The organism is Shewanella sp. 5_MG-2023 (genome assembly GCF_030547465.1).
Taxonomy (GTDB): domain Bacteria; phylum Pseudomonadota; class Gammaproteobacteria; order Enterobacterales; family Shewanellaceae; genus Shewanella.
Genome location: NZ_JAUORC010000004.1, coordinates 57,672 through 115,342 on the forward strand (window position 1 = coordinate 57,672; position 57,671 = coordinate 115,342).

43 protein-coding genes are annotated in these 57,671 nt (G+C 39.2%); 12 read left to right on the top strand and 31 right to left on the bottom strand.

Annotated features, from left to right (window positions below):
- Nucleotides 1–90: 90 nt before the first annotated feature.
- Nucleotides 91–627: an NUDIX hydrolase gene (locus Q4557_RS03105; RefSeq protein ID WP_303410598.1), complete on the bottom strand. Its 537-nt coding sequence runs from the start codon at nt 625–627 to the stop codon at nt 91–93.
- 80 nt (nt 628–707) lie between these two features.
- Nucleotides 708–1,028, bottom strand: a complete 321-nt coding sequence (locus Q4557_RS03110; RefSeq protein ID WP_102520806.1) for a hypothetical protein — start codon at nt 1,026–1,028, stop codon at nt 708–710.
- A 287-nt stretch (nt 1,029–1,315) separates the two neighbouring features.
- On the opposite strand from Q4557_RS03110, the gene Q4557_RS03115 reads away from it, so the two are divergent.
- Together Q4557_RS03115 and yghU are read left to right on the top strand one after the other, a co-directional pair.
- Nucleotides 1,316–3,388 carry a M13 family metallopeptidase gene (locus tag Q4557_RS03115; protein WP_303410600.1) on the top strand — a complete coding sequence of 691 codons (2,073 nt, stop codon included), beginning with the start codon at nt 1,316–1,318 and terminating at the stop codon, nt 3,386–3,388.
- A 277-nt stretch (nt 3,389–3,665) separates the two neighbouring features.
- Nucleotides 3,666–4,523 (top strand): glutathione-dependent disulfide-bond oxidoreductase, encoded by an 858-nt coding sequence (yghU, locus tag Q4557_RS03120; protein WP_102477068.1) that lies wholly within the window; start codon nt 3,666–3,668, stop codon nt 4,521–4,523.
- A gap of 191 nt (nt 4,524–4,714) precedes the next feature.
- Here yghU and pdxY read toward each other — a convergent pair whose 3' ends face one another.
- From pdxY to Q4557_RS03230, 22 genes are all read right to left on the bottom strand, one after another.
- On the bottom strand, nt 4,715–5,569 hold the full coding sequence (pdxY, locus tag Q4557_RS03125; protein WP_102439051.1) for a pyridoxal kinase PdxY: 855 nt from the start codon (nt 5,567–5,569) through the stop codon (nt 4,715–4,717).
- 117 nt (nt 5,570–5,686) lie between these two features.
- Nucleotides 5,687–6,832, bottom strand: coding sequence for a BamA/TamA family outer membrane protein (locus Q4557_RS03130; protein WP_102439053.1), 1,146 nt, complete (start codon nt 6,830–6,832; stop codon nt 5,687–5,689).
- Between the two features lie 219 nt (nt 6,833–7,051).
- On the bottom strand, nt 7,052–8,662 hold the full coding sequence (locus Q4557_RS03135) for a bifunctional aspartate transaminase/aspartate 4-decarboxylase (protein WP_303410605.1): 1,611 nt from the start codon (nt 8,660–8,662) through the stop codon (nt 7,052–7,054).
- Between the two features lie 90 nt (nt 8,663–8,752).
- On the bottom strand, nt 8,753–10,456 hold the full coding sequence (gene aspT, locus Q4557_RS03140) for an aspartate-alanine antiporter (protein ID WP_303410607.1): 1,704 nt from the start codon (nt 10,454–10,456) through the stop codon (nt 8,753–8,755).
- Nucleotides 10,457–11,223: 767 nt separating this feature from the next.
- Nucleotides 11,224–12,114, bottom strand: coding sequence for a UTP--glucose-1-phosphate uridylyltransferase GalU (gene galU, locus Q4557_RS03145; protein ID WP_102439059.1), 891 nt, complete (start codon nt 12,112–12,114; stop codon nt 11,224–11,226).
- 47 nt (nt 12,115–12,161) lie between these two features.
- Nucleotides 12,162–13,529, bottom strand: a complete 1,368-nt coding sequence (locus Q4557_RS03150) for an O-antigen ligase (protein WP_102439061.1) — start codon at nt 13,527–13,529, stop codon at nt 12,162–12,164.
- Nucleotides 13,529–14,248, bottom strand: coding sequence for a hypothetical protein (locus Q4557_RS03155; RefSeq protein ID WP_102439063.1), 720 nt, complete (start codon nt 14,246–14,248; stop codon nt 13,529–13,531). The genes Q4557_RS03150 and Q4557_RS03155 overlap by 1 nt, the downstream gene beginning before the upstream one ends.
- Before the next feature lie 20 nt (nt 14,249–14,268).
- Entirely contained in the window at nt 14,269–14,994 is a 726-nt protein-coding gene (locus Q4557_RS03160) for a tyrosine-protein phosphatase (protein ID WP_303410608.1), read from the bottom strand.
- Entirely contained in the window at nt 14,991–17,306 is a 2,316-nt protein-coding gene (locus tag Q4557_RS03165; RefSeq protein ID WP_303410609.1) for a polysaccharide biosynthesis tyrosine autokinase, read from the bottom strand. The genes Q4557_RS03160 and Q4557_RS03165 overlap by 4 nt, the downstream gene beginning before the upstream one ends.
- Complete coding sequence (locus Q4557_RS03170; protein ID WP_102477065.1) at nt 17,307–17,843, bottom strand: polysaccharide biosynthesis/export family protein; 537 nt, start codon at nt 17,841–17,843, stop codon at nt 17,307–17,309.
- Nucleotides 17,844–17,857: 14 nt separating this feature from the next.
- Nucleotides 17,858–19,054 carry an outer membrane beta-barrel protein gene (locus tag Q4557_RS03175; RefSeq protein ID WP_102477064.1) on the bottom strand — a complete coding sequence of 399 codons (1,197 nt, stop codon included), beginning with the start codon at nt 19,052–19,054 and terminating at the stop codon, nt 17,858–17,860.
- A 30-nt stretch (nt 19,055–19,084) separates the two neighbouring features.
- A complete protein-coding gene (locus tag Q4557_RS03180; protein WP_303410612.1) occupies nt 19,085–20,485 on the bottom strand; it encodes an undecaprenyl-phosphate glucose phosphotransferase in 1,401 nt (466 codons plus the stop codon).
- A 9-nt stretch (nt 20,486–20,494) separates the two neighbouring features.
- A complete protein-coding gene (locus tag Q4557_RS03185; protein WP_303410614.1) occupies nt 20,495–21,949 on the bottom strand; it encodes a phosphomannomutase in 1,455 nt (484 codons plus the stop codon).
- Nucleotides 21,942–23,375: a mannose-1-phosphate guanylyltransferase/mannose-6-phosphate isomerase gene (locus tag Q4557_RS03190; protein WP_102477061.1), complete on the bottom strand. Its 1,434-nt coding sequence runs from the start codon at nt 23,373–23,375 to the stop codon at nt 21,942–21,944. The genes Q4557_RS03185 and Q4557_RS03190 overlap by 8 nt, the downstream gene beginning before the upstream one ends.
- 98 nt (nt 23,376–23,473) lie before the next feature.
- Nucleotides 23,474–24,211: a WecB/TagA/CpsF family glycosyltransferase gene (locus Q4557_RS03195; protein WP_102439080.1), complete on the bottom strand. Its 738-nt coding sequence runs from the start codon at nt 24,209–24,211 to the stop codon at nt 23,474–23,476.
- Between the two features lie 5 nt (nt 24,212–24,216).
- Entirely contained in the window at nt 24,217–25,005 is a 789-nt protein-coding gene (locus Q4557_RS03200) for a glycosyltransferase family A protein (RefSeq protein ID WP_102439082.1), read from the bottom strand.
- Nucleotides 25,002–26,222, bottom strand: coding sequence for an EpsG family protein (locus Q4557_RS03205; RefSeq protein WP_102439084.1), 1,221 nt, complete (start codon nt 26,220–26,222; stop codon nt 25,002–25,004). Before Q4557_RS03205 ends, Q4557_RS03200 begins: the two co-directional genes overlap by 4 nt.
- Before the next feature lie 12 nt (nt 26,223–26,234).
- Nucleotides 26,235–27,224: a glycosyltransferase family 2 protein gene (locus Q4557_RS03210; protein WP_303410619.1), complete on the bottom strand. Its 990-nt coding sequence runs from the start codon at nt 27,222–27,224 to the stop codon at nt 26,235–26,237.
- Nucleotide 27,225: 1 nt separating this feature from the next.
- Nucleotides 27,226–28,167, bottom strand: a complete 942-nt coding sequence (locus Q4557_RS03215; protein WP_303410621.1) for an acyltransferase family protein — start codon at nt 28,165–28,167, stop codon at nt 27,226–27,228.
- An 89-nt stretch (nt 28,168–28,256) separates the two neighbouring features.
- Nucleotides 28,257–29,264, bottom strand: a complete 1,008-nt coding sequence (locus Q4557_RS03220; protein WP_303410623.1) for a glycosyltransferase family A protein — start codon at nt 29,262–29,264, stop codon at nt 28,257–28,259.
- A 137-nt stretch (nt 29,265–29,401) separates the two neighbouring features.
- Nucleotides 29,402–30,736 carry a lipopolysaccharide biosynthesis protein gene (locus Q4557_RS03225; protein ID WP_303410624.1) on the bottom strand — a complete coding sequence of 445 codons (1,335 nt, stop codon included), beginning with the start codon at nt 30,734–30,736 and terminating at the stop codon, nt 29,402–29,404.
- A gap of 76 nt (nt 30,737–30,812) precedes the next feature.
- The gene (locus Q4557_RS03230) at nt 30,813–31,982 is read right to left on the bottom strand and encodes a nucleotide sugar dehydrogenase (protein WP_102439094.1); all 1,170 of its coding nucleotides are present in this window, start codon (nt 31,980–31,982) and stop codon (nt 30,813–30,815) included.
- 1,064 nt (nt 31,983–33,046) lie between these two features.
- Between Q4557_RS03230 and Q4557_RS03235 the strand changes: the two genes are divergently transcribed.
- From Q4557_RS03235 to Q4557_RS03245, 3 genes are read left to right on the top strand one after another with little or no spacing between them, the layout of a single operon-like run.
- A complete protein-coding gene (locus Q4557_RS03235) occupies nt 33,047–33,634 on the top strand; it encodes a transglutaminase-like cysteine peptidase (RefSeq protein WP_241903532.1) in 588 nt (195 codons plus the stop codon).
- 28 nt (nt 33,635–33,662) lie between these two features.
- On the top strand, nt 33,663–35,756 hold the full coding sequence (locus tag Q4557_RS03240) for a LapD/MoxY N-terminal periplasmic domain-containing protein (protein ID WP_303410628.1): 2,094 nt from the start codon (nt 33,663–33,665) through the stop codon (nt 35,754–35,756).
- Nucleotides 35,757–36,206 (top strand): hypothetical protein, encoded by a 450-nt coding sequence (locus tag Q4557_RS03245; protein WP_102520792.1) that lies wholly within the window; start codon nt 35,757–35,759, stop codon nt 36,204–36,206.
- Nucleotides 36,207–36,579: 373 nt separating this feature from the next.
- On the opposite strand, the gene Q4557_RS03250 is transcribed toward Q4557_RS03245, so the two are convergent.
- Nucleotides 36,580–38,049 carry a phospholipase D family protein gene (locus tag Q4557_RS03250; protein WP_303410630.1) on the bottom strand — a complete coding sequence of 490 codons (1,470 nt, stop codon included), beginning with the start codon at nt 38,047–38,049 and terminating at the stop codon, nt 36,580–36,582.
- A gap of 86 nt (nt 38,050–38,135) precedes the next feature.
- On the bottom strand, nt 38,136–40,229 hold the full coding sequence (locus tag Q4557_RS03255) for a carboxylesterase family protein (RefSeq protein WP_303410632.1): 2,094 nt from the start codon (nt 40,227–40,229) through the stop codon (nt 38,136–38,138).
- A gap of 469 nt (nt 40,230–40,698) precedes the next feature.
- On the opposite strand from Q4557_RS03255, the gene Q4557_RS03260 reads away from it, so the two are divergent.
- On the top strand, nt 40,699–41,877 hold the full coding sequence (locus Q4557_RS03260) for a patatin-like phospholipase family protein (RefSeq protein WP_102439104.1): 1,179 nt from the start codon (nt 40,699–40,701) through the stop codon (nt 41,875–41,877).
- Between the two features lie 713 nt (nt 41,878–42,590).
- Here the strand turns inward: Q4557_RS03260 and Q4557_RS03265 are convergent.
- The gene (locus Q4557_RS03265) at nt 42,591–43,250 is read right to left on the bottom strand and encodes a nitroreductase family protein (RefSeq protein ID WP_102520790.1); all 660 of its coding nucleotides are present in this window, start codon (nt 43,248–43,250) and stop codon (nt 42,591–42,593) included.
- A gap of 401 nt (nt 43,251–43,651) precedes the next feature.
- Between Q4557_RS03265 and Q4557_RS03270 the strand changes: the two genes are divergently transcribed.
- Nucleotides 43,652–44,308, top strand: a complete 657-nt coding sequence (locus Q4557_RS03270) for a LiaF domain-containing protein (protein WP_102439108.1) — start codon at nt 43,652–43,654, stop codon at nt 44,306–44,308.
- A gap of 114 nt (nt 44,309–44,422) precedes the next feature.
- On the opposite strand, the gene Q4557_RS03275 is transcribed toward Q4557_RS03270, so the two are convergent.
- Nucleotides 44,423–45,172, bottom strand: a complete 750-nt coding sequence (locus Q4557_RS03275) for a sterol desaturase family protein (protein WP_303410636.1) — start codon at nt 45,170–45,172, stop codon at nt 44,423–44,425.
- A gap of 222 nt (nt 45,173–45,394) precedes the next feature.
- Here Q4557_RS03275 and Q4557_RS03280 point away from each other — a divergent pair, with 222 nt between their 5' ends.
- Both Q4557_RS03280 and Q4557_RS03285 read left to right on the top strand, forming a co-directional pair.
- Nucleotides 45,395–47,317 carry a winged helix-turn-helix domain-containing protein gene (locus Q4557_RS03280; RefSeq protein WP_303410638.1) on the top strand — a complete coding sequence of 641 codons (1,923 nt, stop codon included), beginning with the start codon at nt 45,395–45,397 and terminating at the stop codon, nt 47,315–47,317.
- Between the two features lie 255 nt (nt 47,318–47,572).
- The gene (locus Q4557_RS03285; RefSeq protein WP_303410640.1) at nt 47,573–50,164 is read left to right on the top strand and encodes a M1 family metallopeptidase; all 2,592 of its coding nucleotides are present in this window, start codon (nt 47,573–47,575) and stop codon (nt 50,162–50,164) included.
- A gap of 61 nt (nt 50,165–50,225) precedes the next feature.
- Here Q4557_RS03285 and Q4557_RS03290 read toward each other — a convergent pair whose 3' ends face one another.
- The 3 genes from Q4557_RS03290 to gloA form a co-directional block, all read right to left on the bottom strand.
- The gene (locus Q4557_RS03290; RefSeq protein WP_102477050.1) at nt 50,226–51,086 is read right to left on the bottom strand and encodes a DMT family transporter; all 861 of its coding nucleotides are present in this window, start codon (nt 51,084–51,086) and stop codon (nt 50,226–50,228) included.
- Between the two features lie 260 nt (nt 51,087–51,346).
- The gene (locus Q4557_RS03295) at nt 51,347–52,447 is read right to left on the bottom strand and encodes an alkene reductase (protein ID WP_303410644.1); all 1,101 of its coding nucleotides are present in this window, start codon (nt 52,445–52,447) and stop codon (nt 51,347–51,349) included.
- Nucleotides 52,448–52,534: 87 nt separating this feature from the next.
- Complete coding sequence (gloA, locus tag Q4557_RS03300) at nt 52,535–52,918, bottom strand: lactoylglutathione lyase (protein ID WP_102439116.1); 384 nt, start codon at nt 52,916–52,918, stop codon at nt 52,535–52,537.
- Between the two features lie 370 nt (nt 52,919–53,288).
- Here gloA and Q4557_RS03305 point away from each other — a divergent pair, with 370 nt between their 5' ends.
- From Q4557_RS03305 to Q4557_RS03315, 3 genes are all read left to right on the top strand, one after another.
- A complete protein-coding gene (locus Q4557_RS03305) occupies nt 53,289–54,875 on the top strand; it encodes a helicase HerA-like domain-containing protein (RefSeq protein WP_368506487.1) in 1,587 nt (528 codons plus the stop codon).
- Between the two features lie 235 nt (nt 54,876–55,110).
- Complete coding sequence (locus tag Q4557_RS03310) at nt 55,111–55,380, top strand: hypothetical protein (protein WP_303410649.1); 270 nt, start codon at nt 55,111–55,113, stop codon at nt 55,378–55,380.
- A gap of 2 nt (nt 55,381–55,382) precedes the next feature.
- Entirely contained in the window at nt 55,383–57,479 is a 2,097-nt protein-coding gene (locus Q4557_RS03315; protein ID WP_303410651.1) for an HD domain-containing phosphohydrolase, read from the top strand.
- The last annotated feature ends 192 nt before the right edge of the window (nt 57,480–57,671 follow it).

Sequence of the window (57,671 nt, forward strand, 5' to 3'; positions counted from 1 at the left end):
GTTATTTGCTGGGCGTTAAAGGAATATGTTGAGTAACCATTATTAGCTCAACACTAACTCTACGACCCCAAGTATCCTCTTAGCTCAAAGCTAGCTATTGATAAGCTCAGCTTTAATTAGCTTAAGTAAAAAGGTTTCACGTTCAATGGATAAACCTTTTTTAGCGCTATTGGCAATGGTATTAAGGTTGTGCTGAATCGCTTCATCAATATCAATCCATACAGGCTGCATGCCGTTGCTAATTTCGTGGGCTTCAAATCGGGTCTCACCCAGCTCACTATCTATCTCACAGCTAAAACAGTAGCTCAGCATGTTTATCACTTTATAGCCATCACGATCCCAAGGGCGATACTCTTCATAAACCCCAAATGCGGTAATATTGCTAATAGATTTCGCACCGGTTTCTTCTTGTAACTCGCGGATCAACCCTTGCTCAATATCTTCATGGGCATCAACACCGCCACCTGGCAAGCTGTAATCGTGATAACGCTCGGTATATAACATCAAAATATTATTACCTTTTAATACAATTGCTCTAGCAGCAATTCGCGTCAGCATATGTGGTTGATTAGCAACAACAAACTCGATAGGTGTGTCAGAGTGATGACAGGTTTTTAAGTGACGCATAATATTCAATATGATGAAAAAGCGCATGATACGTGGCAAATAACTTGATTTCAATCTAAGAGGTTAGCGGCAACTACTGATTAATCGTTAATCATCGACTCGCATTCAAAACCTTGCCTCATTGAATCAAAGCGGCATTTAGACCCACATTGCCAAGGGGCATTCTGATAAGTGACAGACATATCTTGGGAGTAAATTTTGCATGAAGCATAATCATTAAAACCATCTTGCATCAAATAACTGGCTGACTCATAACCATTTTTATAAACAAATGATGTCCAAGTTTCGGGGCTATGGCTTTGGTGAGCCTTGGTAATATAGATCACCGCTGAAACCGTTGCTAACAGCAAGCTTAAAATGATGATAATTGATTGTTTATTAGCAATTGGGTTGCTGGACATAATTAGCCTAAAAAGCTGAAACTGAATTGTATAAACTAGTTATACACAAACTACGCGCAGATTAATATGCGCCCGTTAACTGCGGTTAAAACTCACCGCCCAAACAAGCTTTAAAGCATGGTGTTACTACTTCTAGCCGAATAACTTAACGCCCAACAATGCTTTGCTCAAACTTGCTAACAATTACAAGGTTGACATTTCCCCTTGGCTTAACAATATTGTTAGCTAATTTTTATCTAAAAAACGCTCTATAAATACTTTAATTACCAACAAGGAAGAAGATAATAATGAAAAAGTCCTTAATCGCCCTCGCCCTCGCCTCCAGTTTTTTAAGCGCATGCGGTACATCTGATGTCAAAGTCACTAATGAAGCAGCAGAAGTCACTGCCCAAGCCAAAGGCGCAGCTGAGCTTGGTAGCTTTGGGGTTGATTTAAGCGCCCGCAATGAAGCAGTTAAACCCGGTGATGACTTCTTTATGTATGCCAGTGGTACTTGGTATGACAACTTTGACATGCCAGCAGATAAAACTCGTTATGGCGCATTTACAGCATTAGCTGAGCGCAGTGAAACCCAAGTTAAAGAAATCATTGATGATATCACCAGCCGCTATGACTTAAATGCTGAAGAGCAACTTATCGCTGATTTTTATAATGCTTACATGGACACTAACACCATTAATAAGCTGGGTGTCAGCCCAATTCAAGCAACCCTTGATAGCATCAACAACATTAACAACACCGACGACTTAACCAAAGTCTTCGGTCAAACTTGGTTAACCGATGCTGCATCGCCAATTTATGGTGGCATGTGGTTTAATCGCATCAATCCAGATCAATATGAAATGTCTATTGGCGCAGGTGGTCTAGGTTTACCCGACCGTTCTTATTATCTAGAAGACAGTGAACGTTTCGTTAACATCCGCAAAGCCTATGTTGAGCACATTACAGCCATGCTGGCTTTCACTGGTATCAAAGATGGCAGCGCTCGCGCTGAAGCCATACTGGCATTAGAAACAAAAATTGCTGAAGGTCAATGGCCAAGAGAAAAGCGCCGTAACCGCGACCTGACCCTCAACCAAGTTAAACGTGCTGATTTAGCAGCGCAATACCCAGGCTTTAATTGGGATTTATTTATCGAACAAACGGGCTATCAAGTTCCACAATTAAATATCTCACAGCCTGAGCCAGTTAAAGCAATGATTGCCTTAATTAATCAGCAGCCACTTAATGTTTGGCAGGATTACCTTAAGTTCCACACCATCAGTAATAATGCAGAATTATTATCTGAAGACATCTACAACACCAGCTTTGCTTTTTACGGTAAAGAGTTAAGCGGGCAAGAAGAGCCTAAACCACGCTGGAAACGCGCAGTCGCTGAAATGTCGGGCACGCAATCATTAGGTTTTGCGATTGGTAAAGTGTATGTGGCACGTTATTTCCCTGAATCATCAAAACAGCAAATGGCGGAATTAGTTGAGAACTTACGTACTTCTCTCGGTCAACGTATTGATGGCCTAGATTGGATGGGTGCTGAAACTAAAGTCAATGCACACGCTAAACTTGCCGCATTTAAACCAAAGATTGGTTACCCAGATGTATGGCAACAGTTTGATGGTTTATCACTGACAAGCAAAGATTTAGTGGCGAACATCCACAACCTACGTCAATATTTTCATGCTGACAGCGTCGCTAAAGAGCTACAAAAAACCGACCGTAACCGTTGGAGCATGACGCCACAATTTGTCAATGCCTATTACAATAGTTCATTCAACGAGATTGTATTCCCAGCCGCAATTTTACAGCCACCATTCTTTGACCCTAACGCAGATGCCGCAGTGAACTACGGCGGCATTGGCGCCGTTATTGGCCACGAAATGGGCCATGGTTTTGATGACCAGGGCTCAAAATCGGACGCCAACGGTATTCAGCGTAATTGGTGGACCGACTCAGATAGAGCGGCATTTGATGCTAAAGCTGACCAGCTAGCAGCGCAATACAGTTTATATGAGCCAATCCCAGAAAACTTCGTTAATGGCCGTAATAGCCTTGGTGAAAATATCGGTGATGTTGGCGGCTTAGCCATGGCGTATAACGCTTATCAACTGAGTTTAAACGGCAAAGAAGCGCCGATTATTGATGGCCTTACAGGCGATCAACGCTTCTTTTTAGCATGGGCGCAAGTGTGGAAAGAAAAACGTACTGAGCAAAGTATGTTAAGTCAGCTTCGTGCAGGTACTCACGCGCCAGGGCGTTACCGCGCATTAGCGCCACGTAACCATGATGCATGGTACAAAGCCTTTGATGTTAAACCTGGTGACAAGCTGTACCTACCAGAAGATCAACGTGTGCGTATTTGGTAGTTAAGCAATAATCAGAGCTAATCAAACTTGATTAAAAACCCAAAATGCCAGTTCAATTGACTGGCATTTTTATCTTTAAGTTATGTAATGAACCCACTTTAAAGTAACAGTCAATCCATATGATATTCGCAGCTGAACAATAACCAATGGTTATGAGCTTTATCATTGTTAATTTCGTATTAGTCCCAATATCTGATTTATACCCGCGCATATAACAACGCACGCTTTTAAAACACATGCTTTTAAAACAGAATAGTGACACAGATAAGGAAACATCATGAGCAACGAATATGTACCACCAAAAGTCTGGACCATGAATCAAGAAAACGGTGGTCAATGGGCAAGTATTAACCGACCAGACTCAGGCGCTCGTCACCAAAAAGAATTAGCTATTGGCAGCAACCCAATTCAGCTGCATTCATTAGCCACACCAAATGGCCAGAAAGTCACCATCATGCTAGAAGAGCTACTAGCCAAAGGGGTAAAAGAGGCAGAATACGATGCTTACTTGATTAATATTGGCGAAGGTGAGCAGTTCTCATCAGGCTTTGTTGATATCAATCCAAACTCTAAAATTCCAGCATTATCCGATAACTCAGGTGCTAAAGCGGTGCGAGTATTTGAGTCTGGCGCGATTTTAGTTTATTTAGCAGATAAGTTCGGTCACTTCATACCAAAAGACTTTGCTCTGCGCACAGAAACGCTAAATTGGTTATTTTGGCTTCAAGGAGCAGCGCCTTATCTAGGGGGCGGCTTTGGTCACTTTTATGCATATGCCCCAGAAAAATTTGAATACCCGATTAATCGCTTCGCTATGGAAACCAAACGTCAACTTGATGTGCTTGATAAGCAATTAGCGAAACATGCCTTTATTGCCGGTGATGAATACACCATTGCCGATATGGCAATTTGGCCATGGTACGGCAGTTTGGTGCTGGGCCATCTTTATGATGCTGCAGAGTTTTTAGATGTCGCAAGCTATCCGAACTTAGTTCGTTGGGCCAATATTATTGCCCAGCGCCAAGCAGTAAAGCGTGGTCGTATCGTCAATCGCTCATGGGGCGAAGAATGGGAGCAACTGCCTAATCGCCACAGTGCAGCTGATATTGATGAGGTACTGAATAAACAGCCGTAAATTAAGCGTCTTAAAATTCTTAATTCAGATAATAGCTATGCCATTTAAACAAAAAACCACGCTTAATCTAATTAGCGTGGTTTTTATTTAGCTCTGATTTATTCAGTTAGGTCAAAGGCCTTATAACTAAACATTGCGATACTTATTTATTAAAGCCAAATCATTAAAGCTCAACCTATAAACCTAAACCACTAAACTTTAATCGCTTTAAAGTGCTCTGAAGGTGTGACCAGCTCTTGCTGGGCTGCAATAGTTTGTAGCTCCCACTGGCGCTGATGGGCGGTCTCTTTTAACACGCCATAACAAGCATCTGTTGCATGTTCAAATGCCTCAACAGCAGATAAGCCTTGCACTAAACTTGCGGTAAATAACGCCGAAATTAAATCACCAACACCAACTGGCTGTTTTACGAACTCAAGTTGTGGACGCTGACTGATATAACAACCCTCTTGGGTTGCCAGCATCATGGTGAATGTCTCATCAGCGATGCTGTGTAAATGCTTAACCAACACAATATCAGGCCCTAAAGACAATGCTTTTTGGCAAGCTGCTTTAGCTTGCTCAAGATTGGTAATATCCATTTGAGTGAACTGACTCAGCTCAAATTGATTAGGTACAATCACATCAGCCAGAGGCATAACTTGTTTAATTAATTGCTCAGTAATACCATCAGCCAAAATACAGCCCTTTTCAGGGTCACCCATTACAGGATCACACACATAAATAGCCTGAGGATTGATCTCTTTAACCGTTTGAATGGTTTGGATCACTGCTTGGCACTGCTCAGCACTACCTTGGTAACCTGATAGCACCGCCTGACAATCTGCAAGCTTACCTATGTTACCAATACCCGCCACCAGCTCATTAATATCATCGGCAGAAAAAGCCCGCCCAGTCCAGCCCTGTTGGTACTGAGTATGATTTGAAAACTGCACTGTATGAATAGGCCAAACTTCTAAACCCATACGCTGCATAGGAAATACTGCAGAACTATTTCCTGCATGCCCGTAAACAACATGCGACTGGATCGAAATGACACCTTTCATAACACTCTCTTTTATTTATGTTTTAAGAATAATTAACTATCTACATTTAAAGAATATCAGTTAACGACAACCAATATAAACAACATCTAATGTAAGTCATAGACTAAAATAACGATATTAAAATGCTTCCCCGACAGAAAGATAAAGCGCATCATTATTATTGGATGAGCGAGCATAATCTAAGCGTAAATTGATTCGCTCTGCTGGTTGTAGCATAAAGCGCACGCCAATACCGTATGAAGGAATGATATCATCAGATTTATCCGCATGATTCACATCATCCAATTTACCTGCGCCAATAAAACCCACTAATCCCCAGCGCTTATGAAAACGCCAACGGGCTTCAGCTTCTGTTTCAATGGCACCTAAGGCCATATATTCAGTGGATGAAAAACCACGTAACCCTAAACGACAAGCTGCCCATAGCGGCACGTTACCCTCTTTCAAACAGCCTTTTAATTTATAAGCCACGGTTATCGACTCATGCACAGGAAAATAACCATCAAACTCTAATGAATAAGATTCAAAGTTGGTATCACTGCCAATGGCATCATCAAAAAAAGTGCCGTTGAGCTTAAAGTAATAACCATCATAAGGGTTAGTAGGCACATCACGAGAATCATAAATAATCCCAGCACCAAGTCCTGCGGAGACAATTTCATTTCGTAAATCAAAATCGATGGAGCTAATGTTAACATTAAAGTCTTGTTCAAAATCAATGAATACCCCATTAACTCCGACAAACCAATTACCACTAATGCGCCGCTCCAATTCAAGCAGTGCACCGTAGCCAGAAATATCCCAATCAACGTCGATAGGTAAACCAAGCAACTCGGTTGACACTAACGGCAGCTTTAAATCGGCATAGGCGACCCCACCTTTTAAATGCCAGTTATTATTATCCCAATAACTGGCATGACCAACTGCCGCGCCCCAGCTGTCATTACTGGAATAAAACCCTGCGATACCGGTAACAGAAGGAGGTTGTACCGCTTTTTGCTCTGCGGTTTGTGGATAAAAGTAGCCCACTAATCCGCCTAAACCTGAATCAATGGTCGGATTTGAAAACGGAATGGGCGCTGCCACAAAATTGCCTTTATTCACGGTTAAAGGTGCTTGGTTTTCTTTTAAATTTGGCACTAATGAGCTTGGCTCATTGGCAACGCTATCTTCAGCATTATCATTAGCAACAGCAGCCATAGGCGTCAGCAGCATACACAGCAATGGGCCAATAACAATAGAATTCAACCTGATCGTTCCCATAGATACTCCCTTAATTCATTTGCTCTAGTATCACGCAGCTAATACACCATGTCGCAATCTTGCCCAATTAAGCTTTGTTGCTGTTTTAATACTTTGTATAGCTGTGAAATATAGTACAAAATTTTTCAATCAAGCATAAAAAATGCCAATCAAAAGATTGGCATTTTCATTTCTCAATCATCAGTCAATATTTGACTGATTAACTGCGGTATTGATTAACTAGCTTGCTTGATACTCTGCATAGTAGCCATCAAGTACGACTCTTGTCGCACGACCAATTAACTCATAATCGTAGTGAGTTAGGTTAGCTAGTGATACACGCACTGAAGCATGAACAACATCAAATCCTTTACCTGGTAATAAAATTACCCCTGTTTTGTACGCTAACACAAAGAGGAAGTCTTGACCTTTATTGTTATCTTTAAACCATTGTACAAACTCATCGCCATAAAGTTTACCACCTAAAGCATCTAACTCTAGTAGGGTGTAGTAATCAACACGGTCTTCGTTTTCTTCAATTTCAACACCCATGTTTTTATACAATGTGATGTAACGTTCACGAATAATACGTTTACAAGCTGCTTTGTAATTATCTTCCAAGTCCATTAAACAACTTAATGAAAATAATGCCATTTGCACCTGTTGTGGTAATGCTAAACCAGCTGTGTGGTTTAGGGCTACAGCACGACTGTCGGCAACGATACGGTCAATAAACTTAATGTCTCTTGGTTCAGGTGTCAGTGTTTTATAACGGTTATCTAACTGTAATTGATGCGCTTCTGGTAACGCACGCATTGCATCATCAAATACGTTTTCATAATGAATACCGATAGTACCTAAACGCCAGCCGGTTGCACCAAAGTATTTTGAGAATGAATACACACATAAGGTGTTGTATGGCAGTTTGGCAAATAGCGAAATAAAGTTGTCTGCAAATGTGCCATATACGTCATCAGTGATGATAAACAATTCTTTGCGCTGTGTGTTAACAAAGTCAGTTAAACGGTCTAACGTATCGTTTGAAAACTTAACCGATGCAGGATTGGCAGGGTTAACCACACACAATAGTTTGATACCGGTATCAGCTAATTTTTCAATTTCTGATTGTGGTAACTGCCATGTATTTTCGTCTAAGCGTAATTCAACAATTTCTAACTCATATTCAGCAAGCTCTGGAATCTCTAAATAAGGGGTAAAGATAGGCGTCACTAACGCCACTTTGTCGCCTTTTTTAAGTAAACCATTGTTGAACATTGTCGCAAAAGTATAAGTCATAGACGCAGTGCCACCTTCAGTAGCGAACAGGTCAAAGTCAGTTGTCATTGGCATTGGGCCATACATTTCTTCACCTATGTACTGCTTAACCACTTTTTCAATGTTGGTTAACATACGTGAAGGCACAGGGTAGTTACAGGCTAAAAACGCGTTTACAAATTCGTGCAAAAAAGCTTGCTTATCAATACCTAAACGGTCATTAGCATAGCTAATTGCTTTTTGTAAAAACTTAACGCCATCTCTGTTTAGGTTTTCTTTAGCAAAGGTATCAAAACGCTCTACCACGCCAACACCATCCGGAATACCACCAAAACCTTCGTTTAAGTATGAGTAGCTGCGCTCTGATTCTTCGATAGCAAAATCGCCTAAACGTAAGAATGCTTTACGAGGTAAGGTGGCCAAGAAGTTGGGGTTACCGCGGCCCGCATCCAATAAAATACGATCTGGAACGGTTTTAGCCACTTCAATCAATTTATCTTTTAATTCAAATGGGCTTAAGTTGGCAAATTTAGTGAAATCGATTGTTGGTACAGTTTGAGTATTTGATGTAGTCATAATATTTTACCTATTTATCAATTTAAAAGGGTGAATTTGGGGTGATAGTCGATAAGAGGAGACGTCACTCTCATCGACTATCTAGGGTAATTATTGGGTTGAAATAATGCCGACAATGATTGGACCCCAAAGAGTGAGTAATACATTGGCAATGGCGTAAGTGACCGTGAAAGCAAATACCGGTGTTGCATTACCTGCTTTTTCAAGTAGAGCTGCAAAGCCGGGATTAGCGCTGCGGCCACCTGCAACACAAGCTAGTGCTTCAATCGGGTTCTTAATCTTCAATACGTAGTAAGAGATAAAGAAAGAGATAATTTGTGGAATAATGGTTACCGCGACACCTAGGAACAATAAGGTTAAACCGTTTTCTTTAACCATATCGATTGCCTGAGGTCCTGCTTGTAAACCGACAACCCCAACAAATACCGCTAAACCAAAGTCACGTAAGAAGTTTGAAGCGCCCAGTGGCAGTGATCCCATATTTGGTTTACGACTACGTAACCAGCCCACAAATAAACCTGAAATCAAACAACCTGCACCTGAACCAATTGTCACTGGAATACCGGCTATTTCGAAGTTAATCAGACCAATTAATAAGCCACCTACCATACCTAAACCAAACAGTACGTAGTCAGTTGAAAATAATGAAACTAAACGCTTACCGATGCCTTTTTCGATACGGTTAATATCTTTTGCAGAGCCAGTGACTTGAATAATGTCATTTTTATGGACGATAAAATCGGCTGAAATATTTTGCGAGTTACCACCACGGATCACGTCGGTAACATATACACCACGTAAGGTATCCACGTTAGTTTCAGCTTTAATCTGTGCAAGTGTTTTACCAATTAATTGCTTGTCATTAGCAACAAGTTGACGATTTTCTTCAATTAATACGGTGCCACGTGGTAATGCCACTTCATGCTTGGCTGACTCTATGTGTCCAGCGATAGCTTGGCGAAGACCGGTTACCACTAAGATGTCACCCGCTTTTATCACCACTGATTTATCAACTTCAATGTTTTGACCATCACGTGAAATCATTTCGATAGCGGTATCAAGCAGATCACCGTTTACAGTTTGAATATCTTGACCAATTAATCGACTGTCTGTAGGAATTTTATAAGCACGTGACACAAGATCTGTCATCGCATTAAATTCACCTGGCGCCAGCTCAGGCTTACCGTCAGACATTTTTTCAGCTAGCTTTAGTGCTTCTTCGCGGATATCCCATTTCATAAAGGTCGGAATTAACCATGACACCATTAAAATTGGGCCTAACGAACCAAAGATGTATGTTACGGCGTAACCCACAGCCACATTGGTTTGCATCAAGCTTTTAGCTTCTTCGGTCATGCCACCTAATTGAGATATCGCATCACCAGCAGTACCAATAATGGCTGATTGCGTTAAGCCACCGGCAGCAAGACCTGCTGCAGTACCACTGTCTAAGCTAAATAACTTAGCTGCCACTAATACCGTAATTAAACCGGTTACCGTCATCACGACAGCGGAAAGTAAAATGTTGATAGTTTTGAAGTTAAGCGCGCCAAAGAATTGAGGCCCACCTTGATAACCTACCGCATAAATAAATAATGCGAAGAAGATGGTTTTGACTCCTGGGTCTATTTGCACACCAAATTGGCCAATTATTACTCCCATCAACAAGGTACCTGCAATACCACCAAGAACAAAACGTCCTATGGTAATTTTGCCGATCAGATAACCAAGTGCCAGAGTAATAAACAACGCAATATAGGGCGAAATAGCAAAAAGATTTTGGATGATATTCATAATCATTGCTGCCTTACAGGTTAAGTTTACATATTAAGAATTAGGTGGAGCGAACTGACTGGCATATTTGCTAGAATTAACACTGCTGAATCCAGATTGAACCTTTCAATCCGACCGTTTGACCAGTGATACCTTGTGTCTTTCGCTTCCTTGGAAAACATCATAGGGATAGACATACAATCCGATTAATACATTTTGATGGATCTAACCCTTCGTAAAAGACAAAATAAAGTCAAACCATCAAATACCAATAAAAACCCCTTGATAACTATAACCTTAAGCCATACTCACTTAGGGGTAGTTGATTTCTAAGATTGCTAGACTTATTAAAATAAATTAAAAAGCTAAAAAATAGACGAATTAGATAGGAAATGGCGAACTATGCCTTCGCGTTCAGAATTGAGCGCCAAGTAAAGTTAGCTTAACTCACCGACTAAATGATTATGAAGTATCAGCAAGCTTAGCGGTTTAGCGGTTTAGCGGTTTAGCGGTTTAGCGGTTTAGCGGAGGACTATCCAACAATATAATGGCTTTGATTGGGCTCTTTACCCATACCTCGACCACACAACATAAAACTCTGTTTTATATATTATTAACATAAATTTTAGGTACAAAAAAACCTAACCTCAAACACCATTTTAGCGTTATTGCCGCAACAGTATCGAAGATTAGGTTTTAGTTTGTCAGCCTTTTCAAGCAAAGACGCTAGGGCTGGCTCGGTAGCACCGCATATAACAGTATATAAATCACAATTTCATTAACTTACATTAGTCGTATTCGGTTAATAACAGTTTAATTTCACGACTAAAATCGCCGCCATATTTAGCATCTCGCAAACCGTATTCAACAAACGCTTTCATATAACCAAGCTTATCGCCACAGTCATGGGATTTACCCGTCATATTAAAAGCTTCCACCGCATCTGATTTAATCAGCATATCAATAGCATCAGTTAATTGAATTTCATCCCCTGCGCCCGGCGGCGTTTGGGCTAGTAAATCCCAAATTTTTTCGGACAACACGTAACGACCAACCACGGCTAAATTTGACGGCGCTTGACCCACTGCAGGCTTTTCAACCATTTTATACACTTTGACTGACTCTCCAGCCATCACGGTTTCACCAGCGCAATCTGCAATGCCGTACTTATTCACTTGCTCATCAGGTACAGGGGCCACCATAATTTGACTGGCTTGGGACTCCTGATAACGCACCAGCATAGAAGCTAAGTTTTCAGTTCGCTGATCCGCTGAGTAGGCATCTAAAATGACATCGGGCAACACCACTGCAAATGGATTATTTCCAATACAGGGTTTTGCACATAATATCGCATGGCCTAAGCCCTTAGCCTCACCCTGACGCACATGCATAATGGTGACATTTTTAGGGCAAATAGACTGCACTTCATGTAATAACTGACGTTTAACCCGTTTTTCTAAGGTTGACTCTAACTCGTAAGATTTATCAAAGTGGTTTTCAATTGCATTTTTACTGGCATGAGTCACCAATACAATTTCTTTAATTCCCGCACTGACACATTCATCAACAATATATTGAATTAAGGGTTTATCAACAATGGGTAACATTTCTTTAGGTATGGCTTTGGTAGCTGGCAACATACGCGTGCCTAAACCTGCAACGGGAATGACAACTTTCATAAAATATCCTTATTTAACTAGCGCTAAATTGTATAGTAAAAGTAAAACTAAAATGATTTTCGAGCCTTTCGCTGAGGCTCAGAAGGTAAATAACGAACCGACCAACACAGGGTTATTATGGTTAAAAACAGTAACGTATTGGCTGGTGCTTGTAGATGGAAATCAACCGAGATATGCAAGAGCATATATACGATAGCCATAGCACAACCAAATGCGATACCCTTATAAAGCTTGTTATTGCGTAGATACATTGTTCGACAAGCAAGCCAAAACGAATACAACACCCAAGCGCCTAATATCACCGTCATAACAACACCATACTCAATTACAAATTGCACATATTCATTATGGGCATGATCATAAAAACCAGAGTAAAACTGGGGTTGGTATTGCGGAAAAACCGTATAAAAGCTGCCTCCTCCTGTACCTGTAAAAAGATTATCTTGAATGATAGGTAAGCTATCAATAACCACATTATCGCGGGTTTCTGAAGCAAAGCTGGTCTCAGCTAAGCGCTGCTTAACTTTTTCAATCCCAAAAATCGAACCAACAATAATCAAATCTAAAATAAAAATACTGATAACTAAGGGTTTAAACAATGTCGGCGGGCGGCGGTAAATAAATAATGCAATAACCGACATCAGGCCTAAAGCAGCAAAAAAGCCCGCATTGCCCATCCGCGAACGGCTCATTATTAGTCCTATAACCATCAACACGATTGCTAAACGTAAAATTAATTTTCGACTTAATAGTGTTGATATCATCCCGATAAGCATGGCGCGCTTATCTTGATCGTGCTTAGTGGTTTTAAGCTCTGATAACAGCCAACCAAACGCAATGCTTAAACATAAGGCTAAATAATTAGCAAAATGATTTTGATACACAAAGGATCCACGGGCCTTTTCGCCATCACTAAAACCTAAAATGGGCGAGGCATCTAACTGCAGTAGATTCAGAATCACCCCATAAAAAGCCTGCAAACACCCTGATAAGATAATTGCTATAAACAGCCACCTTAAGGTTTTAGAATGCTGACAATATTGGCTTAATAAGAAAATAAAAATTGAATAACACAGAGTCTTAAGGAGTTGTTGTTGAGTCTGGTAAGGGTCGACACTATCAATACCTGGAAGCCAATTAAGATACTGTAAAAATAAATATATCAATAACAGCCCTGGGGGGAGCAATAATTGCTTTTGCCACTGGTAGCGAAAAAATGCACTATCATGCTTCAGGCAATAGCCAAGATGTACTATCCCCAGTGATATTGTTGTAAATTCAAGGATCGCCAACGCCCAAATACGATTACTGCCTAAAGGGATTGGCATCCAAATAATCACCACACACAGAGCCAATATCATAAAATGATCAAAGCGTCCGCTGAAAACCTTCGTTGGTTTGGCAAGAGTATCCATTAACGACACAGTTCCTTTTCAACCCAGTTTTTATCTTTGGGAGTAAACTCTGGGGTGATAAATTTAAAGTAGGTACATACTATTGGCGTCATGTCATATTGCGTGGCTAAGCGCTTCAAATCAGTGCGCACGTCCCAGCTAGCCATAGCTGAAATCCGCGCCGTTTCAAAAACGTTTTTCTTTTGTACTAGGGTTAACTGAGGCCAATATGCAAAACCGATGGCTAGAATTTGATGCAATACTTCAGGGGTATAAGGACCGTACAGTACAGCCTTATCTAATAAAGGCCATACTTGTGACACATCATGCTGAATGAAGGCTAAATTATATGCGTAATCACTATAAGCATTAGGCCATGTCGGCCTTTGGGAAATGGCATTGGTATATAACTGGTTAAATAGTGCGTTATTGGCAGCGGCAAAATTTGCATATACGCCCCACTCCATGACTTTTGCCAAGGTCAATAAATAGTGAGGGTTTTTACTATCAAGGTTATAAGCATTATCAGCGGCCAATAATGCCGCTGAGTATTGAAGCTGGGTAGGAGGGTTATTTTTCTGCCAATGATCAATATAGAATCGGGATTTAAAATGATACGCACTGGCCATGCCTTTTTGCACAATAACCGGCAATATCGCCGCTAGCAAAAGGAGTAAAAATACATATATCAGCCTTTGCCTTGACCAAGTGAAGTTTTTTATCATTTTAAACTTCAACATTTTATGTCATCACCTTATGATTATTGAAATAGCGAATTAGAAATAGTTCTGGGTATCTCTGTCGTTAATGCAAAAGCGTACTCTTCATCAACTAAGCTACTAACCAATTGCTTTGCTTGGGCAATTTTAGGTGGGCGACGTTTTAAGGAATGGCAATCTGAAGCGATGATGGAATAAAAACGCTCTTTTAAAAATTGCTCACTCAATTGCTGCGGCGCCGAGCCAAAATCGCCAATTAGCGACGCTGCTGTTAACTGAAATAAACAGCCAGCTTGGACAAAGGGCTTAATTCTATGGGGGTGGTTTTGCAGCTCTCTATTACGTTCAGGGTGAGCAATCATCGGTAATACATTTTTACTCAATAACCAGCTAATTAACCTATCTGTTCCCGCTGGGATATGGCTACTGGGTAACTCTAATAGTAGGACATCTTTTTGCTGATAATGACCAATAAAAGGCAATTTATGTTGCTCAACAAACAAGACGATTTCTGGTGAAATCCGCACTTCCGCTGCCGCGCGCAATTCAATAGCAATGTTAGAGCTAACTAGGGCTTGTGAAAGCGCCTTATAAGCTGCAGATATTGAGTTGATATCATTGTCATATATGCCTAGATGGATATGCGGGGTTGCCACCATGCGGGTTACCCCTTGCTCCTGTGCCAAAGCCATTAAACTCAGTGCTTCATCAACGGATTTAGCTCCATCGTCGATATTGGCTAATACATGGCAATGTAAATCAATCATACTTTTATATTGTCCAAGTCAGAAAACGGCTTAGGCTTATCTTTGGCGGCATAATCTGCAAACTGCACAGGTTTATCTTTAGGAGTCTGATCTGCGCCGTAAGCTTTATAGTAGCCATAGTCACCTTGGTAATGCTGTGCATCTTTCGTATTAAACTGGTTTAGAACGACACCAAAGACTTTACTTCTCGCTTGATTTAATTTTGCTAAGCTTAATTTAATCACTTCATTACGGGTATGATCGGCTTTTACCACTAATACCGTTGCATCACATAACGAAGTAATAATCAATGCGTCACTGACGGCATGTATTGGAGGTGTATCAATAATGATTTTAGTGTATTGGGTTTTAAGTAAGGTTAACAATTTAGGAAACTGGCTAGAAGACAGAAGCTCCTGCGGGTTAAGTGGCACGGCTCCTGCGGGCATAAAGTCAACGTTCGGTTTAACATCGGCAACGATACAGTGAGGGAGACTTTCGGTACCAGATAAGAAATTTGCAAGCCCTGGTTGGTAAGAAGGCAAGCCAAAACGCTCACCCATACTTGATTTACGTAAATCCGCATCGATTATCAGCACTTTTTCCATAGTAGAAAATGCAAAGCCTAAGTTCATTGACACGCTGGTTTTACCTTCATTAGGCGTCGACGATGTGACCTCAATCGTGGAGAAATCTGTCCCCATCGCCATTAAAGACATCGAGGTTCTAATTGTCCGCACAGCTTCAGCATGTAAAGGCTGGTTACTGTCATAAAAGGCGAAATTAATCTCTTTATAGCTGGCTCTTTTCTTGGCTTTAGGTATATAACCAAGTGCCCGTTGCGATAATATTTTTTCTACATCATCGCTATTTTTGATGGTGTCATTTAATCCATCAAGCACTAACACCATGACCACCCCAAAGCCTAAGCTGGCAAAAAAGGTCAATATTACAATCAGCTTTTTATTGGGTTTAGTAGGATAGATTGGCACAATCGCTCTGTCAGTAAAGCGGGCGATAGGCGAGTCAAAACTGCCGGTCACTTCGGTTTCTTTTTGACGAGCAAGAAAGCTATCAAACAATTGTTGATTAGTATCAACTTCACGCAGCATGCGACGGAAATCAGTATCTATAGTGCTCAGGTTTTGAAAAGAGCCTTTTGATTTATTAAACTGCGCTTCTAACCCCTTCAGCTTACGTCCTGCTGTTTGCGCTTCTTCTTCAATACCTCTCACTAATCTTGCTATTTGGCTATGTAAATTACTCTGTACTGATTTAAGCTCAGCTTTTGCCGCGATCATTTTTGGATGCTTTGGCCCATAAATTTGCTCAAGCTCAGAAACTTTTCTTTCAACAATCACCACTTCACGCTTAACATTTTGAATCGAGGGATGGGAGGTTACTTCAGGTAAGCTTTCTAAACGGCTGATATCAGTAGCACCGTAGCGCCTGACCACGGTAATAAAACTCTCTGCCTGCGCTTTGCGTGAGCGTGCCATGGCAATTTCATCACTTAATCGTTCGAGCTCTTTAGCATCTAACGCTGTGACCCCTTCAACATCAACCAGACCATTCGCCCGCTTAAAAGATTCTAAGCGTGTTTCAGATTCATCTAGCTTTAATCTTAGCTCTTCTAGCCTTCCACCTAACCAAGTATTGGCCTTTTGTGTCATGCCAACCTTTGCTTCCAATTGACTTAAAATATAGGTATCTCCCACCACATTAGCCACTAATGCGGCCAAGGCGGGATCTGAGCTTTCATAACGAATATGGACCAATTGCGTTTTTCTAACCGGTGAAATACTGATATCTTCGGCAAAGGTATCGATTAATTGTTGCTTAACAATTTCTTGGTCAACATTTTCTGTAGCACTCCCTTCAGGCAATAAGTCATCAGGTAGGTACTCTTCGGGAATATATTCTTTTGGAATAAAATCGAGTAAATAGGCTAGTTGACTAAGCAAACTTGGTTCTGAGACAAATGCAGGGTGATTTATTAAATCTAATTCGTTAAATACTCGCTCTGCAATTGAGCGTGATTTTATAATTTCAAATTGAGTTAAATAATATTCTTGCTGCCCTGAATTAATACCATAAACTTCATCTATTTTAATAGCATTAGCCTGTTCTGATTCGATCAATAAGGTAGACTTTGCACTGTATATTGGCGTCATTTTCAATACGACAAAAATAACCAAAGCAGTAATCAACATCGCAAAGGTTAATATGCGCCATTTAAAACGCATAACAGGTTTTATTAGCTTCTTGAAATCAATTAGCTGATCCATTTGAATTTGAGGCAATGGGTTGGCTCGCCTTTCCTGCTGAGTCATTTAAAAGAACCTCTGTTCAATGGTAATAGTATCACCAGCAAAAATCTTACTGTTAATGTTGCCACGCTTGGAGTTTACCTTTGCGCCTTCTCGGGAAATATTGATTTTGTCTTCTGAAGCCCGCTCAGTCAGCCCACCGGCTAGTGCGATGGCTTGGTTAACTGTCATTCCTGGCTGATATGGATAGCCACCCGGTTTTTTAACCTCGCCGTGAATATAAAAAGGTCGATATTCCACCATTCCGACATAGACACTAGGCTCAACAAAATAATCCCCTTTAAGACCCTTATAAACAATTTGCTCCACTTGTTTTATGGTCAAACCGTTAAGTTTAATTGGGCCTAAAAAAGGAAAATTAATGGTGCCACTATTGGTGAGTTGAGTTTCCAAGGTTAAGGCGTCCTCACCATACACTTGAATAATAATGGTATCACCAGCCCCTAATAGGTAACTATCATCAGACTCGACCGCCTCTGCAGTCGATGTCAGCATCATGGATACAAGAGCTAAAACTAGACTTAAAAATAGAAATCTCATGATTGCACCAATAATTACAAGGTCATTTCGGCAGTGATAAAATAGATATTACGATCGTAATCAAAGCGTTCTTGTATTGATGTATTGTCAGCAATATCTGCACCTGCTCTTAGCGTCATCCAGCGCAACACTTCAAAATTGAACGAAACGCGATAAACATTGGTGGTATCTTCACGCTCAAAGCCTGTGTAATCGTCTTGTATTCGATCGTACCCGAGAGTGGTACCAAACAAGTCGCTCCAATCATGGTTCCATTTAACCCCGTAAGTGGTCTCACGAACATAATCACCAAATGTATCAGGGTCCTCACTACTGCGACCGGTATAGAAGTCAAACTGACTATAGGTCAATGGTTTCCAAGTTAACTTGGCATCCCAAGCTACACCGCTAAAATCTTCCCGCTCTTGATTATCAAATGCTTTTTTCTGATAGCCGATCCTAATAGAACCCTCAGTGGTACTGGTTGCTTCCCACTCAACACCTAACTGTAAATTTTGGGTATCACTGTCTCTATCTCCGCCAGGATCCATGACGTCATAAGCGGTTTGAATATATTGGTAATCAAGAAAAATACTAGTGGCTGCTCGAGTATCATAAAAAACGGTAGCCCCTAATTTAACGTTATCTTTATTACGGAACTGGGTTAATTCTTTAAAGTTTGTATATTCCTTAGAATCATATAAACCATTAATCCTAACTCTTGCCGGCGTTGATTTAGCGCCATACTCATAATAACCACCACCTTGAAAAATATCATAGGTAGCAGGTTCTGTTGGCAGTCCATCATCAAAGCCAAAATCGAACACACCAGTACCACGATCTTCGTGACCGTAAAAATACTTAGCTTCAAGATTGAAACGATTGCTTTGATTTAACTCTACCTGAGCGCGAGCTTTTAATAGTGCATCAAGGTAGTTATCGTCGCTACTATCGAAATAATCACCGTACTCAATACCGGCATCAATAGTATAAATGTTATTCCCATCGAGCATCTTTGCCTGCACCGCAGGGGCTACGGTTAATATCCAACTTTCTTCTTCATTTGTACTTCTACTGGCAATATTATCGTCATATTTTAAGCCTGCATTTAATGCTGGAATAAAATCAACACCGGACTCAGTGGTAATTACCCCAGCTTTTTCTTCAGCACTCACATTTGCTATCCCAGCTGAGATGACTAATAGTGTAAATATATTTAGCTTTGTTCTCATTGTTATCACCTATTCCTTTGATTGTGATTTTTAGTAAACATGTTTACCGACAAAACCTTTAAAGCATGTCATAAAGACAATTTTCACATCTAACCAAATAGACCAATTTCTTATATAAGCCAAGTCGAATTCGATTCTTTTTTCCATTTTATCAAGGGTATCGGTTTCACCACGCCAGCCATTTATCTGTGCCCAGCCCGTAATACCAGGTAATACTTTATGACGAAGCATGTAATAGGAAACTAAATGTCTATATTCTTCATTATGGGCAATCGCATGTGGTCTTGGGCCAACCACCGACATATCCCCCATGAGTACATTAAAAAATTGTGGTAATTCATCTAGCGAGGTTTTACGTAAAAATGCGCCAACATTGGTTATTCGTGCATCTCCTTTCTTCGCTTGAATAACCACATTACTGTTTTCAGTCACTGTCATTGAGCGAAATTTCCACACTTTAATTTTTCGCCCATCAAGTCCATATCTATCTTGCTTAAAAATAATAGGACCTTGGGAGTTTAATTTAACCGCGAAAGCAATAACCAATAAGACAGGACTTAAAACAATTAATGCCATAACGCTAAAAGCAAGGTCAAAACTACGTTTATAAAAGCGCATCATCCCGTTAACGGGTGACTCAAACACACTTAAGGTATCAACCTCGCCAACACTGCCTATGCGTGCATGCATTAAGTTTTTCAATAAAAAATCAGGGGTAATGAGCACATCAACTGTGCTGTCGCCTAGCGCTAAAATAATATCGGCAGTTCGCTGCTCCGCAATCATAGGTAAGCAAACATATAATTTCTGAATTTCACCTTTACGTGCAACATCGACAGCATCGTTAATAGTGCCTTTTAGGCAAGATAAGTCTAAGTTTTCAATACGTTCAGGGTCTCGATCATCGTAAAAACCAACACACTCAAAACCTAACTCATCATGTTTCTGTATTTGTTCATATAAACGCTGCCCAGCCTCCGTTAAGCCAACAATTGCAATTTTTTGGACGCTATAGCCCTTTTTACGGCGAAAACGTTTAATCTCACGAACACACAATCGCCAAGTCACTAACGATAAAAGACTTAATACATACCAGCCTCCCACCGTTACTCGTGAGTAAACTTCACTATATTTAAATACAAACAACAATAGGGTCATAAGCACAAAGGCAAGTGTTACATCCAAAGAGACGATCCTACACATGGTAGAAAACCGCCCTGAACGCCATGAGCGATAAAGCCCTAAAGACTCGCCAATATAGCTATAAAAAAACAGCACCCCAATCAGCACTAATAAGTAGTCCTTATTGAAAGTAATATTATAGCTATGCATCATGATCATTAATGCGGCGGCAATAATGGCAATATCAAAGATACGCAATAAGAAACTAGAACGGGTACCGACAAATTGAAGTGTTGATGGACTTTCCATTTAGCTCACCTAATTAACTAACGATGCATTTAAATTGATGTTCAATAACTGATACAAAGTATGTTCAACTAATTGTTTAGCTTTGGATATAGAATCACTTTCGGCGTAACATCTAAATTCCGGAGCATTACCCGATGGTCGTAAATGAACAATATTGCCATTAGTAAAACTTAAGCGTAGTCCATCTGTAGAATTAACTTCTAATAATTTATTTTTAGATAGGTTTAATTGCTCAAGTAAATACTCTGGCTGCTGTAAACCTAATTTAATAATTTGTTTACTGCGTTCAGTATTAAAATCTGTCAAACGGTCGCTATGGGTAAAGCGTTGGGGTAATTGTGCTACTAATCCTGCAATAGAGTTAGAATCAGTCTTACTCAAAGCACTATGAAGTACCATCAAAACAGGCAATACAGCATCGCGAGTAGGTAGTGCAGTCAAACTATGTCCATTAACCTCGATAGTAGACTCCAGCAAGAAGCCCCCATTAGCTTCAAATCCAGCAATACGACTACTTTGCCTTTCTACCTCAGAAAACGCGGCTATCACATGGGGGGAGCCAATTTTAGTTCTTACGACTAGATCAAAATAGTGGCTTAGTTCTATGGCGGTATTACAGCTAACGGGTACAACTAATCCATCGATATCTAACGCCTTGGCGGAAAGTAACCCCAGAATGTCACCACGCAGCCAGTTACCTTGCTCATCAGCGAGCAATGGTCTGTCACCATCACCATCAGTGGAAAATAACGCATCAAGCTGATACTCGTGCGTCCACTCGATCGCTTTTTGACAATCTGCTTCACTAACTGCTTCAGTATCAATAGGCACAAAGGTATCACTGCGACCAATGGATATAACCTCGGCACCCAGCTTTTCAAAAATGAGTGGATATAAATCGCGCCCAGCACTTGAATGTTGATAAATGCCAATGCGCTTACCAGTTAACCATGGCGAATCAAATAAACTCACATAACGATCTATGTAATGATTTTCAGCAGCATTATCCACGGTAAGCAAGGGTAGTTGCTCTACGCAAGGATAATAATATTCACTATTTAAAATCGCTATTTCATCGGCTTTAGTAATCTCACCATCAGGCCGATAAAACTTTAATCCATTTCGGTCAAAGGGAATGTGGCTTCCTGTCACCATGATACAAGGAACCTCTTGGCTCATCGAAATACAGGCTAATGCTGGCGTTGGGATAACACCATAATAAACAACCTTTACATCACACAGCTCTAGAGCTGCAGCACAGGCTTGTGCCATCGTAAAACTGCTTGGACGATTATCTATCGCTATTGCGATTGTGTGAACATTGAAAGAGTCTTGCATGGTGTTTAAAAAAGACACTGTGAAAGCTGCGCAGACATCAACAGTGAAATCACATACCAAACCTCTGGCACCGCTGGTTCCAAAACCGATATGACTTGAAGCTATCACTTGTTTTGAATTAAGCATTTGATACGCCTTTTGTTGCTACACGGCCATATCTGTCTTCAAAGCGAACAATATCGTCCTCGCTGAGATAGGATCCCGATTGCACTTCAATTAATTCTAGAGGCACTTTACCTGGGTTTTCTAAGGCATGGATAACACCAACAGGGATATAAGTAGATTGATTCTCAGTTAATAAAATGTCTTGATCGCCATTGGTTACTTTCGCAGTTCCCGATACCACAATCCAATGCTCTGCTCGGTGGTAGTGCATTTGCACTGATAACTTTGCCCCAGGCTTGACAGTAATTCGCTTGACTTGAAAACGTCCGCCATGATCGATGGAGTCATATTTCCCCCAAGGGCGATAAACTTCGCGGTGGTGTTGCCACTCGCTGCGTTCATGAGTTTTCAGTTGTTCTACAATATGTTTAACTTGTTGAACATCAGCTTGTTTTGAAACTAAAATCGCATCCTTAGTTTCAACAATAACCACATCATCTAAGCCGATAGTTGCCACCAGTTTTTCAGTGGCATTAACATAACTATTGTTGGTATCTATACCAATAACATCGCCTTTAAAGACGTTTCCATGGGGATCTTTATCTTCAATCTCCCATAATGCAGACCAGCTGCCGACATCGCTCCAACCGCAATCCATAGGCACAACCACTGCATGCTTGGTCTTTTCCATAACAGCATAATCAATTGAGTCTTCGGGACTTGTAATAAAAGCCGCTTCATCGACACGAATAAAGTCTACATCATGAGTAGTGTTGACCATTGCGGCTTCACAAGCGGCAAAAATATCAGGGCTATATAATTTAAGTTCTTGTAAATAAACACTGGCTTTAAACAAAAACATGCCGCTATTCCAATAATAATGCCCAGTGGCAATATAATCTTTCGCAGTTGCTAAATTCGGCTTCTCAACAAACTGAGAAACCTCAAACCCAAGCTCATCAGCGAGTAACTCACCCCGTTGAATATAGCCGTAACCTGTTTCTGGCGCTGTCGGCACAATGCCAAACGTCACTAATTGGTTATGTTCTGCTAGGGTTACCGCTTTGGTGACAGCCTCACAAAATGCGGTCTCATTCTTAATGACATGATCTGCGGCTAGCACTAATAATAAAGGGTCTTGCCCATTGCGAACCGCATACATAGCAGCAAGTGCAATTGCGGGGGCGGTATTTCGCCCTTCGGGTTCTAATATAATTCCGCTGTTATCTATATTGCCTAAACGAAACTGCTCAGCAACAGAAAAACGATGTTCTTCATTACAAATAACTAAGGGCGCTGAATGAATAATTCCATCTAGTCGGTTCGCTGTTGTTTGCAACATTGAATGATTATCTAACAAAGTAAGAAACTGCTTAGGAAATTGCTGGCGAGACAATGGCCACAAACGAGAGCCTGAACCACCTGCCATAATTACGGGTAAAATCATATTCAACCTCGATAAAAATTATTTTTACAGTGACCAATAGGGAATTTAACGTTAAAAAAGGAGCGATGAGCGTTACCAATCACTTTAATAAGGATTAATTAATGCTTTTGATGAATGTACTTTATGAATATCGGAAAAATTTTAACGCCATTAATAACATACCGACCAAATAACCTTCTTGGTGATTGCATTAATCTAAAAAACCATTCTAGTGATAGTTTTTGAAATATCACAGGCGCTCTTTTTTCCTCACCACTTAAAAATAAAAAGGAAGCACCAACACACAAAGCCAGACCTGAAGCACCTGCCTGTTTAAGTTTTTGGCATAGAATTTCCTGTCTTGGTGAGCCCACGCAAAGAAATATTAATTTAGCAGGATTGGCTAATACAAAATCAACACACTTACCTACTTCAATATCATCATCAATAAACCCCATCGGAGGATTATAATGATTAACTGAGCGTAACTTATATTTAGCTTTTACAAAGGATATAGTTTCATCTGAGCAACCAATAACTGTTATATCAAAATCTTTTTCTGGCAAAGTCTCTATGATTCGTTTGGTTAAATCACTACCTGGAATAACATCTCCGATATCAACCCTAGCCAGCTTAGATAAGAGATTTAAAATTCGGCTATCATTGACAGTAATATCAGCTTTATCATATATAGTTTTAAAGCTTGAATCAGAGTTGTACCTGATGACATGGTCTACATTAGGCGTAACTAGCATTGAATATTCACCATTATAATTAACAATATGATGAACCAGATTATCGGCTGTAAAGTCATTAAAATTCACACCCAAAAAATTATTCTTTTTTGTAAAATCCATTTTATTCACCTTATGAAAAAGTCAGTAACTTTAATTTTGTTAGAAAAAAGAAAGACTAACCCTACACAGGTTTTTCTTGCTGTAATCAGCATCAATGCAAGTGAGCTAAAGCAATGATTCTTTAACACGCCGAAAGAGCCTTTGAAGTATCGATATCTGAACTCAGCAATGGGATCGCGATGGCCAATTAGGTTTGAGTTGCTAAACCATATATATTTAGATAACAACATTGCTCTAATGGCAAAATCAGTATCTTCACCACCATTATTTTCACTGCCAACACCGAAACTCTCATTAAAACATCTCAATTCAGCGACAATCTGACTTTTATAAATAGTGGTGTTTGAAGACGCGTTTTGAACCAATTTATAAGCAGAATGCTTTTCAATACCACCAACAGCATCTATCGGGCTGGAACAAAACTTGGTATAAAAAAGGTCGCAATCATTGGTACTTACTAACCCTTCAAAATTGAGCCAAAAACTCGTAGGATACCAGCAATCATCATCGGGAAAGGAAATGTAATCATAATCACTAAGAAGATCGAAAACTCTCTCGATAATAAAATTTCTTGCTTTAGATAGTGAAATGATATCTTTAATGTAAAAGTGTTCGGCACAATAATTATCATTATTAGCAGGTTGAATCATTTCAGTCTGAGTGTAGTTTTGAAATAAAACAGCATGAAAGAAGACGGCCTCACTACTTTGCGAGTGCAAGCTATTAACTAGGCGTTTAAAGTCTGAGTAGTTAGTTTCATTATAAACGCAAGTAGTTATAAGTAACACTTTCATAAATCAATACCTAAATAATAAATGGGTGAATCAATAACAAAATCTAGAAAACTACCATTATATATATATGCTGTATAAGTAAGCTTCAGGTTGAAATAGGTAAAGCCTAAGATCAAACAAGAAGTAAAAATACTTAAATTAGCATTTTTGTAATATGAGAGCTTAGTGCTGAAATAATTAAAGATGATAAAATAGTTAAGCCACTTAAAAGAATCATAAAAGGTTAAAAATCTTAGAGGTAAAAAAGAACTAATATGACAAAACATCAGAGCAATGAATAACACCACTAAAAAACGGTAAACATTCCTATATTTTGAGTCATAAAAAAATACAATTATCCCACTAAAAATAAAAATACTAAAATCAATCAGTTTAACAACTAGACCTCTTGATTTATCTTCGAGATCTTCATAGTGACCACTAAGGTTAAAGTATACAGCAACATAAAAAATAGATAACAACACCGTTGCCGTTAGTAATAGCTTGTATGATATGTAGTTAATATTGTACAAACAAAACAATAATATTAGTGCGGCCATCAAAACCGTTGAATTATGAGTAAACACTGAAACAATAGAGAAAAACAAACAAAACCATGGCTTTTTTATATACATAAAATAAAAAGTCAGCACCAGAAACGAACTGGCCACCTGTTGTCTGATTAAATTATATGCATTACCAAAATCATAAAACACCAACATTTGAAACAAAACCAAAGAGCAACATATCAAGACATTTACTTTTTCGCGCTTACAGATCTCGATAATCACAAAGGTTGGAATCAGATAAATCACACAGTGTACCCAGAGAATATAAGCTGGATAATATCCATTGGTCGCTTTACTCGAGATATAAACAAAGAAATGATACAGGGGCTCACTTGCTTTCAATGACACGCTAGCCAGATCATCTTCAAAAGCATTAAAAAAACCTAATTCATAATCTGAAAAATTAGTAAAGTAAGTATAATACCATTCTAGGTCGTTACCCTTTACGAAAAACTCCCGATTAAAATTGATTAAAATAAAGAAAAACACAAGCGATATAGGTAGTAGCTTTACCAATTTATAGTTGTGAGTATAAACAATCAAAAAAGCACAACAAAGAAACGATAAAAAAGGAGTAAATATAGAAAACAATATTAAAACAGCAAAAACAAATGAAAACTTAACATTTAGAATACTATCATCATCGCTATATGATAAGTGACTATCCACAAGTACTCCTTGTTAATTACTATGTTTTATTTTATAAGCCATTCTTTTTATCAAGAAAGGTAAGCCTGTTACGGTTTTCAGTGCATAAAAAAATGATTTACCATTAATAAAAATAGCATTACCATCTTGCTCTATCGAATACAAAAATCTTTTGGTACCAATAAACCTTTTTTTAAAGGAGTTGAGTCTTGGCATCACTATATAATAAAAACAAAGATATTTTTTCCTATATAATATAATCGCTTTCAATCTCTGATACTCAGCATCGTCTAAATTAAGACTGTTGAGTAACTTTTCTTCATATTCAAATCTAAGCTTAACCGTCTGATAAGAACACGGTGTATTTGAAATTCGATACTCATCATGATCCACATGGATAAATGTTGGCTGCTTAAAAAACAGCACACTTAGCTTGCTTAAATGTATTTTAAGGATTAGCACATGGTCTTGGTATTTTTTACAATTATCAAAGCCACCAATTTGCATCAATGCTTTTTTTCTTCCCATAACCATAGGAGTATAACAGTTACCATCTTCGAGTAATTCAATCGGAGTGGTTCCCTTGAAGTGGCAGAAATCTAACTGATATTTTTTCCCATTAAACTTAGAGTACATATCACTGCAACAAATATCGTACTCGCTGTGCTCATTAAAAAATTGAAGTTTAGCTAAGGTTGCTTCAACAAGCAGCATATCGTCATCATCTAAAAAAGTGACGATTGAGGTTTTGGTTAATTCAACCCCTTTATTACGTGCTATACAAGCGCCTGAATTATCATTTAAAGCATAATATAATAAGCGGCCATTAAACTCAGGGGCTACGTTATCTATTAGTGCTTTAGTTGAAACCTGGTTAGGTGTATCTAGTCCATTATCATCTATCACCACAATTGATATATCTGGATGCTGACAAGAATGTATTGATTTTAAAATCTTTTCAGCTCTGCCATAAGTAGGGATCACCACGGTCAACTTGTTAACATCATTGTCTTTATCCAACATACTACCTACCTAACACGTAATGAGTCATCCAACTATTACTACTTAATAGTTTATCAATAACAATAGAGCCTGCGATGCCTGCTGTAAGCCCAACCATAAAAACTAAACTCGTATTTAATACATCAAAATAATTTAAAAAAATCCGGCTTGATGCCGTAAAGAACACATGGAACAAATAAATAGAAAAAGAATAAACTCCAATGTATGAAAGCCATTTCATCTTTATTTTCAATAAAAACAGAGTAAAACAAAAGCTAAATCCAATGCCAATTCTTAATGCTCTGTCATCAAAGTCAAAGTATAACGATAACCCGTAAGATACCAGTATCGCTAAACTAACAGTTAACGTTTTTTGCACAGCAGAGGGGAACCTTGAGTTCATCATGCCAAATAAAAAGAATGGTAATAAGTAAAAAAAACCATCTAAAGATAAATAGTTAACATCAACGCCTAAAAGGTAAATAACGATAGAAAGAACCAAAATAAAAACAGACGTTAGATAACTATTGAGCAGATTAAAAAACTCAAACAAAGTAACTAAACAAAAAACTAAAAAAATCGCCTCTAAAAACCAATAATGGTCGACAGGAATAATATGCATAAGCCAAAAGTTTATCGTTTCTCGATTAGTCCCTGGCACATAAAACTGTAACAAAGCATACAAAGTTCCAACCGTTAGCATAGGGTATAGCAATCTTGCCGTTTTCTTTTTTAAAAAAGGAATAAAATTGCTTTTTAAGGGTCTCATACCATATATGAGTCCTGATAAAAATGAGAAAAGCGGCATACGAATATAAATAAACACATCATTAATATCACGTAATACGCCTGAGTCTATTCTCATTCCTTGCGTAGATGAAGATCCAATTACGTGATAACTAACTAACAATATACATGCCAACCCCCGTAACGTGTCAATTTCAAGCTTTCGACTAGCCAACATAATTAAATCCTTATGTTAAAGCATCTTACGAAAACAAATTTCCTATAAATCCATTTAAAAGATAAATATTGTTCATTAAAATAATGCTATCAACTAAAAATTATCATTTCACATTCATATAAAAACAAAATAGACAATGAGCAATAAAATGAATATTTTTTATACTTGCTACTCTTTGAAGAATCTACAACGGGTTTAGATAAAATCCTGTTTAAAATCAATCTTGGATTCTTAATATAATTCTTATATGACTGGGGAAAAAAAGGTAAATGACCTTTCGAAAACGCAAACAAGGTCGACAAAGCCAAAGGGGGATCTATTTTATCTCCTGCCAATTTAAATACTGAGATAACTGAATGATTTTCGGTATTTATTTTTTCATTTATTATGTAGGATGACTCTCTCAAAGCCACCTCAACTCTAGAAGAAACAACCTCTTTTGAACGGTTAACAGTTAAGGTACCAACACCTCTGGTCACACAATAAAAAACTTCATCCAACACACTAATTTTATTCGCTTTACTCCCTGACACTAAAGAGAACATCACATCATTAGATGCTAAAACCTCATCAAAGCGAACATTATTCTCAACTAAGAATTTACGTCTAAACACCTTGCTCCAGGGGACATAAAATTTATAGCGGATATCTTCACATTCAGACTGTAAATAGTTATCAATCAATTTAGCATATCGAACATGCCTGTCTGACTTTTCTTTTTCAACCAAACAAAAACTGGTTGGTTTAAAGTAGCAAATGTCACAATCTTTTTTAAGACCAGAACAGATAGTATCAAAAGCATTATCTACAAAATAATCATCGGAATCAGCAAATATGATAAATTCTCCTTTAGCATGCTTTATCCCAATATTTCTTGCCGCGCCAGCACCTTTATAACCTGATTCATTAGTCAGCACAGTCAAGTTTTCATAATGCTTAACCATAAACTCATCTATATAGCCAGTCACTTTCGAATGACTATTATCATCTACAATTATAACTTCCACATAGTTTTTGGAAGGTATTGTTGATAACAATTTATTCAAACCATTGATATTGTTATAGTGAGGGATAATGACTGTATATTTATAACTCATTTGCTAAGCCCTTTACCTATCTTTAATAGTGCTAAATAAACCATTAAGAACCCATTCAAATAAAATGCATATTGAACATGTAAAGTAAAACGGAGAAAAATTAAAATAAATCACTGACTTACACCAAATATTAATAATCAAAAATTAGTCGCTAATACAAAATTTGCAGCTAAAATAATTACACTGCTGATAACCCCGTAGGATATCGTACCAAATACACTTGACAGGCCTGAAGGAAAAATATGTTTACTCATTAGCAGGTAGCATTGAATAAAATTAATTGTAAAACTGATTACTATTAACCAACAAAGCGTTTCTAAACCACCTAAATATACCCCGATAACAATGGCACTTACGCTGGTGATGGCATGGTAAAAGCCGCATTTCAATAATAAATCTGCTCTACCCGCAGCTTGGTAAAAACCACCACTTGTACTAATCACCACTTGAGTTGGAATTGAAATAGAAAGAATTCTAAGCAATATAGATACATCCCCCCATTTATCACCAAGTAAAATGAACACGATTTCATCGGCAAAGATACATATTAATATTCCGACTAAAGCACCAAGCAATGACATATATTTAGTAAACTTTATATGTAACCGTTCAAATTCAGGAGGGTTTTCTCTAAGCTCCTTCATAACAGGTTGTATTGCCGGCGCCATTGCAAATGTTAATATTAACAGTGGGTATCTCATCAATCGATAGGCTTTATCGTATATCCCTAGGCTTGTTGCACCTAAGTACTTACCCACTAAGATATTATCTAAATTTTTTGAAAAGTAGTTTAAAAAATTAAAGCCGGCTTGATCCTTTGAAAAAGCCAATATTTTTTTAACATGGCCTAATTCTCGGCCAAAGTGCGGAATACCTTCTTCTGTATTCTTAGCGGCAAACAGTATCAAAATATATCGAAAAATTGAGACGACCAAAGGCTTTATCGCTAGCGCCCATATAGGTTCAAAATAGTCTAAAGTGAGCAGTAAAAAGACAATGGAAATGATCTCTGCTATTGCTTCACATCGCGCTATGGTAATAAATTTTTTCTCTCGGTTTAGTGCAGACATCGGCACTATAACCGAGGTGTTAAACACAATACTAATGCCAACCGGAATAACTAAATATTGATATATGTCATCACCATAAAACCAAGCAATAAGTGGAGATATGATAAAGAAAATTACAGAAACCGCAGCACCCAAAACCCAAGTAAAACTGTAAATACCATCGCGCATCTGCGTTGATATTTTGGATTCATTAATTAAAGCAGGCCCAAAACCCATCTCGCTTAATAGGGCAAAAAAAACAGCAAATACTTGAATAACAGCAAATATACCAAAAGTTTCAGGTGTAAATATTCGCGCTAGTATCATCATTGATAGTAACTGCACTAAATACACTAAGTATCGACCTGTTACGCTATAGAGCATTGAACTAGCTAATTTTTTCCCATTTGAAATTTCAGGCATGAATCACTTTTAGTCCTTTAACAGTACCGAGGTTAGTTGCTCTTTCGTTTCAAATATTCACAAAGTTCCAAAGCTACTAATAGTCATTGCCAAACAAATCTCGGGTATAGACTTTTTCTAATACATCATTTAAATCGGCTGTAATTCGATTAGATACAATCACATCCGCACTAGCTTTAAATGCTGCTAAATCTCGGTACACTGGCGAGTTAAAAAACGTATCTTGCTCCATAACAGGTTCATAAATAATCACTTCTATGCCTTTACTTTTAAGGCGCTTCATCACGCCTTGAATACTTGAGGCCCTGAAGTTATCTGATCCTGACTTCATGATTAATCGATAAATACCTACAGTGTTAGGGTTTCGCTTTAGAATAGAATTAGCAATAAAGTCTTTTCGAGTGGTATTAGAGTCAACAATTGCTGTTATCAGATTATTTGGCACATCAGCATAGTTAGCTCGCAGTTGTTTAGTATCTTTTGGTAAACAGTAGCCGCCATAACCAAAAGAGGGGTTATTATAATGATTGCCAATACGAGGGTCTAAACCTACTCCATCGATTATCTGCTTGGTATCTAGGTCAAGGGATTCTGCATAGGTGTCTAACTCATTAAAATAAGCCACTCTTAAGGCTAAATACGTATTTGAGAATAGTTTGACCGCCTCAGCCTCTGTCGACTCGGTAAACAAGACTTTGATATCTTGCTTTAATGCCCCTTGAACCATTAACTCAGCAAATATTTCAGCGCGTTTACTCTTCTCTCCCACAATTATTCTTGAAGGATATAGATTGTCGTACAGTGCTTTTCCCTCACGTAAAAATTCCGGTGAGAAAATAATGTTATCGCAATTTAACTTTGCCTTTATCCGTTCGGTATATCCAACTGGCACAGTAGATTTTAAGATCATCACAGCGCTAGGGTTAATCGAAGTCACTTGTTCAATAACCATTTCTACAGAAGAAGTATTAAAATAATTTGTTTGAGGATCATAATCCGTAGGAGTGGCTATAATCACAAAATCAGCACCTTGGTAGGCGCTGACTTTATCTAAGGTCGCTGTAAAGTTTAACGATTTATTTGCAAGAAAATCTTCAATTTCAGTATCGGTAATTGGCGACACCTTGTCATTGAGGAGGTTAATTTTGGACTCAATAATATCTACAGCAACAACCTCATTGTGTTGAGCAAGTAACATAGCGTTCGATAAGCCAACATAACCTGTACCAGCAATTGCTATTTTCATTTAAAACAACACCCCTTTTAACATATAAGTTAATGTTTTGTGGTAAATTTTATCGGTAAATTCAAGAGCAAAAAATTATAATTCCACATATCTCTAGATGGCTTTAGCCACGCTACCGCACTGAATTTTAGCTTCCAGATTGCTATAAAAGTTATGAATAATTTAGCTAATAATTTACAAATTTGATTGGTTGTTAGGACGCTTCAACATTCAAATCCAACCAGAAAACTTAGCAACAAATGAAAGTGTAGACACTCACATGAATCTCGGTACAAAGTATGAAAATCAAAATTGATCTTCATTAAAGTCTACGCCATCTAAGTTAATCGGCTTCATCAAGCCCACTTAACAATGATGTTACATTGAAGCATACATGAAACCCCTGTCAGTTTTTTGAAACCCTATAACCTCAATTCAAAAATCAACCTAAAGTAGCCTAATTACTCACCTCGGTATCAAACTAAGTACTATTACTGCGAGCCAAGAGTAGTACTTTAGTATAGGTCACCCTTGCACTTGGTGGATCCTCAGAGCTTAGAACGCATCCATCTATGCCTGAGGCTGCTGTATTTTGGTGCAATGTTAACTTTAATAAACACCAACCACTTAGGGGAACTAAAGCTAGCAACAACAAAAAACGATTAAATACAATAACTAAAAATCAAAATTAAGCGTGTTAAGTAATAATTATAAAATAAGGCCATTAAATCGCCCTAAATAGCTGTACATAATTCAATCAAGATCCGTGCCAAAAACAAAGCAAGTTAGTAAGTACCAACAAACAATGTAACAATTTTGCAATAGTTTAGTCCCTAGAAATCTCGGAGCTTAAACTTAGAACACTGCATGAGGCACCTAATTAAATACGTCATTATATTGACGATCATTAAGGCCAACTTCGCTATGATGAAATTTACAGATCCCTTATTGCACATTTTTGCTACAGTTTTAGCATCTCTATGGATAGGTTGGGTGAGAAAATTAATTCATTGCGTGTTGATTTGAATTGGCAACGCTATTGGCTGTTAATACCAATAGTGTTTTCTGCTGTTTGCTTTTCAACAATGAACCACAATATTTTTTCTGGCGCGTTTTTTACTCAAATTGAACTAAAATATGGACTTAACAGAATCGATGACTTTCATAAGTGGCAATCAATTATTGAAAAGGGAGCTGAGTTTTCTGACAGTGAACGCTTGCACTTGGTTAATCAATTTGCCAATCGACATATTAATTTTGTCAGCGATATCGAACATTGGAATAAAAATGATTACTGGGGGACACCGATAGAGTCATTGGGCACTAAAGGTGGCGATTGCGAAGACTTTGCAATTTTTAAGTACTTTACTTTAAAAGCAATGGGAGTCAGCGAAGAAAAAATGCGCTTAATGTATGTTAGAGCGTTATTAATTGACCAACCACACATGGTACTTATTTATTTTGATAACCCTAAGGCCATGCCCTTAGTATTAGATAATTTGACAACAAGCATTAAAAAATCAAATCAACGGACTGATTTAAAACCAATTTACTCATTTAACAGTCAAGGCTTATGGTTAACTAAAGCACGGGGATTAGGTTCAAATCGCCCTGTTAGTACTGGCTCTAAAAGTTGGACAGATCTCGTTAATAGAATAGAGAATGGTGAATAACATGCGAAAATGGAATTGGAGTCGCTGAATGGTAAACAAAGGAATGTCGCTAAAATTACAAGTATTTTTACTTATTAGCTGCTTAACAGTTTTTAGTTTCAGTTTTGGTTTATATAACAATATCTCGACCATGAGAGACTATTTAAATGAACAACTTGCTTCTCATGCTCAAGGCGCGGCACATAGCTTAGGGCTTTCAATTTCGCCTTATATTAACGAGCAAAACCTTGTTGTTGCAGAAACAATGACTAATGTCATTTTTGACTCGGGTTATTATCAACTAATTCAATTTACTGACATCGATGAAGTTGTTCAATTTAAGCGAACGATTGATTTTCCCACTTTATCTGTGCCCAATTGGTTTATGGCCAGTTTTCCATTACAACCTCCCATAATGACCAGTGAGGTAAGTGATGGTTGGCGTTTAGCCGGGCAGTTATCAGTGCAGTCCCATGTTGGTATTTCCTATAATAACTTATGGCATCATGCAGTAACGAGTCTCACTACCACTTTTATTCTATTAATTATTACCTTATTAATCGCTTACTTCATTTTAAAAGCAGTACTAAGACCGCTAAAAACCATTGAGCAACAAGCCAATTCAGCGTCAAAAAAACGCTTTATTACCAACCCAATTATTCCTTTTACTACAGAGCTTAAAGCGGTCGTCGATGCTATGAATCAGATGATTGCTAATATTCAGCGGGCCTTTAAAGAACAAACCCAACTTGCTGAAAATCTAGCAAAACATGCCTACATAGACTCTTTAACAGAATTACCAAACAGACGCGCTCTATTAAAAAATTTCGAATCGATTCAATCAACAAATACACCACAAAAAAATCAGTTCTATTTAGGCTTGATAGCCCTGCCATCGCTAAAAAGTATCAACGATAAACAAGGATATGCCGCCGGTGATGCCTATATTAAGTTAGGGGCCAATATTATTAGCAAGCAACTTAATCAAATCACCGAAATACAGCTTTATCGAGTTTCTGGGTCAGAATTTGCTTTTCTATCGCCATTAACAGAGGATGCTGTCAAATTAGTCCATAAGCAATTAATCGATATTTTAGTGGCTAACAAAACAGAACACGACGTTGAAGATGGTTTTGCAAAATATACAGTGACTTGTATTGGTGCCAATGAAAGCTTTAGCGACACACTCAAACGATTAGACTCTCAATTAACCACTAACCCATATTGCGACAAACACGCTGAGTTAATACTGTCACAAGCTGACAATAGCCACCATACACGGGAAGAATGGGCTCACATTTTAACTCACTTTACTGAATACTTTATCAACGAGCTTAAACACTGCAACCAAGATAATTTTGAGCTTAAATGTATTCCTTTAGATGACTTTTTTGATTTACTGCTACAACCGGTAGTCGATAACCAACAATCAATTATGTATGTTGAATCCTTTGTGGGCTTTAAATTTAATGGAGAGTCTTTACCCACACTAGATGTATTTTCCATGGCCGATAAATTGGGCGTATTACTTGAGCTTGAGCAAGCAATAACTTGTTTCATCTTTTACAAATTAACACACATAAAAAAAACACCCATAGCTATTAATATTAGCAACCAAGCGATACAAAGCTCTGCTTTTACTCATTGGCTATTTAATTTATATCAACTACAACAAAAAAAACTTCCACCACTTTTGTATGAAATTAAAGAACCTGGCGTGATACTTTCGTCAGCTGCTACAACCTCATTTATTAATAAAGCTAAAGAATTAAAAATTGATATTGTCATTGAAAACTTTGGCTCAAACTTAAACTCATTTCACTATATTCGTAACTTAAACGTTGATTTTACTAAATTAGATCCTTGCTTTGTACATGATATAGATCAAGCTGACACACGCTTTTTTGTCCAGACAGTTACCCAAATATGCCATGGTATTGGATTAAAAGTCATCGCTGCGCAATTGGAAACACCAGCCATGATAGGCATTTTTTCCAATATCCATGTGGATGGTCTTCAAGGCAACGGTTTGTATGCTGTTCAAAATTTGACTACTCTTATACCAGTGACATTAGATAGTTCATGGAGCTGTACTTTACAACTCAGTGACTTTTGTCCCCCATCAAACCATGAGGCAGAATAAATGTACCCTAACAAATTAACGCTCATTTTGATTGCTGCAATATCTTCAACGGCGTTGTCAGCAGGAGCATATGCTGTATCTCAAACAGATTTTACCAATGGCGTTCAGACAGCTGCTAATTCAGGGACAAGTTTAGCTGATTACACGCTCACTCAAATGCAATCATCACCTGCAGAACAAACCAATATCCTCGCTTTTGCTTTACAGGCGACTTTTGGCAAAACCGCAACTATATTAGAAGTGCTTAGTGCTGCACAAACTGCAGGAATGAACGCTGATGATGCATTGGCTATCGCTATTGCAAATGGTATAGACCCTTCAATTGTTGCAGAGGTCTTTGAGGAGACACTCACTGCCAGTGGTGGCACATTTGGAGCAGCTCCAGCGCCTGGTGCTCAGGGTTTCGGTGGTGGCTCTGGTGGTGGTGGAGTAACGGCTTCCAGCAACTAATTAGTGTTTATCAAGCACCCTTGCCTTTTATAAAGAACTTGGGTGCTTTTTTATAGCTATTATTAGTTAAAAATAACCGCGATTAAATTTAGCTCATTAACGAGTATTTGTTGCTTAAACTGCAATGAAACCCTACAAACTCATTATCATGCAAGGGGTTGGACGTATATAAAAACAATGAATTATTGTTTATTTCTAGTAATCCTTTCAGCTAACAAACTCTCAACTAATCCTCTCTGCTAATAATCTGTTAGCAAATAATCTCTTAGTCAGTAACCTATTACCCAACAAACTCTTAGCTAACATGCTCTTATATTGTGGCGTTAAATGACTTACGTAAAGAAAGCGTACTAGCCCCTAAATATGGCTTTAATTAAAGCTCTGACTCGCCATTCATTTTCCTTATCAGCCAATCCGGTAAAGCATGCCAACCACCATAATGAGGCGAAGCGTCATAGCTTTCATCACCTGATTGCCAGTTAATACTGCCGTCTTCTTGTTGAGTTACATGCCAATAAAGCAATTCTTTATTGGCCAGTAAGTAATGCTCTAACGTCAAGGCGAATTCTGGGCTCTTGATTAACACCCCAAACTCAATATTTAAAAAATCTGAACGTGGATCAAAGTTCGATGATCCAATGTAGGAATATAAGTCATCAAAGATAAAGGTCTTATTATGGTAATAAGTATCACTATGGTAAAAATGATCACTATTTTTAGCATGATCTTTATATTCATATAAATCCGCCCCCATATCTAATAACAGTGGGCGATGCTTTTCAAAGTATGCCGGCACAAACCCCGAATCATTTGATGCCGATGAATTTGTGATTAAAGTGATCTGTGCATTATTGGCACTAAGCTTTTCAATAATGGTAAATTTATTATCGGTTGGAATTAAGTAAGGCGTTGAAATTACGGCTTTCTTGGCATCATTCACCGGATCAGTCATTAGATTTTCAACTCGACTTCTAAAATATGGCTTACTGTCTTTCATCTTTTCAAGCGAATCAAAGACAGGTTTCACAACAGCTGCGGTATAACCCACTTCTGTTAAGCTCTGCACTTGCTGATTAATCGCATTCACCACTTGTTGGCGGTTTTCAGTTTGTTGCCGATAAGTTTTTTCAAACTCGGTAAATACTCCCACCTGCTTCACTTCTACAAGCATTTCGATTGGGATCAAATAATCAGTGCCCCACAGCCCATCAAAATTCGCTTCAAAAGCCTTAATGACATCACCTTTAAAAATGACATCTAAATCAAAAAAGTTTGCCTCAGTGCTATAGCCAAAGTAGTCATCGCCAATGTTTCTGCCACCTAAAATCATATTGTGACCATCAACGTTAAAGTACTTTTCGTGCAGGCGATTATCCAGCTGTTGCTGATGAATTTGAAAGTCCATCGCACGGCCAATCCAACCCATTTTTCGAGAGTCGAAAGGGTTAAAAATACGAATATCGATATTTTGATGGTGGGCGAGCTCTGCAAGCCACTTTTCATTAAACACCAACAAGTCATCAAGGGTTACTCTAACTTTTACACCGCGATCGGCAGCTTGCTTAATTTCGGCAAAAAGCATTAATCCCGACGTATCTTTATTCCATGAGAAGTAAGTCATATCAATAAAGCTTTTGGCTTGACGCACTAGCTCAATACGCCTCGCTAAGGCTTCTGGTGCAGTAGGGATTAAGTACAAATCAGCATGGTATTTTTTCGAGTCCCAATCCGTTTGAAAACCGTCCTCAACCTCAGGGTAAGACGTTGCGCAGCCAGTCACCACTATGGTAACAATAATAAAGCTAAGTACAGTTAGGCACTTAGAAATAGAATGCATGTTCATTGATATACCGTCATTATGGTTAAAAAATTACGGCTAGCAAATGCTAGCCGCCAATCAAAGCGATAAAGATAAAGCTTATTTAGTCATTAATTAAAGTAGCCTAAAATTAAGCCTAAATCCTCAAGACCCGTTAAGCGACCTTCGCGTAACTCTGGGTCAATACCTGGTTGTTTTCTTTTGTCCCAATCTGCTTCAATTTGTATATTTGTATCGCCATCAATCACTAACACATTGTCATCACTGGTATTGAATTGATAGTTATCAAACAGCTCATCACTAAACCAAAGACGTGACAATTTATCCATTAACATCATATCACTATCACTTGGAGTAACCTTGTTACCTGTCACGGTATAAGGTTTATTGAACACAAATGGTAATTCCGCACCATTACAAATGTTACCAATGCAGCTAATTGATTTAATTAGCGCTGCAAGGTCAATGGATGTTGCTTCATTACTTGTGGTCCACACATTAAAGCTTGGTTTGTAATCAAAGTTATAAAAAGTCACTGGCACCACACCATTATCACTGGTTTGCTTGGCCATAACCCTTGCTGGACCACTAAACAGCATATCGTTTACGAGTAAATTAAATTGCGCCATATTACCTGTGGCACCGCTTAACTCACTTTCATCGTTTGGATAAAAGTCCGTTAATTTAAACAGTTCATCTATGATAGCGCCATTGCCTAAACCAAAGAAAAAGCGGGTAATGGCGTCATAGGCTGTGCTAGGTAAAATGTCACCTAACTCAACTTGGGCTTCAACATCTGAGTTTGTTATGGCCATTAACTCTTGCTCTAACAATGCCAAGTTATCTTGGGATTCTAACCAAGCCTGAATATCTAAAGCGGCTAAATCAGGATCTTCAGGCGCATCATTAAGCTGTTGGATTAAATTGATAATCGTCGGTATTAATGAAGTTAAACTCGGCAGAAATGCCGTTGTTCTTGAATCATTACTGTTAAAGCCTAATACAGTCGGTACATTTAATTCAGTTAATGCTGGCTGCGCTTTTAAATGATAACCACTGATTTCAGGGACAAAAATACCGCCTCTAGCGCGAAAATCAACATAAGGCGAAAAAGGCTTTAAATTGGCTAACGGCGTAGTTTCAGCGCTAAGTTTAGAGGTTAAACATAAACCACTGCCTACTAAGTTATCCACATCAATACAGTCTAATCCTGACCAAGCGCCAACTTTCGCTAATGGATTTAGTGCCTTTTCCTGCACTTGCATGATTTGTTCAAGGGTTAACTCATCAAGTACCACAGAGCCTTCTTCAGCAAATAACTCATCGCCATAATCTTGTAACTTACCTTGAAAGGTTTTGGCTTGATCATAAGACTTATAATCAAAGCCATAAGGGTTGCTTTGCATAATAGCGCGCTGGAAATAGTCACCAGCAAAACTTTCACTGTTTTCGGTTTGCTGTAAAATCCCTACTGACATGGCGCCAGCGCCTTGGCCAACAAGGGTAACCTTATCTGGGTTACCACCAAATAATTCAATATTGTTATTGACCCATTCAAGCGCGCGTTTTTGGTCACCTAAAGCAAAATTACCGCCTTTGTCGTTCTTACTACCATCAAGCCAGTAGCTACCTAAAATACCTAAACGATAATTTAGAGTGACCGCAATAAATGGTTTATCATCTAATGCCCCCTGAGCGACAACATTATCGCCTTGTACTAGCGGGTCTGAGCCTGAACCAAATTCAAAATCACCACCATGAATGAACACATAAACAGGTAAATCAGCGGACTCGACCGTATCTTCTGGGCGCCAAATATTAAGGTTTAAACAATCTTCTGATTGCTCCTGCACCGTTAAATCAAGTTGCGGACAGGCATCACCAAAAACCGTTGCATCGACCACATCTGTTAATTCTGTGACCACACTGTGCTCAAAGCGCGCAGAAGTCGCATAAGTAATGCCTTTAAACGCCTCTAACTCAACTCGCGTTGCCGTACCCTCTAAATCATTAATCACCACTGACTCTTTAAGCCCCATTACGGTGCTATCACCAATGATCCGATCAATCTGCTGTGGTGGCAGTGGCTCGACAACGGGTACTTCAGGTTCTGGATCTGTAACACTAGGGCTGTCATCACTGCCACAGGCCACTAATGTTAATGAAATAAGCACTGCAAGGGTAGAACGGTAAAACACGGTCATAATTAACTCCATGTATCTCTGATTGCTAGGGTTTGGCTAGTGAATCATCAAAGTAGCTCAAGCCTAATATTAGGTTAAAGTTTGCATCTTTGCTGTATGAGCCTGAATAATTAAATTTATAGTAATTAATTTAACCCTTACCTTGTAATCGCTTATGAAGGATCGAACCATCATCATTAACATTGAAGTAATAAAATTAACCGCTATAGAGTAGTAAAAGCGTGAGATTTACACGGTTTAAAATCGATAAATCGCCCATCTACCCCCAATTGACGATAGCAATTCACGTTAGCCGTTTTGTGAGGGTTAAATCCTTCAAACGCGATTTAACAGATTACACAATGTCCATTAACCTTCTAATATTAATTATCAGCAGATCATAGAAACCGCTTTCGCTTCTATAATATTGCTAATTTGATTTAAAATATCTTTAGATTTTTAGCCGCTAAACGGCTAAATGGAGACACTAATGAACACCCCGAAGAACCTTATTAAGTTAATATTTTTTGCCTTGTTCATAACGGCCTGTAGCTCAAATCATCAACTTGAACAACGGGTTGATGCTAATAATTACAAAGATGCTCTCGTGGCGGCGGATCAAACCGAAATAGCTGAACCTTATCGATTTTGGGCTGATGAACAACCTGCGTTTTTATATGATGCAACCACCAACACCACACCATTAGCAAGTGCGTCAGAAAAGCTAAATATATTAGTGTTATCGGGTGGTGGTGCTAAGGGTGCTTATGGCACCGGAGTAATAAACGGCCTTTATGATAGTAATCAACTACCGCAATACACCATTGTCACAGGGATCAGTGCAGGCTCTTTGATTGCACCATTTGCATTTATTGGTGGTGATGAAATTCATCGATTAAAGCAAGTCATGCTAGGCCTTAACGATAAGGCTATATTAGGTAAACGCAATTTTTTAAATGCTCTTTTTAAAGATGCCTTTACTGATGGCAGTAGTCTATATGAGCTAGTGGAGCAGTTTTACCCTGCTACAATGATTGATAAAATAGCGACTGAACACCAAAAAGGGCGTCGACTATTTATTGGCACTACGCAGTTTGATTCTGGCGAGCTGATGATCTGGAATATTGGCCAAATTGCTGCCAGTAACTTACCAAATAAATATGACTTAGTTCATCAAATTTTAGCCGCAAGCTCGTCAATTCCAGGGGTGTTTCCACCACAATTCATCAATGTTGAGATAGATGGAAAGCCTCTAGAAGAACTACATGTTGATGGCGGCATGAACTCACAAATGTTTGTCGACCCAGGTAATTTCGATTATGGGTTAGTCAATCAGGCTTTAGGTTATCAGCAACCAACTAATATTCACGTTATCCGTAACGGGGTATTAAAATCACCTTATATTTCCCTACATGATAAAGGCCTTGAACTACTGAATCGCAGTTTGAAAAGTATGACGATTCAACAAGCTAGAGGTGATTTATATCGAATGCTGTATTACAGCGAAGTAAATAACTACGATTTGTCATTCACTTATATTGACGACAAGTTTGATGCAGAACCTGCCACCAAGAAAATGTTTGATCAGCAGTACATGGAAGCCTTATACCAAAACGGCTATGACAAGGCGGTAAACAACAATTTATGGCAAAACCAAGTTCCTTATTAAAGAAGTTATAGTTTACTTTCACGACTCTCCCAAGCCATTACTGGGAGAGTAAAATCAAGCTAATACGTCATTATTAATCCCACCTTTTTACCATTTTATCAGCATTTTTAGTCGCTTTAGTTATGACTCTACACTTTTTGGAATAACTTACCATGTTGAGAACGACTTGAAACACTGAACATAATGGCGGCTTTATCAATAAGCTGCAGCTAAGTAATTCCTCTTCTTAATACTGTCTGTTGTTAGCGATTGCGCAATGCCTTAATGATATTACTATCAACCAAAGCAGCTGCATTCATCCATCAATATTCATGCCTCCCATCAAATACATTCCATTCTTCATAATATCGTTTCAGCGCCAGCGGTTCATGGCATGACACGTATGAATAGCACCTTGCAGAGGCTACTCAATTTCATCAGTATTCCAGTTAAAGTCAGTCCCTATAAAGGTTTAACTCATGCTCAACGTTAATGTGACGGGTTACATTGCAGCATTATCAGTCATTTAGGGCTTATTAAAGCCGAACCTAAAATTTTCCACCTTCCTGTGAAATAGTGACTGTTTAAAATGGAGACTAAGCTGCTGATTTAATCTTTTAAAAATACTCAACACAAAAAAGCCCATCATGAGTACATGATGGGCTTTAATAACAGGGACAGAATAATCAATTAGAAAGGTGTTACAAGCTATAATTTAAACGACCAAATATAGTTTATAAAACTGTGATGATATCTTGTTCAGGTAAGCGTGATTTAGGTAGGCCAAAGTTATAATCTTCGCCCTCTTTGTGATAACCCATTGCTAGCGCAAACTCACAAACGTAACCATCTAACTCTTCTTTAAAAATCTCACCAATTAAGCTTGGGTCAACGCCTTCCATCGATGTAGAAGCAATCCCTAAACGAGCTAGCGTATGCAAGGTATTACCAATAGCAATATAGGTTTGCGCTTTAGTCCAATGGCCATTAAAACCACTGTCATCAGTATTTTGCTCTGCAAAACCAAAAGCACCATTTAGCATGTTGTCATACATGTCTGCCGGTAAATGACCTGACGACACTTCAACATCAACAACTTTTCTGTAGTCATCTTTAGTGAACTTAGGGTTATGGGCAAATAAAATCACATGGGAGGCTTCAGTAGCATGAGGCTGATTAAACTGGTGCATATTGGCAAACGTTTCATGAAAACGTTGTTTTGCCACATCAGTTTCTAATACGATAAATTTCCACGGCTGTGAGTTAATAGAAGAAGCAGTTAAACGAATCGCTTGTTTCACTACGTCCATATCCGCTGCTGAAATACGCTTACTTGAATCATACTTTTTCACAGTATAACGTTTATTCAAATCTGCAATAATTGGGTGTGACATAATGATTTTCCTCATAGGTGATGCCGATGCGGTGCATTTTAGGCTTTTCCATTGAGAAAAAAAGAGTGCTAGACACCAATCTTTATGGAGTTTTTAAACCATAAAAAATCCGTAATAGCGGGTGCAGATGGCTCTATAGCGTAACTATACGTAGAAAAAATGACAAACCCATGGCTGTTCACTGGTTATTTTGACTAATTCAGCTGGCTACTTTCACTATATCATTTGCATTTATAAAGGTTAAAAACGATAACGCAATGCTGCAAGAATGATAAAGCACTGTTTTTATATAGCATCTTTAAACTGGCCTGCATATTGCTTTAATTTAACTTAAATACAACATCTACCCTAGTGACTAAAATCTGAGTCACTATGTACTATAAAGTCCAAGGAGTGACATTATGGCCGTGATTTTAGAAGATCGCCCTATTGAGCAAGTCAGAGAACAAGTTATCGATCAGTTAATTGTCAATTATAGCCACGGCATTATCTCTGCTGAAGCCTTTGAAAGACGCCTTGATGAGGCAATGAACTCAAGTGTTCATCAAGAGATCGTCGCACTGGTCGCAGACCTAACCTTAACCGCTGATACTGACTATAGTCAGCAAAAAGACCACCAGTTTGCGCCAAACTATGGCAGCAAAACTGCCACTGAAGATATGCGCTTAACCAGCATATTAGGTAACAGTGAACGTAGCGGCCAATGGGTGGTGCCAAAGGTTATTAAGGTTAATAATATTATAGGCGAAACCACCCTGGACTTTAGTGATGCCATTTTTCAGCATCAACATGTCACCATTGAGATTAATTGCTTTTTGGGCAGTAGCAGTATCTATGTTCCTGAAGGCATTAATGTGGTGTGTAAAACTTACGGGCTCGTCAGTAGCATTGAAAACAAAGCGCCTTCTATCGCAACCCGCCAAGCTCCTGTCATCACCATTGAGGGTAAGGTTATTTTGGGCTCGCTGGAGGTGTCTATCAAGCGCACCATTAAAGAAAAGTTTATCGAGTTTGCCAACAATTTAAAATCGGCATTCGATACTAAAAACTACTTTTGATACTAAAAGCGGTTTTTGATAACAAACAACTTTAGAGGCAAGCAATCATTAAAGCCGAACATCAGCGAGGCTTAAGAAAGCCTCATGTTCGACCATTAACGATGTTTGATATCATTAGGGCTTTGAAATATCACGCCATAACAGTAAGTCCTTTACTCTAAAGGACGCGCCTTGATAAAAGCCGATATCGTTAGCAAAACCTGGCGGATTTTTAAAGGTGCCAAACAAGATATCAAAAATAGGCAGATCGGAATAATTATACTTATGCAGGCCTTTTTGATGGTGCACCGAATGGCTTTCTGGTCGCTGAATAATATATCCAAGCCACTGAGGGGTGCTAATATTGGTGTGTTGAAATACGGCAATAAACATGGTGATGTATAAAAACCAACTAATTGCCTGAGGCGATAAACCCACAAAAAGATTAAGGCTAATACTGCCAACTAATGTAAAGCCAATCATATCTAGTGGGCTAAAATAAAAAGCCCCAAATGAGTCTAACCTTTCGGCGCTATGATGCATCTGATGGAAAGTCCGCCACAGTAGAGGTGTTCTGTGCATACTGCGATGCCAAATATAAATACCAAGTTCGAAAACCAATAGGGCAATAATAGTACTAACCCAAGGGGTTAACTGCTGCAGGTTGAGCAATTGGTAAGGCAATAAATACTTATCCCAAATCAAGGGTAAATAAGTCGAAAGATAAAAATAGCACACAAATACCAACAGTGATTTTGCATACCAACCTTTTACCTTTACTTGTTGTTGAGCAGGCTTAATCGCTTCAAGTAACATTAAGCCAAAATATATCCCCAGCAGCGCTAAAGAAACTGGGTCCAGCAGGATGTCTAGTGGCGTAGGCATAATCGCACTCCTTAATGTATTTTCAATTTTTAAGAAGTGTCATTATCGGCAAATCACAGTTACAAACATGATGGTTAGCTAACGATTTAGTATTAATTAGCTCAAGCTTGCCACTGGCTCAGCCTAAGTTGATAAATAAAAGGCCAATAGTCAGCTAGAATTGATCCTATCGATTTTTGCTCTAAATACCGTTGTTCATGTCTATAAAATAAGGGATTATCTATGCTGTTTCGATTTAACAATATCGAGATTGATACTGAACGGTATGAGATCCGCAAAGATAGCCATGTGTTATCGGTAGAGCCTAAGGTCTATGACTTAATTATTTACCTCATTGACAATAGGCAGCGTATTGTTTCTCGAGATGAGCTGTTAAACCAAATATGGGCAGGGCGGGAAGTCACTGACACCACCCTCAGTAATCATATTAAAACCGCCCGAAAAGCCTTAGCGGATGATGGTGAACAGCAAAAGGTCATTAAAACCATCAGATCTAGAGGCTATCATTTCATCGCTGATGTAGAAGCAACTAATAGCACAAATGCAGATAAGGAATTAGCAGCTTTACCCTCGCAAACTGTGCCTGTTAAAACCCTAAAGCAAACTCCGGTAACGGCAAATAGCAAACAAACACCGGCACTAAAATCAACAATCACAATCGTTAGTCTAGTTTTAGTCATCATAGTGATTATTGTCAGCAGCATTTATTATCAAAACGCCCCCTCTACAGCAGCAATAAAGCCGCCCTATTTACTCATTACGCCTATGTCGGTTTCAAGTAATGACGTTAGCCAATGGCAGCCTTTTGCCGACCAAATAACCCGTGAACTAATTCAAGATTTACGCAAAGTATCAGGTATAAAGGTGGTACCGCCGCCATCGGCATTTACCTTTAAATCAAACAAAACGCGTGCTCATATCAAAGAGCAATTACCAGAGGTGACCTTTGTATTAGATGGGGTGGTAAAAACCGCTATCAATGGGGATGTGCGCTTTACGGTGGAATTAGAAGAAATCAATAGCGGCGCTGTCGTTTGGGAAGGCAGCTTTGACATTAACGTGGATAAAACTAATTTGTTCAGTGCTCAAAATGACATTGCATCCTCAGTATCAACATCGTTACAAGTGATTATTCTTGAGGATGAAAAGGGGAAATTAGCTCAGGTTCCCACCAGTAATTTAGTCGCATATGAGCGTTATGTTCAAGGCCAATATCAACAAGCCCAAATGAGCCATGATTCAGTACTGCAAGCAATAGATCTGTACTCCCAAGCCATCGCCTTAGATAAAAACTTTGAAGCGGCTTACATAGCTAAATCAGATGCTTATCGTATCCTGATGATTTTATTTGAGAAACCTAAAGATGTGCTACCAAAAGTCATTGCTTCAGCCACTGAACTGCTGGCCATAAACCCTAATTCAGCAAGCGTTCAAGCCTCATTAGGTATGGCTTATATCCATGCCATGTTATGGGAAGATGCTTGGGTAATGCTTAACAGAGCGAAGAAGTTAGACCCGAATCTGGCGCTAACAGAGCTGGGTTTTGCCCTGTACTACACTGCACTCGGTGAAGCTGAAAAAGTACAGCTATCAGTGGCGCGAGCAGACAACTTAGACCCATTAAATCAAGAGATAGCCGAATGGGGCTTATGGGCATTAATGATGGTCGGCGAAGTTGATGCAGCAATTGCTTGGGGAAAACGCAAGATACAACAACACCCTCAAATGCCCTACCCATTACTGAGCTTATCTGTAGCCCACTACATTAATGGCGATATAGAGCAAAGTATTACTCTAGCAAGGCAAGGGGTTGCCTTGAGTCATCAAGACCCATTCCCCTTAATTCTATTGGCCCAAGCTTATGCCGCTGGCGGATATAAAGATAAGGTGTTGCCATTAATAAAACAGGCGACACAACAACAGCTGTACATGTGCCCCTATGAAACGGCGGTGATATTCGCGTTAATGGGCCAAACTGAAAAGGTATTTCCGCTGCTAGAACAAGCCGTAGAATACCAATCAAATTGCCTGATTTTCGCCAAACATGACCCAAGGTTTGCAGCTATACGTCACACGCCTCGATATGTGGCAATGTTAGCCAAGCTGGGATTAGATGATGCTTCTATCAAGCGCTACTCTAAGTAATCACACTAAATACTCTAAGCAAGTCATCAATTGTTACAACAACCCTAACTTAAATGATGCTCGTAAGTTACCGCTTAGCTGTTAACTTGTTATAATCAGCGTCAGCTTTAAATGACCTTATAGAATCATCAATGCAATGGTTCCAATACAAGCGTTATGAATACAATCGTTATCAATAAAAACGCTAATAGTCACTCAATCCTAATCAATGCCATTAAACATCATGGAATGATAATTAAAACAACAGGAAATAACATGTATCGAATCGTCACTGCGGGACTGGTTACGCTCTCATTTGTGGGAAGTACCGACGCCTTAGCCAATGAATACGTGCTAAGTAAAGTCGCCAAGCCACTATCACAAAGTATTAAGCTCAACTTAGATCCAGTAAAAGATCAGTTTTCAGGCAGCACAGCCATTCAAATTGAAGTGCTTGAAGCCACTAAGCAATTACAACTTAACGGCTTAGAATACACTGCTAGCAATATCCAGTTAGATGCCAAATCAGCTAACAACAAAGACTGCCAACTAGATGTAATCATGCAAGATACTGGGGTGGTTTTGTTTAACTGCCCACATACTATCGAACCTGGTGCATATTCTTTCTCAATGGATTTCACAGCCCCTTATAACCGTCAATCTGTCGGCCTGTATAAAACCATTGATGGCGGCCTGCCCTACTTATTTACCCAGTTTGAAATGAGTGATGCGCGCCGCAGTTTTCCAAGCTTTGATGAACCAGAATATAAAATCCCCTTTCAAGTAACCATCACAGCCCCAAGTACTGAAAAGGTTTACAGCAATACCCCTGAGCTTTCAGTTGCAACCAAAGATGGCCTGACAACTCACGTATTTGCTCAAACCAAGCCAATATCCTCTTACCTTGTTGCTTATGCTGTGGGTCAATTTGAAGAAATTGAAGTCACAGGCATGAAAGTCCCAGGGCGCGTAATAACCACTAAGGGGAAAATCGAGCTAGCCAAATATGCAGCCGAGCAAATGCCGTTAGTTCTAAAAGCATTAGAAGATTATTTTGGGGTCGATTACCCTTATCAAAAGCTTGATAGCGTTGCAGTACCTGAGTTTCCTTTTGGGGCGATGGAAAACGCAGGCTTAGTCACTTATCGTGAAGATATTTTGTTAGTTGATGAGCAAACCGCCAGCCAAAATAGCAAAAAAACGGCCGTTTCAATTATTGCCCACGAGCTAGCACACCAATGGTACGGTAACCTAGTGACTATGCAGTGGTGGAATGACCTATGGTTAAACGAAGCTTTTGCAAGCTGGATGGCTGCGAAAGTGACCGAGCAAATTCACCCAGAATTTGAATCTAACTTAGCATTATCCAAAAACTACGTGATGTCATTAGATGCACGGGTATCGACCAAGCCTATCCGCAAGCCCATTAAAACCGAAGCCGACATTATGGACGGTTTAGGCCTTGCCTATAGTAAAGGCGAAGCTGTGCTAGATATGGTAGAAAACTATATCGGCGAGGCTGAATTTAATAAGGGTATTCGTCAATACATTAAAGATCATGCCTTTCAAAATACTGAAGCTGATGATCTTTGGAATGCCTTATCAAAAGCCTCTGGTAAAGATGTTGGCAGTATCTTAAGCACCTTTATTGAACAATCGTCTTACCCTTTAATCGATGTGTCATTAGCAGGTGATAAGCTAACCCTTAAACAAAGCCGCTTTGTAAATGCTGGCACTGTAGCTGCAAAGCAGTCTTGGACTGTGCCAGTATCGGTTAAATACGGTAAAGGCGACAAAGTTGCAACCGAAACCATTTTACTCACCAGTCAATCGCAAACCATCAAATTAGCATTCAGTCCTGATTGGATTTATCCAGATTCAGACGCCATGGGTTACTACCGCTGGTTGTTAGATGAAACACAAATGAGCAACTTATTAGCCAATGCTAAAACCCAGCTTACAGCTCGTGAGCGTAAAGCCTTGATCTCAGCAGCTGATGCCTTATTAGATGCCGGCTTTATCTCAGGTGGTGAGTTACTGAATATTTTAGGCGCATTTATTGATGACCAACATCCGCAAATCGTCTCTGCCGCATTAGGTTACTTACAATCTCAAAAACGCACCTTTATTGATGACACCAACCAAGAGCTATGGGCTAAGTTCATTGCCTCAAGAGCACAAAGCGCAATCGAGAAGTACGGTGTTACTGCAAAAGTTGATGAAAAGTCATCTATTAGTAAGTTACGCCCAACATTGATTAACTTATTAGCTTTTGAAGCCAAAGATAAAGCCACAATTGCAACCGCTAAAAAACAAGCTGACTTGTACCTTAATGGTAATAACGATGTTGACCAGTACCTTATCGGCACTTACCTCAATATTGCAGTGTATTTTGGTGACAGTAAGGTATTAGCGAAAGTAAAAGCTGAATTTGAGGTAACGAAAGACCCGCAAAAACGCACTCGTTTAATGTATGCCTTAGGCTATGCGCCTACTGAAAAACTACAAAACAGCGTGCTAGCTTATAGTTTGACCGATAAAGTCAATGCGCCAGATTTACGCTATATCTTTGCAGGGCAAGCTTATACCGATGAGCGTAAACAACGCTTTAGAGATTGGATCTATGCTAACTTCAGCGCCATAAAAGCGAAACTACCTCCCTTTGCGGTGGCGATGATCCCATCGTTTACCGGTAGCGGTTGTGATTTAGCGGCACTGGATACAACCAACACATTCTTTAAGCCAAAAGTAGCGCAAACACCTGAGTTTGGCCGTACCTTAGCCAAGCTCGATGAAAGTGTTAAAAACTGCGTCAGCTTAAAGCAGCGTGAACTTGCCAGCGTTGAGAAATACTTAAACCAGCTCTAATCGGTCTGTAGAGCCTTAACTAAAAAGCCAGTCTCACGACTGGCTTTTTGTTGTTAGTGCATCAGTTAGCGTTTTTAGGTGGCTTAGACAGCTTAATATAAACACTTAGGGATATAAAAATCAGCGCACCGCCAATAACTTTTTGCAGCGAAATTTGCTCATCTAACAGACTAAAGCTTAAGATCATGGTCCAAATAGGCTCTAAAATCATAATCAATGCCGCGGTTTCCATCTTAACTTGATACTGGCCTAGAGTCTGAAATACATAACGCACTGACGTAGCGATAACAGTAGAGACCACAAACCAAAATATCAAACTATCATTGACCTCAAAGCTTAATTGCTGGGTAAAGGCAACATACACAGCAGCAACTAAGCCAACCATAAATAACTGTAAACATATCGAATCAAGTGGCTTAATACTGAGACTAATTTTTTTGTTCAACACAAAATGAACAGACAGCAATGAAGAGGCAAGTAAGAAATACCATTGACTGGTCTCCACTTGCCAGCCATTACTTAAACTCAGTAACATCATCCCTACCACACTGATGGGTAAAGCTAACCAAAATGCGCGGTGAGGCTTAACTTTAAACAAAACCCAGGCGGTCATAGGCGCAATGATCATCGCTAAACTCATGATAAATGCCCCTTCAGACAGGCTATTACTGATCGATACCGCAAACACCCAAATCTGTAACGACATCCCCAAGAAAATGCCTACTCCGCAGGCTAATAGCAACTGCTTGGCTCTTAATCGCCAAATACTTTTATAGCAAAAAGGTAATAAAATCAGACTAGCTAACATAAAGCGGCTAGCAATAAACACTTCGCCGGGCATTTCATCAACCACAAGCTTTGACGAAATCCAGCCAACAGCAGCCAACAAGGTGGCAATAAATAAATATAACGCTCCGCGCATTGATAATTCTCTAGAGTAATATTGAAACAGACACAGCTCATCAGCGCCTAAAACAAGCAGGCCGCAGTGAAAATAAGATTAACTAAAGTGCTGTATCAATATGCATGGATCGTCATGCATTGATAAAAAGAAAGGTATTAGCGGTTAGCTTAACCACCCCCTCATATAGTAAAATAGCCACTTTACAGTGAAGTAAAGTGGCTATTTTATTTTAACCTGTTTAGCGACTGCTTAACTAGCAAGCGTGCGCTTTATAGGCATTAGTTGCTAGCATACTCACAATAATCAGTTAAGCCTTTCTCATCACCACCAAATAAGGTGGCTGGATCATGCGCAGCCAATGGGTAACCATGCTTAATACGGTTAGGTAAATCTGGGTTTGCCACAAATGGGCGGCCAAAACCAACCATATCCACTAAGCCATCTTGTATCGCTTGCTCTGCGGTATCGGCGTTATACTTACCGGCATAAATGAGTACCCCTTGATATGCTTCACGTACCGCTTTTTTAAAGCCTGCTGGGGTTTCAGGAGCATCATCCCAATCCACTTCTGCAATATGTAAATACACAATCTTATGGGTATTTAATAACGCTGCTGCAGCAGTGTAAGTTTCAACAGGGTTAGCATCAACGGTGCCATTTAATGAAGTAAATGGAGCTAAACGCACCCCAACTCTGTCAGCGCCAATCGCCTCAATCATAGCGCTAACCACTTCACTTAAAAAACGTAAACGGTTTTCTACTGAGCCGCCGTATTCATCGGTGCGGTTATTCGCCTCTGAATCAATAAACTGGTTAATTAAATAACCGTTAGCAGCATGTAATTCAATGCCATCAAAGCCCGCTTCAATCGCATTAAGCGCCGCTTGACGATATTCTTCAATCACAGCGTTAATATCTGCTTTGGTCATTGCCCGTGGCTCAACCACATCAACAAAACCAGGCTCTTGGGTGCCGTTGTCGATAAAGACTTTTACATTTTCAGCTTTAAGGGCAGAAGATGAAATAGGTTGCTCGCCACCAATATTATCAGGGTGAGTAACGCGGCCAACGTGCCAAAGCTGAGCAAAAATAACCCCGCCTTGTTGATGAACTAAATCAGTGGTTTTTTTCCAACCCGCAATTTGTTCAGGGCTGTAAATACCCGGTGTCCAAGCATAACCTTGACCCATTGCAGAAATCTGCGTGCCTTCAGCCACAATTAAACCCGCTTGTGCGCGCTGAGCATAATATTTTGCCATCATGTCATTAGCCAAGTTTCCTGGCTGTGAAGCACGTGAACGGGTCATTGGTGGCATTACAATGCGGTTGGTTAGTGTATGACGGCCTAGTTGCAGCGTTTGAAATAATGCTTGTTTCATGTTGTCATTCCTCGAAAAATGGGTCATTGAGCAGCCGATGTAATAGGGCTTTGAGATAACGAGCTCAGTTCAGTTAGCTCGGTTCAGTTAGCTCAGTTGAATCAGCTCAATTTGATAGTTATCAGGGTCAGTGATGAATGCGATGTGCGTCGCGCCGCCTTTTACTGGGCCGGGCTCACGAGTGACTTTTCCGCCTAAATCTTTAATCTTGTCGCAAGCAGCGTAAATATCATCCACACCTAAGGCTAAATGACCAAAGGCATTACCCATATCATACTGGTCTGTATCCCAGTTGTAAGTCAGCTCAATGCTAGTGCCATCTGGCTGATCGGCATAACCAACAAACACTAAGGTATAACGATATTCAGTGTTTTCAGCTCTATCGAGCACACTCATACCCAGCACATCAGTATAAAATTCAATCGATTTCTCAAGATCTGCAACTCTGATCATAGTGTGTAAAAATTTCATAATTTTCCCTTAGCTTCACAGAGATGAAAGCGCTGTTAGTAGTGATAACAAAATAACAATCTAAAACGCTTGCGTTGATTTAATAGGGCTAGTTTACGGCAATGGAGAGGATTAAAATAATTATTAAAAATTCTTAAAACGATAATTTTTTATTATTCGTATGAGCTATAGATTTTATAGCGCTACAAAAATGAATCACTCGCTAGCGACATGCTACTTAGCGGCCACAGCGTTTGTGCGCCAGCCAATCAATTCGACATTCTTATTTTACATTCTTGTTCTACACTGTTATTGCCATAAACGTATTACATAAGCGTTAACCATCACCCCTTTGTGCTTTTACCTAAAGCAATATCTGCAAGGAGCGACAATGAAACAAAGTTCAACAAACACGATATTGATAGGTAAAGGCGATAATCCCGTTGAGCTACAACTGCGTTATGGTAATCGTCATGGCTTAATTGCAGGAGCGACAGGTACGGGTAAAACGGTCTCGCTGATGATGTTAGCTGAAAACTTTTCCCGTCAAGGTGTGCCGGTTTTTGTTACTGATATTAAAGGGGATATTTCAGGTCTAGCCGCTGCATGCAAGGTGTCAGATAAACTATTAGCCCGCGCTGATAAAATTGGTATTAGCAATTTCAGCCCCCAAGCTAATCCATGCGTTTTTTGGGACTTACTCGGCCAGCAAGGTCACCCTATTCGCACCACCGTCAGTGAAATGGGGCCAACATTATTAGCCAGAATGCTGGGGCTAAATGACATCCAAAGCAGCATTTTAGACATCGTTTTTGCCTTAGCCGATAGCCGAGGCTTATTACTGCTGGATTTAGACGACCTTAAAGCGCTTCTGACCTTGGTCTCAAAAGAGCGTAAAACCATCAGTGCTGAATACGGTTTAGTCAGTGCGCAATCATTAGCGGCGATTCAGCGATCGCTGATGAGTTTAAAGCGTGACGGTGGTGAGGTTTTCTTTGGCGAGCCCGCCCTTGAGCTAAGTGACATCATGGGCGTTGATGAGCAAAACCATGGCTTAATCAATATTCTGGCGGCAGATAAATTAGTATTAACCCCAAATTTATATGCCAGTTTTATACTATGGTTGTTATCAGAGCTATACGAAAACCTGCCTGAGGTCGGCGATGCCGACAAACCTAAGTTGGCCTTTTTTATCGATGAAGCCCATTTACTGTTTGAGGATAGCCCAGATCATCTACTTAAGCGTATCGAGCAAATTATGCGCCTAATCCGCTCTAAAGGGGTTGGGGTGTATTTTTGCTCACAATTTCCTGACGATATACCCGATGCGATATTGGGGCAATTAGGTAATCGTATTCAACATGCTTTGCGGGCTTATACACCAAGGGACCAAAAATCGGTTCGCGCCGCCGCTGAAACCTTTGTGGTAAATCCTAAACTGGATATCACCGCAGTGATTTCGAGCTTAGCCGTGGGTGAGGCCTTAGTATCAACCTTACAAGATAATGGTGTGCCCAGTATGGTTGAGCAAACGCTGATATCCCCGCCCCGCTGTCGTATGGGGCCATTAACACTGACTGAGCGTAATGCTTGTCGCGCCCAAAGCCCTATCGGCAATCATTATGATATCGCCATTAATCGCGAGTCGGCTTATGAACGCCTCAATCAACTCGAGCAACTTGAAAAAGCCCCTGATGCCAAGCCTCCTATAGAAAAAGCTGACACTAAAAAGTCTACCCCAAAAAAACCAAGCTCAACACCCCAAAAAGATAGCGAGGATGAACAAAGCAATTGGTTTAGCGAATTGCTATTTGGCACCAAGCGCCGTCAAGGTCTAGTACAGAGCTTTTCAAAACAAGCTGCACGCGCGGTGGGCAGTAAGTTTGGCAAACAAATTTTGCGGGGAATACTGGGCAGCATTAGCGGCAAAAGCGGCAAAAGCGGCAAAAGCGGCAAAAGCGGCAAAAGCGGTAAATAATTGTTCGCGGTTATATTGCTCTAGCCAGTCATTTTAACTCATCCTTGACCTGTAAATAGGAATTTTTAGCCATAACTGCCTAGAAAGATCACCTTGTGACAAGCTATATTTTTTAAATTAAATCAATAATATCTAACTTTGAAAAATTTCAGCAATCCCTTTGGTTAACTTAGTTGTAACTTCACTAATAAATGCGCTATTGTTTAGTTAATGGAGTTTTTAGAGGTGATTAAGGATGAGCCAATTTTTCACTTTACTCAATCTTAGTTTACTAGACGTCACGTTAGAATATGTCACGTTAGCTGATGCCTCTGTAATAGATAGCATTACTCAGGCCAATGCCTTTCAAACCACTTATGTTGTTATTCTTCGCTATTTTACAAGACCTTCTGACGTTATACGCGCAGCTAGCATCAAACACCTCAAGCACTTAGTGGCATATTACGCCCCTGTGCTTCCATCAGCCCTTATTAGTCACAATAACTTAATAAGGGGCGACTTATAGATATGATTAACCTGCATTTAAGAAAGTCATTATTATTTGGACTGATTGTATTTTCATTCTGTATATCAATTCTGTATCTAGATAATCGCTCAGAAGATTTTGTCATCGATAAGCAAAAACAGCTTATCAGCGAAAACTTATTTAAATTAAAAAAAGAGCATATTACTGATCTTGTTTCATCGGTGCATATCGCAGCTGAAGCAACCCTTAAGCGCGAATACCAAAAACAACAAACTAATCTACAAACGCATTCGCAACAATTCAAATTAGTACTTAATAACACCCCTGAACATCAACGCTGCCAAGTGCTACAAACTTTAGCCGCTGACGATGATGAGTTTCAATACCAATTAACACAATCAGGACAAGCTCTTTGTCAGTCATCCCATAAGCCAAGTTTACACTCCTCTAAGCCAGACAATACCTTGGCTGAAATAAGTATTAACACAGCGATTGCTGATGATATGCAAATGACACTGTCATTATTACCACCTCAAGTTATCAATGAAGCGAAAAAAAGGATCGCTGCCTTTATTAGGCTAATTAAACTGCAGAACCCAGAAACCTACGTTTGGGTAAATGAAGTGATTAATTACGCCGGTGGTGATGACTTTGCCATTAGAAAAGTTCACCCTAGCCAGCCTGAAACCGAAGGGCTGCTATTATCAACCCTCAGTCAAGACATCAAAGGTAACTACCCCTTCCAGATGGAGCTTGATGGCATTAATGCTCAAGGTGAAGTTTACTTCGAGTATTATTTCAAACGTAAAACCAATGATGAAATCGTTAAAAAACTGGCCTATGCCAAATTATATAAGCCTTTTGATTGGATTATCGCCACAGGGGTATATGTGGATGATTTAGAATTTGCAGTAGATCAAGAGATCAACAAGCTGATGGTTGAGCTCAATTTTTACAATAATCTGGTTGCCATTATCGCCATCTTTTTATCCGTGTTACTGGTTATATGTTTATACGTGATAGAAAGAAATGCCCTTAATAGTAAAGAGCGAGAGCTGGCACTAAAACACAAGCAACAAGATGTAAAAAACTACCGTCAAGTACTATCATCTATGCTTGATTTAGTGGAGCGGCGCGATAGCTACACCGCTGGTCATACGCGGCGGGTTGCACAATACTCAGTGATGATAGCTAAAGAGATGGGCTTTAGTAATGCTGAAGTGGAAATCCTCTATGAATCAGCAATCATGCATGACATAGGTAAGATATCTACACCCGATAGTATTCTACTAAAACCAGGTAAACTCACCTCGCAAGAATACAAAATTATTCAGCAGCATTTAGACAGCGGCTACAAGCTACTGGTATCGATTAAAGCCTTTAAAAAACATGCTGAAATCATCAGGTGCCATCATGAACACTATGATGGGACGGGTTACCCTCGGGGACTTAAAGGCAAACAGATCTGCCCACTTTCTCATATTCTCATTTTAGTTGACGCCTTTGATGCAATGACCTCAAAACGTATCTATAAAATGAGTAAATCGAAACAAGAAGCTATCGCAGAAATAAAGGCGCTGGCAGGTAAACAATTTTGCCCTGAAACGGTAAAAGCAGCTGTGCCAGTGCTAGAGAGTGCTAATCTAATTCCTGTTGATCATAATTATTTAAAGGATGAGTTTGAAGAAGCAAGGCTTGCCTATTATTACAAAGATTCGCTTACCGGTTTATATAACTATCGATATCTAGAGCACGTTATCACGTTAAACGAAGAGCTATTTAGCAAACATTATCATTGCTGTTACGTCATCAGTTTGTTCAATTTTGGTCAATACAATAAAACCCACGGCTGGCTCGAAGGTGATAAAAAACTTACCTTTATAGCCAACAAGTTAACTGCATTTTTGCCAGAGTCGTTAATTTTTAGAGTGTTTGGCAATGACTTTCTTATCTTAACCCTAGAGCATATAGAGCTAGATGCAAAGTCGCTAATCGCGCAACTAGAACTTGATAACCTTAATATTGAACTTGCGTTAGAGCATATCAATATTGACCAGCAGCAAATCCACAATGTAACTCAATTTACTGAGATTATTAACAAGATAGTTAATAAGAAGGCTTGCCCCAATATGCCCTAAAGTTCTGTATCAGGCTTGTAAAGCAACAGCATGAATAGAGGGTATTCATGCAATACTGTCTAACTAATAGTCACGAGATTAATCATAAAATAATCGATCAAGTAGCCAAAATGCGAAATAAAAATTAACTAAAAAATTAACTAATACTATAATGTTAACTGAGGGTTTGAGTCGTATCTCGTAGTATTAATC

Excerpts from the sequence above, each read along its gene's own strand:
- Q4557_RS03105 (WP_303410598.1), bottom strand. The coding sequence starts at position 627 with ATGCGTCACTTAAAAACCTGTCATCACTCTGACACACCTATCGAGTTT.
- Q4557_RS03110 (WP_102520806.1), bottom strand. The coding sequence starts at position 1,028 with ATGTCCAGCAACCCAATTGCTAATAAACAATCAATTATCATCATTTTA.
- Q4557_RS03115 (WP_303410600.1), top strand. The coding sequence starts at position 1,316 with ATGAAAAAGTCCTTAATCGCCCTCGCCCTCGCCTCCAGTTTTTTAAGC.
- yghU (WP_102477068.1), top strand. The coding sequence starts at position 3,666 with ATGAGCAACGAATATGTACCACCAAAAGTCTGGACCATGAATCAAGAA.
- pdxY (WP_102439051.1), bottom strand. The coding sequence starts at position 5,569 with ATGAAAGGTGTCATTTCGATCCAGTCGCATGTTGTTTACGGGCATGCA.
- Q4557_RS03130 (WP_102439053.1), bottom strand. The coding sequence starts at position 6,832 with ATGGGAACGATCAGGTTGAATTCTATTGTTATTGGCCCATTGCTGTGT.
- Q4557_RS03135 (WP_303410605.1), bottom strand. The coding sequence starts at position 8,662 with ATGACTACATCAAATACTCAAACTGTACCAACAATCGATTTCACTAAA.
- aspT (WP_303410607.1), bottom strand. The coding sequence starts at position 10,456 with ATGAATATCATCCAAAATCTTTTTGCTATTTCGCCCTATATTGCGTTG.
- galU (WP_102439059.1), bottom strand. The coding sequence starts at position 12,114 with ATGAAAGTTGTCATTCCCGTTGCAGGTTTAGGCACGCGTATGTTGCCA.
- Q4557_RS03150 (WP_102439061.1), bottom strand. The coding sequence starts at position 13,529 with ATGGATACTCTTGCCAAACCAACGAAGGTTTTCAGCGGACGCTTTGAT.
- Q4557_RS03155 (WP_102439063.1), bottom strand. The coding sequence starts at position 14,248 with ATGTTGAAGTTTAAAATGATAAAAAACTTCACTTGGTCAAGGCAAAGG.
- Q4557_RS03160 (WP_303410608.1), bottom strand. The coding sequence starts at position 14,994 with ATGATTGATTTACATTGCCATGTATTAGCCAATATCGACGATGGAGCT.
- Q4557_RS03165 (WP_303410609.1), bottom strand. The coding sequence starts at position 17,306 with ATGACTCAGCAGGAAAGGCGAGCCAACCCATTGCCTCAAATTCAAATG.
- Q4557_RS03170 (WP_102477065.1), bottom strand. The coding sequence starts at position 17,843 with ATGAGATTTCTATTTTTAAGTCTAGTTTTAGCTCTTGTATCCATGATG.
- Q4557_RS03175 (WP_102477064.1), bottom strand. The coding sequence starts at position 19,054 with ATGAGAACAAAGCTAAATATATTTACACTATTAGTCATCTCAGCTGGG.
- Q4557_RS03180 (WP_303410612.1), bottom strand. The coding sequence starts at position 20,485 with ATGGAAAGTCCATCAACACTTCAATTTGTCGGTACCCGTTCTAGTTTC.
- Q4557_RS03185 (WP_303410614.1), bottom strand. The coding sequence starts at position 21,949 with ATGCTTAATTCAAAACAAGTGATAGCTTCAAGTCATATCGGTTTTGGA.
- Q4557_RS03190 (WP_102477061.1), bottom strand. The coding sequence starts at position 23,375 with ATGATTTTACCCGTAATTATGGCAGGTGGTTCAGGCTCTCGTTTGTGG.
- Q4557_RS03195 (WP_102439080.1), bottom strand. The coding sequence starts at position 24,211 with ATGGATTTTACAAAAAAGAATAATTTTTTGGGTGTGAATTTTAATGAC.
- Q4557_RS03200 (WP_102439082.1), bottom strand. The coding sequence starts at position 25,005 with ATGAAAGTGTTACTTATAACTACTTGCGTTTATAATGAAACTAACTAC.
- Q4557_RS03210 (WP_303410619.1), bottom strand. The coding sequence starts at position 27,224 with ATGTTGGATAAAGACAATGATGTTAACAAGTTGACCGTGGTGATCCCT.
- Q4557_RS03215 (WP_303410621.1), bottom strand. The coding sequence starts at position 28,167 with ATGTTGGCTAGTCGAAAGCTTGAAATTGACACGTTACGGGGGTTGGCA.
- Q4557_RS03220 (WP_303410623.1), bottom strand. The coding sequence starts at position 29,264 with ATGAGTTATAAATATACAGTCATTATCCCTCACTATAACAATATCAAT.
- Q4557_RS03225 (WP_303410624.1), bottom strand. The coding sequence starts at position 30,736 with ATGCCTGAAATTTCAAATGGGAAAAAATTAGCTAGTTCAATGCTCTAT.
- Q4557_RS03230 (WP_102439094.1), bottom strand. The coding sequence starts at position 31,982 with ATGAAAATAGCAATTGCTGGTACAGGTTATGTTGGCTTATCGAACGCT.
- Q4557_RS03235 (WP_241903532.1), top strand. The coding sequence starts at position 33,047 with ATGAACCACAATATTTTTTCTGGCGCGTTTTTTACTCAAATTGAACTA.
- Q4557_RS03240 (WP_303410628.1), top strand. The coding sequence starts at position 33,663 with ATGGTAAACAAAGGAATGTCGCTAAAATTACAAGTATTTTTACTTATT.
- Q4557_RS03245 (WP_102520792.1), top strand. The coding sequence starts at position 35,757 with ATGTACCCTAACAAATTAACGCTCATTTTGATTGCTGCAATATCTTCA.
- Q4557_RS03250 (WP_303410630.1), bottom strand. The coding sequence starts at position 38,049 with ATGAACATGCATTCTATTTCTAAGTGCCTAACTGTACTTAGCTTTATT.
- Q4557_RS03255 (WP_303410632.1), bottom strand. The coding sequence starts at position 40,229 with ATGACCGTGTTTTACCGTTCTACCCTTGCAGTGCTTATTTCATTAACA.
- Q4557_RS03260 (WP_102439104.1), top strand. The coding sequence starts at position 40,699 with ATGAACACCCCGAAGAACCTTATTAAGTTAATATTTTTTGCCTTGTTC.
- Q4557_RS03265 (WP_102520790.1), bottom strand. The coding sequence starts at position 43,250 with ATGTCACACCCAATTATTGCAGATTTGAATAAACGTTATACTGTGAAA.
- Q4557_RS03270 (WP_102439108.1), top strand. The coding sequence starts at position 43,652 with ATGGCCGTGATTTTAGAAGATCGCCCTATTGAGCAAGTCAGAGAACAA.
- Q4557_RS03275 (WP_303410636.1), bottom strand. The coding sequence starts at position 45,172 with ATGCCTACGCCACTAGACATCCTGCTGGACCCAGTTTCTTTAGCGCTG.
- Q4557_RS03280 (WP_303410638.1), top strand. The coding sequence starts at position 45,395 with ATGCTGTTTCGATTTAACAATATCGAGATTGATACTGAACGGTATGAG.
- Q4557_RS03285 (WP_303410640.1), top strand. The coding sequence starts at position 47,573 with ATGTATCGAATCGTCACTGCGGGACTGGTTACGCTCTCATTTGTGGGA.
- Q4557_RS03290 (WP_102477050.1), bottom strand. The coding sequence starts at position 51,086 with ATGCGCGGAGCGTTATATTTATTTATTGCCACCTTGTTGGCTGCTGTT.
- Q4557_RS03295 (WP_303410644.1), bottom strand. The coding sequence starts at position 52,447 with ATGAAACAAGCATTATTTCAAACGCTGCAACTAGGCCGTCATACACTA.
- gloA (WP_102439116.1), bottom strand. The coding sequence starts at position 52,918 with ATGAAATTTTTACACACTATGATCAGAGTTGCAGATCTTGAGAAATCG.
- Q4557_RS03305 (WP_368506487.1), top strand. The coding sequence starts at position 53,289 with ATGAAACAAAGTTCAACAAACACGATATTGATAGGTAAAGGCGATAAT.
- Q4557_RS03310 (WP_303410649.1), top strand. The coding sequence starts at position 55,111 with ATGAGCCAATTTTTCACTTTACTCAATCTTAGTTTACTAGACGTCACG.
- Q4557_RS03315 (WP_303410651.1), top strand. The coding sequence starts at position 55,383 with ATGATTAACCTGCATTTAAGAAAGTCATTATTATTTGGACTGATTGTA.